This window comes from Clostridium sp. UBA5712, assembly GCF_002419845.1.
Taxonomy (GTDB): domain Bacteria; phylum Bacillota; class Clostridia; order Clostridiales; family Clostridiaceae; genus Clostridium_J; species Clostridium_J sulfidigenes.
Genome location: NZ_DIGW01000007.1, coordinates 13,527 through 71,197 on the forward strand (window position 1 = coordinate 13,527; position 57,671 = coordinate 71,197).

The window sequence follows — 57,671 nt, forward strand, 5'->3', positions numbered from 1 at the left end:
GTTATCTAGGGGCGTAGTAGCCCTTAGTGAAACTTAGTGATACTAGCCATCAGATAAAATTTTATATAACTATGGAGATAGTGGTCTTGTAGGATTCGTGCTAAAGGATACTGAAGAATATTTCTACATTAGGAATGCTCAAAGTGATATTATAGAAATAATAAATTCTATTGGAAAACAAGTTGTTTCTTATATTTATGGCACCTGGGGCCAATTAATATCTGTGGATTAAAAAGGAAACTCCTTTTCATATACATTCAAATGAGTAAGTTCCACTAACCAAATTAAAATTTGGAGTGTCACTTAAAGCCTTAGGAGAAAAGAATCCTTATAGATATAGAGGATATAGATACGATACAGAGACTGGATATTACTACTTGCAATCAAGATATTATAATCCTGAGTGGGGGAGATTCTTGAATGCGGATGGAGTAGTATCTACAGGACAAGGTATGTTATCTCATAATATGTTTGCATATTGTGTTAATAATCCCGTAATTTTTAAAGACCCATTAGGTTTGGCGCATTGTATGTCAAATGAATATGGTGGTGGAGGCGGTTTTGGTGCCGCTGCTATGGTTGGTAGTGGAGCGCTAGCAGACACTGTAAAAGGAGCATGGTATGGCACTGTTGGAACAATAGGAATTGTTTGGGAAATTATAACTTTTTCTAGTAACAACAGTAAAAATGATAATTCTAAGGCTAAAAGAAATACTAATACATCGAATTTAACTAATCAAGGAAAGGTAATTGGAAATATAAAAGGGGCACCGCCTGTAGATGCTGGCAAACAAGGTAAACATGTAATAGGACACCATCAAATAAGCAAAGTCTATCAGAAGGAAGAAATAAATCAACATGGTCTGAAGGAGAAAATGGAGTGGATTTAACACAAGAAGGATGGCTAAAAGGTAGGATTACAAAGAATCCTAATGTAAGGGTATGGGATACAGGAAGGGTAATTGAGTCCAATGGAGAAACGCAAGTTAATGTTAAATATTCACCTACGGGGGGAACTATACATGGAGTTCCATCATTTAAGAAAGGAAAGTGATCAAATGGATATTATAGAAATAGTTAAAAGTCTATATAGGAGCTCAGCTGGATCTTATTTATTGCTTAAATATGTCAATAGAGGGTATTGGATTGATAAGTTGCAGGAATATTTTCCAAATAAATATATTGATAACCTTACGGAGTTTAATTATGATAAGTGCTTTTCTATGTATATTAATTTATCAGATAACAAAGGAAGTATAGGTACTGAAGAATTTGATAATTATATCTTAGAAAATGAAAACTTATATATACTTAGTATAAAAATTTCTGTATTAGCACCGTATTGTATATTTAAATATGTAAGATACTATGTTGATGAAGAAATAAAATGTGAAACTAGTTCTATACCTTATTGTGAAGAGCATATGGAGTTTAATAAAATAATAAATAATTTTATTTCAGATTATCACCTTATTCTTTTGGATGATAATACACTAATGAGAGAAGTTTCGGATATATGTCTTGAACTAAGAGAACCTCCAGTAAGTGTGTATAATTGTCTTTTTCAAGATTGTTATTCATATTATCCTTATTCAATAAACAAAGTAGAGTAAAACTATATATTTAATTTAAGAAAATTAGCTTAATGATTGCCTATAAGATATTCTTTTAGTTAATATTTTATAGGTAATCTTCTATAGAAGCTTGTGTTTATATAACTTAATTTAAAATAAGAGGTGTAAATTGATGGATATGATATTATGGTTAAATGAATGGTATAAAGATAATTGTGATGGTGATTGGGAGCACTACTATGGAGTAGAGATATGTACTCTAGATAACCCGGGATGGAAAGTAGATATAGACTTGGTAGACACTTATTTAGAAGATGTAGAATTTAATAGAGTTCAAATATATATTGATGATTTAAATTGGATCCATTGTAGTGTTGCAGATGGAGTATTTAAAGGAAGAGGTAGTATAGATAAGTTAGAGGAGATATTAAAAATATTTAGAGTATGGGCTACTGAAAATAAAAAATATCATTAATAAAGTAGTGTAAATATATAAGAACAAAAGTGCTAAGAGTAAGTTAGAAAAGTAATATTATAACGTCGGCAGACTAGAATATCTGTTGGCGTTTTTTATCTTTTTAAAACTACTAGTATTTTTAAAGATATTTTGATTATGAATAGAATTATAAAAATAAAATAATTATACAAGATATTGAATGTTAAAAAATTATATAGAAGGAAAAAGAGCATTTCATGAAGAAATAATGGTAGTAGTGAAATAAAGGATACCTATGATGCCTTAAGAAGAATTGAAATTGTAAATAATTGAAGGAAAATAGAATATTATTATAATGAATTAAATCAACTTATAAGAGAAGTAAACCACGTATTAAGAAAGACTATAGTATATACATATAATGAAGAAGGAAATATATTTAAGTGTAATTAGTTTAATAAAAAGGAGTGAAAAAATTTGATTAGCTTAGATATTAAGGTGAAAAATGGATATAGTAATTATCTAAATAAAATCTTAAATGGTGTTAATTTATTTAATTATGTTTGGGAAATAAATGCTGATAATTTTTTATATTTTGACAATGGTGAGTTGAAAGAAGATTTTTTTGGAGCAGATGTTTTAAATGCAGAAGAATTCATTAAGTGTATATCAAGAGACAGTTATTACATGATATTTACTGATATAAAAGTATATTCTCTTGGTAGTGAGCGTATCGAAATAAAAACATTCAAAGACTTTTTAAGAAGCAGTTGCGTAATGATTATTTTATGTACAGATTCATCAGTTATAGAATTTTATTGCAAAGATAGGAATATTCTTGATAAAGTATATAATAATTGTATAAATAATGGTTTTGAAAAAGTAGAATACAAGTCAGCTGCTGATGTTTCAGAAAGAAGTATGATTGCTTGGTAGGTAAAATTTTATAGCATAATAATAATCCTGCAATAAGAGGAGAAATCTTTTCAGTTGTATCAAAAGAAAAATCAAATATATATTATAATCCTGAGTGAGGAAGAGTCTTGAATGCATATGCTATTAGTGGAAGTATAGGTGAATTATTATCACATAATATTTTTGCTTATTGTAATAATAATTCCGTAAATGGTAAAGACCCTAATGGGTTTAGAACTATATATATTCAAGGTGAAGAAACAGTTACTATGAGGGATGATTCGTATAATACTATAAATATATATAGAAAAAGAAAAAACTCTGATACTAGCACTGTAACTAACTCTAAGGAAATAAATTAAAAGATATAATACTTTAATTTGCAGTGGCAGATGCCTTTACAGCCAGTGAAGGATGGGTAGCAATAAGTGTGGATTTAGGTATTGGTGTAATTACTGAAGGGGCAAAATGGCGAGTCACAGAGATGATTGAAAAGTTTTATTGGAACTTTATAAGGAGAGATGAAAGATGAATGGCAATAATAAAGGTACATATGCAGTAGCAGGAATAGCTGTCTTTATTATATCAAAGATTATACTTGGAAGTTTAGGAATAGAGAATGTACCAGTACCCATTATCATAGTCGCACTAGTAGCTTCATATGCTATGTTTTTAATTGGAACACTTAATAAAAAATTAATAGGAGGAGAGAGAACTTGTTATATAGTAAGTGCAATCTCATTGGCAGCTACTATTGTTAGCACTATAATAATAGTTATATTTTTAAGTTATTTTCCACAAAATGTAGAAGAATATAAAGTGTTATTGCTAATATTATTAATAATTAGTATATCATCGCTTCTATGTTTGACTATTGCAGGAATGATAATTAAAAAAAAGTATCAAAACTAGTTATAATATGATAAAAAGTTATATATGATGTATAGGAACAGTGCTATTAAAAATATAGTTACAATTTAAAAATATTTGTATTTAATAAAAAATTAGAAATAAAATTCCGGTATACTTAATATATTGGAATTTTATTTATTTTATATACCATGCAGTTCAATTACTGAGGGGGTTGGTACTAAATATACCAATGAAACGAGAGATGAAATAAAATCAGGATCATTCTGGGTACATCCGTCTATGATTTTGGAATCAATCTTGGTAAAGGAGCTATTCATGTTGTTAAAAATGGAACTAAGGCACATAGCGGAAAAGTAATGAGTTATGGAGCAGGGATTACTGATACTTTTATCGGCAAAAGTAAATATATATTAAGTGAGACAATAGATACATTTAAAGGTTCTATAAAAGGATTTGCTGCAGTTGGACTAGTATCAAGTGATGTAAGTAATTATATAAGAATATGATGGAAATATTAAACACGATGCAATAGGGTAGGCAGTAGATTCTTTAGCAGTGGGAGGAAGTATATTATTAGATAAGACGGTAGAAAAGATAAAATTTTCAATAATATCGGGAAGTTAGAAGGAGGAGAAAATGAAATCATCTAAAATTAAACAAGAAGAAGAGATGGAAATTAAAGATTTGAAAAAATTAAGTATTTTTGTTTCTATAGCATTTATGATAGCAAGTTTAATTTTTAATGGAGCATTGCTAATAGATAAAGAGGTGTATTCTAATATATCGCCAATATTAATAGGATTATCTATAATATTAGGTATAGTAATGTTAATATTAAGTATAAATGAAAAAAGAATATATATGACGTATCATATATTTGGATCAATACATGGAATTGTAGCATTGCTATCTATTTATTTAGTTTGTGTAAATCAGCTAGTGCCTCAAAGTTTAATTACAAAAGTATTGATATTTTTTAATTATTTATTTATAAATTTATGGGTTTTTTATAAAAGAATAATAGTAAAAGATAAAGCTTATATTACTAGTGTAAGTGAAGGCACTCATATAAAATATATTAAAAAAGATTTAGTTTTATCTTTAATTATTTCTGCGATAATAATAACAATTGCTAAGGTGCTAGATTCAAGCCCAATTATAATTGAAAAAGGAGAATTAAAACTGTTTATTGTAAGTATTATAGGGATAGGTGTTACTATATGTTTTAGCATATCATACATTACAGCAATATCTAATTATCTGTATAATATAAAGAATAACAAGTCATTTCAAAAATTGAGCAAATAAAATTTGAATAGTATATTTAGGATGCTTGAAATGTATAATGGAGTTTTTGCAGCAATTTTGGGAGTAATAATATTTTGAATTATTGTAAAGAAAACTAATATGATAAAGAAATAAATAATATATTACAGTTTTATAAGGAGAGGAAAAATGAATAGTAATAATAAAGGTATATATGCAGTAGTAGGAATAGCTATCTTTATTATATCGAAGCTTATACTTGGAAGTTTAGGAATAGAGAATATACCAGTACCAATTATCATAGGTTTATTAGCAGCTTCATACGCTATGTTTTTAATTGGGATACTTAATAAAAAATTAACAGGAGGAGAGAAGGTTTGTTATATAGTATTTTCAATTTTATTCGCAGTTGCGATTGTTAGTACTATAATAGCAATTATATTTTTAAGTTATTTTCCACAAAATGTAGAAGAATATAAAGTATTGTTGTTAATATTATTAATGATTATTATATTATCACTTTTAGGTATAGTTATTGTATCATTGATAATTATAAAAAAATATCGAAATTAGTTATCCTATGATTATAACTTATGTATGCCATATAAAAAGGGTATTATTAAAGATATGGTTATAATCTAGAATTACTTATATTAAATAAAAAATTAGAAAGTAAATTTCGGTATACCTAATATACTAGAAATTTATTTATTTTATATAATGGAATTAATTTATTATCTTAGTTTTATATAAAAAGATTTAAAGATTTAAAAGTATTTCTATGTAAATTTACCTTAAATAGTATAAGTGGGTTTTAATAACTAAATCCCTGAATTTTGATATTAAACTTAGATATACCCTAGAAGGAAATGATGTATTTTATAAAGAATTAACTAATGGAAGTAATGTAGATTAACAGAGTTCTTAGCTTGTGTGAGAAGTATGAAGTAAATTGTAGTTTAATATAAAGTCAAAGGTGGGGGGAATTAAGATATATGAACAGGAAATATTCAGTTATTAGAGAGATAGTTATTTGGATTATAATAGACATTATTGGAACTATAATTCTTGTTAACACAATAAATATTTCCAAGATAGTTGCTATTATTAGTAGTATAACGGCAACAGTACCAATTCTAATTGCACGGTATAATAATTATAAATTAGTAATATCTGATGAAGAAATTGTGCTCTATAAATCATTTATAAAAAAGACACAAATTCCATTAGAAAATATAGTAGAAATAGAAATTGGCAATTCTTTTACGGGGAGCAGGATTCAAGGGTGTGTAAAATACATGTACATAAAAACATCAACAGATAATTATAAGTTTAATATAGTTAATATAGAGAGTAAACAATTCTATAATGATATTAAAAATCTTGCAACTAAGCAAGACATCGAATATTTTAAAAATCAGGAATAAATTATATAATCATTTAATTTATTATAAAAATAGTTTATGAAGAAATATTATGAATATAGTGGTTTTGTAGGGTTGAGACTAAATGACGCTGAGCAATTTAGTCTATTATGCAATAGAGTGGCCAGAAATTGCAATACCATAAAATTGAGAAAGTAGGAAATTTATATGATAAGCAAGAAAAATATTTTAGCCACTATAATAATTGTTATAATAATGGCATTTATTAGGGCTAGGGGCATAGATGATATACCACAGCCAATGCTTTTTGCTATATTACTAGTGATTATTTTATACTTATTTATATTTGTTTTTAAGTATAAAGGTGATAAAAAAGAACGAGTATATTTATTAGTTATGACCATACAAGCTGCAATACTAGTAATTATATTAGTAGTTTCAGTAACAGTACAAAATAAATACCAAGATATTTCTTATAGATACAAGCCCATATTTGTAACTTTAATGGCGATCCTATTTTTAAGTCTCATAGTAACTGTATATAGTTTAGGATTCTATAAATATAAAAACAATAAATTTAGAGATAAGTAATTAAGGTTTGTTAAAAGAGTTAAATGGACTTTATTGTTATGAATTTAATAGGAAATAATAAAATGGGATAGGAAGTGAAAAGATGGAATTATTCGAAGATAAAATAATTGAAGAATATATTATATGGCAAAAGGCTAATCCTAAAAGTTTTTCATGGTGGAATTATGTAAATATGAAGTCAGATATTCAAATTGCACTGGGATTCGCTAAGTTTTTCTACCCCGAAATAATTGAGATAGACAACTGTATCTTTATAAAGGATAACTTTTCAAGCGAAAGGTATGAACAATGGAAAGTTGTGTGTAATGATAAAAAAACTTTAGAGAAGGCTATTAATTCATATGAAATTAAAGAATTTTTTCATATGAATACAGATTTTGAAGATAAAAATATAAATGAACAAATACAAGCACTAGGAAATATATTAAAAAAATTTTGGACTTTAGGTTTTAATGAAAGATTCCCTGATATGAATATAGTTGTAGATATAATTGAAGATGATGAATCATTATATATTACTGTATTTCAAGATAGTTAATTATGTTGAAAATTATTAATAGCCGTGGTTGGTAGGCATAAGTATAAAAATGGCCAATTAAGTATACTATTCTTAAAAACTATGAATGAGACTATTTTACTATATACATATAAAACTATTTAACTATTTGTTGTGTTCATGCGGGTTTAAGAGATTTGCCCATTAGAATAGTATTAAGGTAACAATAAAATAATAATTAAAAACCAAAGGAAATAGAGTATAATTAGTATGGAATTTAATTTTTTTATGTATGGGGGATAATTTAATGGATGCAGTAAATCAAGTTTTAGTTCTATCCATTATGATGGTTATAGGAATATATGCTAGAAAGAAAGGCTTTATAGATGATAGAGTAGAGAAGGGATTAAGTGCAATATTAATCAATATAACTTTACCATTAATGATAATAAATAGTTTTTGCTTAGAATTTGATAAAGCTATTATGGGAAATGCTATAAAGATATTCTTCTATTCCATAGTTATACATTTGGTGTTACTTATTTTATCAAGATATATTTATATTAAGGCTAGTGATAGAAAAAAACCACTGCTTATATTTACAACATCCTTTTCTAACTGTGGATTTATGGGCTATCCAGTATTAAACAGCATTTTTGGAGAAATAGGAGTGTTTTATGCTTCAATTTTTACTATGGTATTCACTGCTTTAGTGTGGACCATAGGGGTATCTTTATTTACAGGGAAAATATCTATGAAGGAAGCTAGTAAAAGCATTTTAAAGAATCCATCCATATGGGCTGTAATTATAGGAATTATAATATTTGTAGGTCAAATTAAACTACCCTTTGCCATTAACTCAACTGTAAAAAGTGTAGGAAATATGACGACTCCAATATCTATGATAATCATTGGATCTATGCTTTGTAGTTCTAACATAAAGGAAATGATAGGAGATTTTAGTTTATACTATTTATCTATAGTTAGACTAATTTTAGTTCCCATAGCAACATATTTTACTATGAATATGTTTAGTATAGATTCAATGTTGGTAGCTATATGCACTTTACTTATGGCTATGCCAGGAGCGGTGGTAGGACCTGTAATTGCATTATCTGCTGGTGGAGATGGTAAGTATGGCTCACAGTGTGTATTTATAACTACACTTTTATCCGTAATAACTATTCCACTATTTATATATTTAGTAAGATAATTAATTAAATAGGTAATAGGTTTTAATGATTTAGCTATTTTAAATAAGTATAGAAGGGAATGTAAATTATATATGTTTGATTTAGATGATTGTATTGCGTTTATAACAAATAAAAGTGCAAAGAAATTAGCTGACGAATTTAATAGAAGATTACAAGAGAATGGTACAACTAGAGTACAATGGATAGCTTTATTTTATATAGGTAAAGCAGGAGAAATTTCTCAAAAAGAACTTTCGGATTATATGGATATTAAAGAGTCTTCAATGGTAAGACTTATAGATAGAATGGAAAAGGAAGAGTTAGTGGAGAGAAGAAAGGGTTCAGAAGATAGAAGAATAACAAAGATAATATTAACTGATAAAGGTAAGTTTTTAAAAGAAGAACTTATGCCTAGAGGACAAGCGTTCCAAGATGATGTATTAAAGGGAATATCGAAAGAAAATTTAGAGATTTTTAAAGAAGTTTTGCAAAGGATGACAGATAATATATGTTAGCTATTGACAATACCACCCCATGGTGGTATTTTTATATCATAAATACTTGTAGTGCTAACTATTGCACTAGCAACTATTAAATGATATGGGGGTATAGATATGAAAAAAGATGTAAGAGAAATGTTAAATGACTTTATGAACGGACTTGGTGAATTAGGCGAAACTAATGGAGAAAATGTTAACGCTTTCATGGGACTATTAGGTAAGACTTATGAAGAGGGTGCATTAGATACTAAAACAAAGGAATTAATTAGCGTTGGAATTGCTGCTTATAACAGATGTGAATATTGTATAGTTTTCCACGTTTACAAAGCTTTAGAAGCAGGAGCAACTAGAGCTGAAATAATGGAAGCTGCTATGGTATCTGTTGCCTTTGGTGGAGGTCCTAGTATGGCATATTCTGTAACTTTATTAAAAGATGCTGTTGATGAATTTGAAAAAGATTTTAACTAAATAAGATTTTAAATTTAAGACCTTGAGTATTATACTCAGGGTCTTAAATCCAGAATCTTAAACTAATATATATTTGGTATTAAAGGAGAGGTTGAAATGGATATTAAGTTGGAAAGTCTATCAGGAAAAAGCAAGTCTGCTAAAGTAGGCAAAATTAATATACAAGTTGGAGAGAATGTTAAGTTAAATGATGTAATGTTCCAGCTAGAAACAAATAAAGGAAATTCACCTGTAAAAGCTAAAGGAAGCTATAAAATTGAAGAAATAAAGGTTACAGAGGGACAAGAGGTAAAGGTTGGAGATACATTACTTATAGTAAGTGGAGAAGCTTTAGCTGAAGAAACTAAAAAAGTTGATTACTTTGGTAGCTTGATAAAGGGTAAAAAAGAAAATTTAAATATAGATCTTTTAGTAATAGGTGCAGGACCAGGAGGATACGTTTCTGCTATATATGGAGCTAAAAAAGGTTTGGAAACTATAATAGTTGAAAAGGATAATTTAGGAGGGACTTGTCTTAATGTAGGATGTATTCCTACAAAATCTCTAGTTAAATCTGCTGAAGCATACAATGAAGCATTAAATGGAGAAGAATTTGGATTTGAAGTAAAAGATATAAAGCTAGACATGAAAAAGGTCATAGCTAGAAAAGATAAAATTAGAAATAATTTAGTTGGTGGCATCGACTATTTATTAAATAAAAATAATATAAGACTTATTAAGGGAGAAGCATCTTTTATAGATAACCATAAAGTATTAGTGAAAAAAGGTAAAGATGAGTATATTATTGAAGCTAAAAATATCATTATTGCTACTGGTTCTAAAATATCAAAAATAAGTATCCCAGGCATAGAGCTACCTTTTGTATTAAATAGTACAGAAGCTCTTAGTAACACAGAATTACCAAAATCAATTACTATAATTGGTGGTGGAGTTATTGGTATGGAATTTGCATTCCTTTATTCAAATTTTGGAGTTAAAGTAAACGTGGTTGAATACGAAAATAGAATCCTTAACATGGTGGATTTAGATGTCTCTGAGGAAATACTTGATATAGCAAAATCAAAGGGCATAGGTATATATACAAGTTCAAAGGTTACTAGAATTGAAAAATCTGAATCAGGTGAAGGTATAGTTATATTTGAAAATGAAGGTAATGAGAAGCTTTTAGTTTCAGAAAAGGTATTAGTAGCAATTGGAAGAGAGCCTAATATGGAAGGGCTAAATCTTGAAAATACTGATATAGAACTAAATGATAGGAATAGAGGTATAAAGGTTGAAGGTAATTTAAAGACAAATGTGGAAGGAATATATGCTATTGGAGATGTTAATAGCGAGATCCAATTAGCCCATGTAGCTTCACATCAAGGAATTGTAGCAGTTGATAATATATTAGGAAAAAATAAAGAAATGAAGTATGAATGTATTCCTAATGTAATATTTACAGCTCCAGAAATTGCTTCAGTTGGTCTTACTGAAAAACAATGTATTGATAAAAATATGAATATAAAAATAAGCAAGTTCCCTTTTGCAGCCAATGGAAAAGCCTTAACTATGGGTCAAGAGTATGGATTTATTAAAATAATAAAAGATTTAGATTCAGGTAAAATGGTTGGAGGTTCAATAATAGGTCCAGATGCTTCATCATTGATAAGTACGCTAACACTTATTATTCAGCAGAATATTTCAGAAGAGAGCATAGCAGAGACTGTATTTGCACATCCAACTACAGGTGAAGGTATACATGAAGCAGTATTAGGATTATCTATAGGAGCAATACATTATAATGAATAAAGTAATTATTTCAAAGGAAGTTAATCCTTATTATAATTTAGCCTTAGAAGAAGAATTGTTAAGAAATATAAAGTCAGAAGAAACCATATTATATCTTTGGCAAAACGAAAATACTGTAGTTATTGGAAGAAATCAAAATCCTTATAAAGAATGCGATTTAGATTATATGAAAGAAAACCATATTATATTAGCTCGAAGAATTTCTGGAGGTGGAGCAGTTTTTCATGATTTAGGAAATTTAAACTTTACTTTTATAACAAAGGAAATTGAGAGTAACTTAGATAAACAACTTAAGGTTATAAAAGGTGCTGTAGAGTCCTATGGTTTTAAGGTTGAGTTTTCAGGAAGAAATGATTTGCTTTTGAATAATAGAAAGTTTTCAGGACATGCATTTTATTGTGAAGATGGTAATTATTTTCATCATGGTACTCTTATGATTGATGTAGATATTACTAAACTTGAAAAGGTTCTTACTCCATCTAAGTTAAAATTAAAATCTAAAGGCATAGAATCAGTAAAAAGTAGGGTTATAAATTTAATAGAGGTTTGCAGTGAATTAAATGTAGACAATTTAATTCAGTCATTGGTAAGTTCCTTTAATAATATTTATGGAGATTTACAAAACTCATATATTTATAATATGAGTAGTTATGTACCTAAATTATATGATAAATACTCTAGTAAGTTGTGGAATTATGGTGAGAGTCCACAATATGATGTAGTTCTCGAAGAAAAAACTGTTATAGGTAATTTAGACATAAATTTATCAGTGGAGTCAGGAAAAATAGTAAAGGCTAAAATATTTTCAGATACTTTAGAGAATATAAATTTAGGAAAAGTTGAAGAACAGCTTATAGGCATTATATTCTCTAGAGATGAAGTTGTAAAATTAATAGGGTACTATGTAAGACAGGTATCAGAAAAATATGCATAAAAATATTTGTATAAACCATAATATTCTTAGGCTAAAATATATTTACCTCATCTAGATAAGTCAAGAAAATTTAACATTTTTAATATGGATTATATTTTAATGATATAATCCGTATTTTTATGTAAAATAACCTTGGTAATTAAAAATAATGTAGGGTATAATATGTATATTGTAAATATAGTAGCTAACAAATAAATTATTGCGAATATATTAACAGTATATTTATTATTGTAAAACTATGGAGGATTATAGAATGAGAACAATTTATAAAAACCCTAAGGAATTAGGTGCTTGTTTAAGAGATATTGTAGATTTATACAGAGATGATTTAATGACCTATGAAAAATTATCAGATAAGGTTATTAAAATTGTAGATTCTAATGTAGAAAGATTCTTTAAAAATGGTGATGTTGAAATAAAGATTGCAAATATTCTAGAGGAAGATAGAATAGCAATTATAAAAGATATATTAGATAAAAATAATTAAAAAATCTTATTATAAATTTATAAAAAAAGATGAGCTTTATTGATTAAAATAATGTAAGCTTATCTTTTTTATTTAGCGTTAAAAAATAAGCATATAAAATATACAAACATTTATATAGAAAGAGTTGTGTATACTAAAGTTAATATATTAAATTTAATTTATATATAGCAATGTTAAATCCGTGTTAAATAATCAGGTTTTGTTACAAAATCTATTTAACAAGGTGTATAAATTATATATGATATATGAAGGAAATCAATTACAAAAAACTAAGTATAAAATTATAAGATATTTATTTCAAGACTTATAGACTGGAGGTTACTTTATGGAAAGTCTTAAAATTTTAAAAAAAACTAAATTTAGTGAAGTACAGGTATTAGCACTTGGGTTTTTTATAGTAATTTTTATTGGAGGTACAATATTAAGTTTACCCATATCATCTGCTAGTGGAGAGGCCACAAATTTCTTGGATTCAATATTTACAGCTACATCTGCCACCTGTGTTACAGGGTTAGTTACAGTAGATACAGGTACTCATTGGAACCTATTAGGACAGACCGTTATTATGATATTAATTGAAATCGGTGGTCTTGGATTTATGTCTTTTGCCACTTTTATATCTGTACTAATAGGAAGAAGAATTACTTTAAAAAGTAGATTATTAATGCAAGAAGCAATGAATACCTTTAATATTCAAGGGTTAGTAAAAATGCTTAAAAAGGTTATGTTATTTACTTTTATAATACAGTTTATAGGAGCATTAATACTATCCACTCAGCTCATACCAGAGTTTGGTGTAGCTAGAGGTATATATATTAGTATATTTAGCTCTATATCTACCTTTTGCAATGCTGGTTTTGATTTATTTGGAAATTTTAATAGTTATACAGCATATTATGATAATTCCATTATACTTTTAACTGTAAGTGCATTAATAGCTATTGGAGGGTTAGGTTTTATTGTATTGTTAGAACTTTATAATTATAAAAGTACAAAAAAGTTATCTTTACACGCTAAGGTAGTGTTATTAATAACTACTATATTAATAGTGGGAGGAACTATAGTAATGTTTATCCTAGAATATAATAATCCTAATACCTTAGGAAATATGAATATTAAGGACAAAATAGTAAACTCTATTGTAGCTTCCATAAGTCCAAGGACAGCAGGAATTAACAGTGTACCAATAGATAAGATGACTACAACATCAAAATTTATAACTGTTATACTTATGTTTATTGGAGGTTCTCCAGGTTCTACAGCAGGAGGATTAAAAACATCCACCTTTGGTATAATTTTATGTACAGCTATTTCTGTAATTAAAGGAAAAGAAAATGCTGACATATTCGGAAGGACCATTCCAAGAGGATTACAATTAAAAGCTGTTACTCTTTTAATAATAGGAATGGGATTAGTAACCACAGTCACTATGGCACTTACTATAGCTGAACCTAATGAAGCCTTTTTAGATGTGTTATACGAAGCTACATCAGCCTTTGGAACAGTAGGATTAACTACAGGTGTAACTCAAAGGCTCAGTGAACCAGGAAAAATTATAATTATTATGTTGATGTATTTAGGAAGAGTTGGTCCACTTACTGTAGTAATGGCTCTAATTAGCAGAAAGAAAGGTACTAATTACAAGTATCCTGAAGGAAAGATATTGATAGGATAAACACATTTGTGAAATATTAAATAAAAAAACTATTATATAGGAGGTTAATATGGTATGGATAATAAATATATGAAAAGAAGTAAGGAAGAGTTGAAAAAAATATTAACCAAGGAGCAATATAACGTAACTCAAGAAAATGGTACCGAGCTACCTTATAAAAATGAATACTTTGACTTTTACGAAGAAGGTATTTATGTAGATATAATAACAGGAGAACCATTATTTATATCTAGTGATAAGTTTAACTCAGGATGTGGATGGCCAGCTTTTTCCAAGCCAATAGATAGAGATTTTATTAAAGAAAATATAGATAAAAGTCATGGAATGGTCAGAACCGAGGTAAGAAGTAAAAGTGGAGATTCCCACTTAGGTCATGTATTCTGTGATGGACCTGAGGAACTAGGTGGATTAAGATATTGTATAAATTCAGCTTCACTTAAATTTATTCAAAAGGATAAGATGAAGGAAGAAGGGTATGAAGAGTACTTAGATTTACTTGATAAATAAATATACAGATGAGAGTATGGCACTAAGATGTGGTTAGATGGATTTATCTATTTAATCACATCTTTTTCTATGTTTAAGAGATTAAATGTGGAAATCTACGGTTGTATTTTAAGGAGAAAAATGTGAAAATAAAGCTATATTACAAAAAGTCTTAATAAGGAGGGATATAGATGTTTTGGTTTTCAGAAGATAGTAAGAAGGTAGATAAAAATCTTTCAAAAGAAGATGAATTACAGCAGCTAGTATGGAATTTTTTTATGAACAAAATTCCTAAACTAGGTTTTGAACAGAGAGAAGGACAAGAAGATATGGCGTTAGATATATGTAACGCTATAGCTGATAGACAACATACTATAGTGGAAGCAGGAGTAGGAATAGGAAAATCTTATGCATATATAGTTCCCTTACTTTATTATAATAAACTTTTTAATAAACCTGTATTAATAGCTACGTCAACTATAGCTCTGCAAGAGCAACTAATTAAGGATGTAAAAAAAATTTGTTCTTATATTAATCATAAACCAGAAATAGTTTTAGCTAAAGGAATGACTCATTTTGCATGTAAAAGTAGAGCCGATAAATATTTTAAAGAGATTAATAGGAAAGAGTTTAATGATAATCTAGAAATACTATGTAATTACATAAATAATGGAGTAGTAGATAGAAAAAATATAAAGTTAGATGTAGATAATAATATATGGGACAATGTGAATGTAAAGGCAACAGATCATAATAGGTGTGAACATTATAATAATTGCAGTTTTATGTCTCTAAGAAGAGATATGTTAAATACTGATGGCATAATTTTATGTAATCAAGACTTATTAACTGTACATTTTCAAAAGTTAAAGAAAGGTCAAAAGGGGCTTTTAAATGAGAAAATAGATTTAATTGTTATAGATGAAGCTCATAATTTGGAGGAAAAAGTTAGAGCATCTTTAATAGAAAGCTATAACAAATATAAAATAAAATCTATTTTAGGAGATGTAATTGAAACCATAAAAATATCAGCTATAAGAAGAGAGAGTTACGAAAATTTTAATAATATAACTCATATTTTGAATGTTATTTTTAATAAACTAAATAATCAAGTAAAAAAACAAATTAACTCATCACCTAAGGGTGAAGAAATGGAAAAGTATTTTATTAATATAGATGAAATACGAGAAGAGCTTTTACTTTTAAATAGTAAAATTGATTTAATAAATTATAAAGTACAATTTTATAGTGATGATAATTTATGTGAAGAAGTATTCGAAGAGCTAGAGAATCTTCAAGACTTTATAAAAAGTTTGATATCTATAAAGAGTAGGGATTTATTTTGGTTAGAAAATTTTAATGATATTCATATATTTGCATGTCCTAAAAATATAAGTAAGGAGATAAATTCTTTATACTTTGATAAGTTAAAAACTACTATATTAACTTCAGCAACTATTGCAGATAAGAGTCAAGGTAGTGAAGAAGAGAGATATGAGTATTTTATTAAAAGTACAGGCTTTCCAACTAGTACAGGATTTTTATCAACACCAAAACCATCACCTTTTCCGTACAATTACAATGCCATGATATATTATACAGAAAATATGCCTCATCCAGTAGAGGCGAGAGAAAGGTTTATAAAATTGGGGGCAGAAAAAATAGTAAAGCTTCTGAATATTACAAAGGGAAAAGCATTAATTTTATTTACATCTAAAAGTGATCTAAAGGAAGTTTATGAGATATTAAAACATAAAAATTTAGAATATAGGATTTTAAAACAGCAACATATGTCCTCTCAGGATGATATACTTGAAGAATTTAAAAAGGATAAGAATTCCGTATTATTAGCTACAGGAACATTTTGGGAAGGAATAGATGTGCCTGGAAAATCATTATCGAATTTAATTATATTTAAGCTACCATTTCCGGTACCAGATCCAATTATAGAATATAAAAGGACTTTATCAGAAGATTTTTTAATGGAGGTAAGTGTACCATTAATGATAGTAAAACTTAGGCAAGGAGTAGGAAGGTTAATAAGAAAGCATGATGATAAGGGGATAGTGGCAATCTTAGATTCTAGAATTGGTGAATTGTCTAATAGCCCGTATAAAAATATAGTGTTTGATTCCCTCCCTATTAAAAATAGAACTAATGATATAAGAGAAATAGAAAGTTTTTGGATGAAAATGGATGAATAGAGCTTAAGCAAGATATAGAAAGGAAGTTATTCTATATCTTGCTTTTTATTATAAATATCATGAAATAACGACTTAAAGCACATTAACAGTAACTTGAAAATAATTTATATAAGTAATATAAATTAAAGTATATGGTTATATATTTATAAATATTTAATAATAAAGTAATATTTATAAAATTGAAAAACTATAATTTCTAAAGATAGAGAAATAGTTATTTACAGTATGTTAAATAATAGTTAAATATATGTTATTTAGTAAATAATATGGTATAATATGGTGTTTAGATAATATGTAGAAGATTTATAAAACTAAATCTTTAATTGTTATTTTTAAGAGGGTAAAAGCTATATAGTATGGCATTTATTTAGGAGGATTTACTATGAAAATAGGAATTGATGTGGGCTCAACCACAATTAAATCTGTTGTTTTAAATAACTTTGGAAAAGTTATTTATCAATCATATGAACGTCATTATTGTAAAATAAAAGAAAAGACTTCAGAACTGCTAAAGAAAATTAGAGACAAGTATCCAAGAGAGAAGTCTATGGAACTAAGCATTTCTGGATCTGCTGCTATGGGCATGGCCGAAAAATGGAAGGTACCCTTTGTTCAAGAGGTTTATGCAACAAGGATTGCTGCAACTACTTTAGAAGATGATGTGGATGTTATCATTGAATTAGGGGGAGAAGATGCTAAAATACTATTTTTAAAGGATGGTATGGAAGTAAGGATGAATGGCTCATGTGCAGGTGGAACAGGAGCATTTATTGACCAAATGGCTACTTTGTTAAATATGTCATTAGACGAAATGAATGAGACTGCTAAGGATTATAAAAAGATTTATACTATTGCTTCTAGATGTGGAGTTTTTGCTAAGTCAGATATTCAACCTCTTTTAAATCAAGGAGTTGTTAAAAGTGATTTATCAGCAAGTATTTTCTTTGCTGTTGTAAATCAAACTATTGCAGGATTAGCTCAAGGTAGAGTTATAAAAGGTAACGTATTATATCTAGGAGGACCACTAAGCTTTAACTCAGAATTGAGAAAAGCCTTCGACAAAACTTTAAATTTAACAGGAAAGTGTCCAGATAACTCACTATATTATGTAGCTTTGGGGGCAGCCTATTATGCTAGTGAAAAGATAGATATAGATAACTTGATTATTACTTTAAATAATTATCGTGATGATGAAACTTATTCTATGGCACCACCACTATTTAAAACAAAAGAAGAGTATGATGAATTTAAGCTTAGACATGAAAAAAGCAAGGTGCTTGTCAAGGAGGAAATTGATGTTGAATCACCAATAACTATAGGAATAGATTCTGGTTCTACAACTATAAAAATTGTTGCTATTAATGAAAATAAAGAAATTGTATCTTCAATTTATAGACCTAATAGTGGAAATGCTGTAGAGGTAGTTAAGGAATACTTAGAAAATATATATAACACATATCCCGAAGTTAAAATTTCAGCAGTTGCAGCAACAGGATATGGTGAACAATTAATAAAAAATGCCTTTAAGGTAGATTATGGTATGGTAGAAACGGTAGCTCATTTTACAGCAGCCAAACATTTTATGAATAATGTTGATTTTATTATTGATATAGGAGGACAAGATATAAAATGTTTTAAAATACATAATGGAGCTATAGATAATATATTTTTAAATGAAGCTTGTTCATCAGGTTGTGGCTCTTTCTTGCAGACCTTTGCTAATGCATTAGGATATTCAGTTGAAGAATTTGCTAACTTAGGATTATTCTCTAAAAATCCAGTAGATTTAGGTTCTAGATGCACTGTATTTATGAATTCTTCTGTAAAGCAGGTGCAGAAGGATGGAGCTACCATAGAAGATATATCAGCAGGATTATCTGTTAGTGTAGTTAAAAATGCACTATATAAAGTAATTCGTGCCAGTAATGCAGAGTCTCTAGGAAAAAATATTGTAGTTCAAGGAGGAACTTTCCTAAATGATGCTGTACTTCGTGCCTTTGAACAAGAATTAAATGTACAAGTCCTTAGGCCTACAATTTCTGGGCTTATGGGTGCTTATGGGGCAGCTTTGTATGCTCATGGAAAAAATAATGATAAAAGTACTATTCTTAATAAGAGTGAATTAGAGAATTTTAATCATGAAGTAAAAATGACTAACTGTGGGCTTTGCAATAATCATTGTAGATTAACTATAAATACCTTTGGAGAAAGTAGAAAGTATATTGGTGGAAATCGATGTGATAGACCTATAAGTAATAAAAATCATGGAGAAGTGTCCAACATATATGAGTATAAGAGAAGCTTACTAGATAGTTATCCTAAAATTTCAGGTAAAAGAGGAAAAATTGGGATTCCTATGGGATTAAACATGTATGAATTATACCCATTTTGGTATAAATTTTTTACAACCTTACAGTTTGAAGTAGAAAAATCTGAACCATCTTCAAGAGAAATTTATCTGAAGGGGCAAACAACTATACCATCAGATACAGTATGCTTTCCAGCAAAACTAATTCACGGACATATACAGTCACTAATAGATGGTGGAGTAGATACAATTTTTTATCCATGCATGACCTATAATATACAAGATAGTTCAGCTGATAACTGTTATAACTGCCCAGTAGTTGCATATTACTCTGAAGTAATTCAAGGAAATATGCCAGATGTTTCAAAGGTAACCTATATTTATGATTATATAGGAATTCATAGACCTAAGGATTTTTCAAAGAAGATGCATAGCATATTGTTAAAATATTTTAAGGACATATCTTTAAAAGAAGTTAAGGAAGCAACTACTCTTGCTTACAAAGAATATGATAGATATTTAAAAAAAGTAAGGACAAAGGGTGAAGAAATTATTGAGAAAGCAGAAAAGGAGGGTAAAGATATAATTGTCCTTGCTGGTAGACCTTATCATATAGATAGTGAGATAAATCATGGAATTGATAAGTATATTAATAGCTATGGAGCTGCAGTTATATCTGAAGATGTGATTTCTCATAAGGTAGATAAGGTGAGCCTTCAGGTGTTAAATCAATGGACATATCACGCTAGATTGTATAAGGCAGCTAAGTATATAACAGACAAGCCTAACATGAATTTAGTTCAGTTGGTTTCTTTTGGTTGTGGTGTGGATGCAATAACTACCGATGAGGTAAGAGAAATTTTAGAAGAGTCAAATAAGATATACACCCAAATTAAGATAGATGAAATTACTAATTTAGGAGCGATACAAATAAGACTTCGTAGTTTATTTGCAGCAATCCATCAAGGGGAGGGTGAATAAGTAATGGATAATGAAAATAAAGTAACCTTTACTAAAGAAATGAGTAAAGATTATACTATATTAATGCCTATGATGGCACCCATACATTTTGAAATTTTAAAAAATGTATTCCTAAATAGTAAATATCACATAGAACTATTAACTAATAAAGGTGAATCAGTAGTACAAACAGGACTAAAATATGTTCATAACGATACTTGCTATCCGGCTTTACTGGTTATAGGTCAAATGATAGATGCTTTAAATAGTGGAAAGTATGATATTAATAAAACAGCTTTAATTATCACTCAAACTGGAGGAGGATGCAGAGCATCAAACTATATATACTTACTTAGAAAGGCATTAAAAAAGGCTGGATATGGACAGGTTCCTGTTATTTCTTTTAATTTAGCCGGAATGGAAAAAGATAGTGGCTTTAAAATAACATTGCCTATGGTTCATAAAATGTTATCAGGAGTCATTTATGGAGATCTTTTGATGCATTTGAGCAATCAAGTGAGACCCTATGAAATAAGTAAAGGTGAAAGTGATAAAGTAATAAAAAAATGGATTGAAGAGTTAACTTTGCAATTTAAAAATAATAAGGCTTATTCTCTAAAAAAAATTAAGACCAATATGGATAACATAACAAAAGACTTTGCAAATATAAAAATTGAAAAAACTCCTAAAGTAAAAGTGGGTATAGTGGGAGAGATATATATTAAATATGCAAGCTTAGGGAATAATGATTTAGAAGCATTTTTAGCTACACAGAATTGTGAAGTAATGATACCAGGAATTCTTGGATTTGTATTTTATTGTACAGATGAAAGAATAGACAATATAAATCTTTATGGTGGAAGTAAGGTAGTTAAGTTTATTGTTCAAAAATTTATGAATTACCTATTGAAAATTGAGAGTTTACTTATATCTTCAGTAAAGGAAAATTCAGATTTTATACCACCATCATCCTTTAAAGAAACTAAAAAGTTAGCAAAGGGTGTAGTTGGATATGGTAATAATATGGGAGAGGGATGGCTTCTTACAGCAGAAATGTTAGAGTTGAATAATTTAGGATATAAAAATATTATATGCACTCAACCCTTTGGATGTTTGCCAAATCATATAGTAGGTAAGGGAATGGTACGAAAAATAAAAAACATTCATCATGATGTTAATATAGTACCTATAGATTATGACCCTGGTGCTACTAGAGTAAATCAGGAAAATAGAATTAAACTTATGCTTGCCATTGCAAAGGAACAACTAGATCATAAGGAACTTAATATCAATCCGAAAGATATTAATAGTGATATAGATAAGGAAATTGCATTAGTGTAAAACCACAATTTTTAAAAAGTTATTCAATTATAAATTTGAATAGATGTTAAGAAATCTATTGTATAATAAAATAATTCATAATATGGAATTAAATTAAATTGTATGATATTATTAACAGGTAGAGAAAATAAGTAATCAAACTGTTAATAAGGCTTGTTGGTCAAGTGGTCAAGACGCCACCCTCTCACGGTGGAAACAGGGGTTCGATCCCCCTACAGGCTACCATATATTTGTAATAATTACATTGGTACAGGTTTAAAGCCATGTTCAAAGCTCTTAAAGAGGATAATGAGATAGTTAAAATTATGGGTTATCGTGCTATGGATATTAATAAAATAAAAGATAAGGAACAAAAGGCACACTATACAAAGATATAAAACTTATATAAGATACCTATTAACAATGATGAAGAAGAAAAGCTTGATGAAATTAATCAAATTCTACTTAATGGTGGAGATGGTAGTAAAGTATTGTAATTTATTCCTTGTATAATGTATAATTAATTTATATTTACATAGGGGAAGGGGTTACATATTATGAAATGTCCTAAATGTGGAAGTCAGAATGTTACAGTTCAAGCAGTTACAACAACGAAAACAAAACATAGAGGTTGTTTAGGGTGGTTGATATGGATTATGTTAGCTATTTGTACTTTGGGTTTAATAATAATTATACCTTTAATAACTAATAGTAAAACTAAATCTAAAACACATAGTGAAGCAGTTTGTCAGAATTGTGGCAAAAGGTGGAAAGCATAAAATAAATTTAAGCACTTACTTTAAAATGTACCCTATATAATAGACACTTTAAAAAAAGTCTATTATATAGGGTATTTTTATGTATAATACAATTAATATATAGCTTTAGGAGTGATAATATGAGCAACAAATACCTGGTAAGGTGTTGTTAACAGATATAACTTATTTATTTTATAAGAATGGTCAAAAGGTTTATTTGTCAACTATTTTAGATGCTTCTACCAATGAAGCTTTAGCATATAACATTTCTAAAAGTTTAAAAATTGATATTGTTACAGAAACAATTGATAATTTGGTGAAATCGAACAAGCATTTACTCCGTAAAGATGTATTTATTCACTCTGATCAAGGTGCTCATTATACTAGTCCAATATTCCAATCAAAATTAAAGCAAAAACAATATAGGACAATCAATGTCTAGACGTGGAAATTGTTGGGACAACGCTCCGCAGGAGTCATTTTTCGGTCATTTAAAAGATGAAACAAATCTAAAGCATTGTGAAACCTTTGAAGATGTTTTATGTGAGATTGAGGATTACATGGAGTATCATAATAAGTATAGAGGTCAATGGAACTTAAAAAAGGTGACTCCTGTTCAATACAGAAATCATCTTTTATCTTAGAGTCTTTTTAAAAATGTACTTGACTTAGGGTACACTTTATTATAGCTAAGTCCTTTAATTTTTTATATTGAAAATAATTTATGAAGAATAGATAATAATTAAGTTTTTCTATTATATAAATAAGTATATGAATCTTACTTAATGAAGATAATAATATAAATTACATTTTAGGAGGTAAGATTATGAATTTAAAAAGTGAACATCATTCTTTATTAAATAATAATCCAGGAACTATAGAAAGAGATCTTGGAAGGGAAGTAAGAAATAAGGTTAGTGATAATGAATTAAAGAGTGAAGCTAATACAAAGAGGAACAAGGAGTCTATAGAAAATTCCATAGAAAAGGGAGAAGGATATCTTTATAACACATTAGAGGATTAATATATTGAAATTATTATATCTAGAGGAAAGCAAATTTACTTTATAAATAAGTAGATTTGCTTTATTTGTTTTAACATTTATAACCGTATAAAATAATTAATTTTATATTCAAGTTATTAACCTCTTATTGCTATAATTATAGCGAAAGGAGGGGCGATATGGGAAAAATTGATGAAATGGATAAAAGGGTTTGTGAAATGAGACAAAATTTACAAAAGTTAATTAGTGAAAAAACTAATTTACTAGATCCAGAAGTAATCATCGCAAGCCAAAAACTCGATGTGGTTTTAAATGAGTATCATGCAATACTGAGAAAAATCCTCGAGTAAAACAAAAGTTGGAGAGATCTAAAGTCTCTCCTCCAAGGAGATAAAATAAATAAAAGTATCTATAAAATCTAAAATATAGATTTTAATGCATATAAGTAGTAGAATGGTAATATGTTGAAAATATAAGCTAAGTAAAATATATATATTTTATTTAGCTTTCAAATTGGATTAGGGGGACATAATGTGAGTGGTAATCAAAGAAAAAGTAAAGTGAAAAGTGGAGGAAAGATTTTAATTCCCATAATAATTATGCTTTTTGTAATTTATGAAGCTAGGAGTATATTTAAGGAGATAGATATAAATAAGGTTCTAGATATATTAAGAAATATACCTAATACATATCTTGTAATATTCTTAATATCTGCAATTATATCTATATCGTTTTTATGCTTTTATGATGTAGTACTAGCTGATCATTATAGATACAATATAAATAAGTTTAAGGTATTTGTAGTTGCATGGATTGCTCATAGCTTTAATGACATAATAGGGTTTGGAGGGCTTACAGGAGCTACACTTAGAACTGTTTTATTTAAAGATGAAAATATTGATACTAAGGACATGATAAATTTTAATATGATACTAATACCTACAACTATAGTGGGCTTATCAGTTATGTGCTATTTAGGTGTATTAGACGTATTTAAAATATATCCATTATTACATAACCAAAAGTGGCTTTGGATAGTAATATTAATATTTTGTGCTTTTCTACCTATATATTATTTTTTAGATAGGTTCACTTGGTTAAGCAATAAACTTGAAAAATTTAATTTATACTTTGAAGGAAGTATAAATTTAAAGGTCAGATTAACCCTTCTATCTACCTGTGAGTGGATAGTGAGAAGTATGATGTTTTTTACCATAGCTAAATATTTTAAAGGTGATGCAAGCTTTGTATCGGTTACAGGAGTAAATATATTAGCATGTATTGCTGCACTTATAAGCTTTATACCAGGAGGTGTAGGGTCCTTTGATTTAGTAGCGATACTAGGACTAAAGACTCTGGGGTTTTCTCCTAACTCAGCTTTATCTATAACGCTTTTATTTAGACTATATTACTTTATAATACCTTGGATTATTGGAGTAATTCTATGGGTAGGAAGAGTAGTATTAAGGTCAAATAAATTAGGTAATCATATACGAGAATAAAATAAGTTAATACAATAAAAGAAGAGGATGAATAATGAAAGATATATTAAAATTACTACAAAACAATTTCCTTTTTAAAGGAATTGATTCTGAGAATCTAAAAAAAATTTATGAGGAAACAAAATATCATATTAATAAATATGATAAAGGGGAAATTATTGCCCATGAAGAAGAAGAATGCAGTACTATAGGACTTATATTAGAAGGAACCATTGAACTTCAAAGGATATATCCAAGTGGTAAATATATAGTTTTAAATAAACTTACCCTTGGTGATGTATTTGGAGAAGCCATAATATTTTCAAAGCAAGAGAATTATCCAGCAACAGTTATTGCACTAAATCAATGCAGTATATTATACCTTGATAAGGTAGATATGTTAGAACTATTTTCAAGAGAAAAAAGAATTCTTGAGAATTTTTTAGAACTTCTTAGTAATAAAGTGCTAATGCTAAATTCTAAAATTAAAAATATATCTTTTAAGAATATAAGGCATAGAGTTATAAATTACATATTAGAAGCTATGAAACTACAGAAGAATAGTACAATTAAATTAAAAGAAAGTAAAGAAAGTATTGCTGCAGCTTTAGGAATACCAAGACCATCATTGTCAAGGGAGCTAATAAATCTTAGGGATATGGGATATATAGATTTTGATAGAAGCAATATAAAAATATTAGATATAGAAGCTTTAGAAGAAGAAATGTTTAATTAAACATTATATAAAAGATAAGTATTAATAAATATGGAATACAAACAATGTAAATAAAAACATTTAAAAAAATATATTATCACAGGAGTTCGTAACATAGGTTACGGACTCCTGCATTTATTTTATGTACAATAAGACCATAGTTCAAATGAATTCAATTATTAAATCAACAAAGTAAAAAATATTATTAAGAAATAAAGGGGAGTTAAATATGGAGAATAAGATGTTTTGTTTTCAATGTCAAGAAGCAGCTGGTTGCAGCGGATGTACTGTAAGAGGAGTTTGTGGTAAGACTCCTGATCTTGCAAAACTTCAAGACTTATTAATATACAGTTCAAGAGGATTATCAGAAGTAGCTACAAGAGCTAGGGAAGAAGGAGTAACTGTTTCTAATATAATAAATAGAGCTGTGACTATGAATCTTTTCACTACAATTACAAATGCAAATTTTGATGACGCGGTATTCTATAAAATGGTTAAAGAAACTTTAAATCTTAAGGAAGAATTACTTTCAAAATTAAGCAATAAAGAAGATTTAAGTGACGCTGCATTATGGACAGCTAAAACAGAAGCTGAAATGGATAGTAAAGCTGGTTTAGTAGGAGTACTGTCTACTGATAATGAAGATATTAGAAGTTTAAGAGAAATGATAACTTATGGATTGAAAGGATTAGCTGCATATGTTAAACATGCTAATGCATTAGGATATGATGATGAAGCCATATGTGCATTTATGCAAAAAGCTTTAGCTGCAACAGCAGATAATAAGATAACAATAGATGAATATATAGCATTAACATTAGAAACTGGTAAAGTTGGAGTAGACGGTATGGCATTACTTGATAAAGCTAATACTGAAAGCTATGGACATCCAGAAATTACAAAAGTAAATATTGGAGTAAGTAATAAGCCTGGAATTCTTGTGTCTGGACACGACTTAAAAGACTTAGAGCAATTATTAATTCAAACAGAGGGTACAGGAGTAGATGTATACACTCACTCAGAGATGTTACCAGCTCACTACTATCCAGCATTTAAAAAGTACTCACACTTCATAGGAAACTATGGAAATGCATGGTGGAAGCAAACAGAAGAATTTGAGAGCTTTAATGGACCAATTCTTATGACTACAAACTGTATAGTACCACCTAAAGATAGCTACAAAGCAAGAGTGTTTACTACAGGTGCTGCAGGATATACAGGATGTACACATATTGCAGCTGATGAAAAAGGAAATAAAGATTTTTCAGCATTGATAGAATTAGCTAAAACTTGTGAAGCTCCAATAGAAATTGAACATGGTGAAATCATTGGAGGCTTTGCACACAATCAAGTATTAGCCTTGGCTGATAAAATTGTAGAAGCAGTAAAAACTGGAGCTATAAAGAAATTCTTTGTGATGGCAGGTTGTGATGGTAGACAAAATAAAAGAGAATACTACACTGACTTTGCAAAGGCATTACCACAAGATACGGTAATCTTAACTGCAGGATGTGCGAAATATAAATATAACAAGTTAGACTTAGGTGATATTGGAGGAATTCCAAGAGTACTTGATGCAGGTCAATGTAATGATTCATACTCACTAGCATTAATTGCTTTAAAATTAAAAGAAGTATTTGAGTTAGAAGATATAAATGAATTACCAATAGCATTTAACATTGCATGGTATGAGCAAAAGGCTGTAATAGTTTTATTATCTCTACTACACTTAGGAGTAAAAAACATTCACTTAGGACCAACGCTTCCAGCATTCCTATCTCCAAATGTAGCTAATGTTTTAGTTGAAAACTTTGGAATAGGTGGAATAACTAACGTAGAAGATGATATGAAAATGTTCATGGAAATGTAATTGAAAAAATAAATATATAATTAAGCCCAATATGTAACTATTAAAAGAGGTTCACTAAAATTAATATTCTAGTGGACCTCTTAATTTAGTATATATTTCTTTTACTTAAGACGAGATTCAATCCAAGCTAAGGCACCTGGATGCATAGAACCATCATTATCCAAAGTAACTTGAGAAATGAAAAATATTTCATTATCTTCTTTTACTTCATCTAAAGCTAGCTTTATATCCTTAGAATTCATTTCAGTATGTAAAAGAAATGTGGTTGGCATAATGTTTGCCCAAGACCCTAAAGATTTAATTTTTCTAGGCAGATTACTATGGTGGTGATGATGGTCGTGGTTGCAATTCTCATCATGCTGGTGATCATGATCACATTCATGATTATGAGTTTCAGCTATATAATAAGTTATTTGATATACAGACATTTTATTACCTCCTCTAGGTAAGTTTATGGTTATTTAACATGTATTATACATAAAATGAAAGTGATTTGCAATTAATAATTCATTAAAATGATTATCAGTAAGAAATATAAAATATAAATTTTGTAGACCTAAGAAATAAAATAATTTATTATAATGTTTACAACTTAAGTAATGTATGCTATATTATTGGTAAATGATTACAAAGAAAAGGAGCGGTATGAAATGAAAAAATTATTTATAGTTTTAAAGAAATTTAATAAAATCCATACTGCTTATAATAATAGGGTTATTTAAGGCTTTATTTATGTAATTTATAATATTTTATTTAAGTAATTATAATACCTTGAGCAGAGAAATGGATAATTTTCTATGCCAAGGTATTTTTTTATTAAATAATTCAAGGTTATGGAGGCGTGTAAGATGAGAATTAAGAGTGGAATTTTTAGTGTTAGATTAAGAGGCTAAAAGGTGGATTTATGAGTTGCATTAAATGTGGCTATCTAAACATATGATTTAGATAGTAGAATTTACTCCGTATATATCATGGAGATTTCTTTAAAGAAGTAAACTTTAAAGTTAAAATTCTATAATCATGAATCCGTACTATAGTAGCTTAAATAGTATGATTAAAGGAGATTATGGAAATGGAAAGAAAAGGAATAGTAGTAGGAATAAATATAAATAATGAAAATGGATTTGAAGAATCTATGGTTGAACTTAAGAATTTATGTATGGCCTGTGATATTGAAGCTATAGGAGAGCTTGTACAAAATTCAAAACAAATCAATAAGGCACATTATATTGGAAGTGGAAAGCTAGATGAATTAAAATCATTAGTAAATAGTGAAGAAGTAGACATAGTAATTTTTAATAATGAGCTATCGTCATCACAATTAAGAAATATAGAAAAGGCTATTGAATGTGAAGTTATTGATAGAACTGCACTAATACTAAGTATATTTGCTGAAAGAGCAAAAACTAGAGAAGCAAAACTTCAGGTAGAGGTAGCAAGACTTCAGTATTTATTACCAAGACTAATTGGGGCTAATGAAAATTTAGGTCGTCAAAGTGGAGGTGTAGGAACAAAAAACAAAGGTGCTGGAGAGAAAAAGTTAGAGCTTGATCGCAGAAAGATTGAGGCCAAAATAGCTGCCTTAAACAAGGAACTTGAAGAGTTAAAACATCAAAGAGAAACACAGCGTAACTTAAGAAGAAAGTCTAGTGTGCCCCAAATAGCCTTAGTTGGATATACTAATGCAGGGAAATCATCAATTATGAATAGTATGATAGATACATTTAAAGATAGTGAAGAAAAAAAGGTTTTTGAAAAAGATATGCTGTTTGCAACCTTAGAAACGTCTATAAGAAGCATAAAGTTAGATGATAATAAAAAATTTTTATTGTCAGATACAGTAGGGTTTGTAAGTAACTTACCACACAATTTAATAAAGGCTTTCAGATCTACCCTAGAGGAAGTTTGTGAAGCTGACTTATTACTCCATGTTGTAGATATTTCTAATCCAGATTATAAACATCATCTTAAAGTAACAAATGAAACATTAAAAGAGATAGGAGCAGAATCAGTTCCTATGATTTATGTTTATAATAAGATTGACTTAGTAGATTATTATTTAACTGAAAAAAATGGAGTTTATATATCAGCAAAGAAAAATTTAGGTATAGATAAACTTGTAGAAACTATATCTAATAAGGTATTTAATAATTATATAAATTGTAATATGTTTATACCTTATGATAAAGGAAATTTGTTATCTTATTTAAATGATAATGCAAGAGTTATAGATAGAAAATATAGAAATGATGGTACTGAGTTATCTATTGAGTGTTCCAATATAGATTATGAAAAATATAGGGAATATGTAATAGGCTAAATTAAAAATAATTAAAAAATATTAAAAAGTATTGACAGAAGTTCAATATGCATATAATATTAATAGCATATAAATTCAAGAAATTCTATGAAGAGAAAAAGTAAGTAGTATTTTTGTTCCAAAGAGAGTTGGCATTTTGCTGAAAGCCAATGTTCAATATACAACTGAAAATCATCTCTGAGAAGCAACGCCGAAATATTTTAGTAGGTTTTGCCGGAGTCTTTCACCGTTAAAAGAAAAGCGTATTGTTAGATACGTATCTAAGTGTTGTAATTGAATCTATTAATGTATTGTTTTTAGATTTGTTTACAGAATTAGGGTGGTAACGCGGTTTAACCCGTCCCTTGTTTTTCAAGGGACGGGTTTTTTATTTTACATTAGAATTAAAAATGTAAGAAAGCAAAGACATAGAAAATCTTTTGGATGTATATCAGTGCTAAAAGAAGGGAAGCAAGGCGCTAATAAACTGAAAAGGGGGAATATTATGGATATACAAGGTGATATTATTAGCTAGTAGAAAATTCACAGCATAAACGAGGGGGAATAAAAATGAATAACTTATCAAAAAAAGATTTAGTATTAATAAGCTTAATGCTTTTCTCATTATTCTTTGGAGCCGGAAATTTAATATTTCCACCATTTCTAGGACAATTAGCAGGGGGAGCAACTTGGATTTCTATGGCAGGATTTTTTATAACGGCAGTAGGATTTCCTGTTTTAGGAGTAGTTGCAGTGGCTAAATCAGGGGGACTACATAATTTGGCTAAAAGAGTTAATCCGTTATTTGCAGGGGTATTTACAGTACTTATATATTTATCTATTGGACCTTGTTTAGGTATTCCAAGAGCTGGAAGTTTACCTTTTGAAATGGCTGTAGCACCATATTTGCCAGAAAGCATATCAAAAATCTGGGCACTTTTTATATTTACTTTAATATTCTTTTCAGTAGCTTATTGGCTTTCATTAACCCCTGCTAAATTAGTGGATCGTATGGGTAAGTTTTTGACACCAATCCTATTAGTACTAATTTCACTAATTTTTATAGCATCAATTTTCAGACCATTAGGTAGTTATGGGGTAGCCACAGAAGAGTATGTAAATTCACCTTTTGTTAAAGGCTTTTTAGATGGATACTTAACTATGGATACCATAGCCGCTTTAAATTTTGGAATAGTTATAGCTTTAGCTATAAAATCTAAAGGAATTAAGGATGAAAAAGCAATTATCTCTACATCTGTAAAGGCTGGTGTAGGCGCAGGCGGATTATTAATAGTAGTTTATTCTATACTGGCACATCTAGGAGCAACTAGTGGAGGAAGATTTGGAACTACTGAAAATGGAGCACAAACTTTAACAAATATCATGACTTATATATTTGGAAAACCAGGTGCTGTACTGTTAGCAGTGATATTTACATTAGCTTGTCTTACAACCTGTGTTGGACTTATAACTTCCTGTAGTCAATACTTTTCCGCATTAAATAGTAAATTATCATATAAAAATTGGGTTAGAATATTATCACTTTCCAGTATGATTCTTGCCAATATGGGATTAACAAAAATTCTTGCTATATCAGTACCAGTATTAAATGCAATTTATCCAATAGCAATAATGCTTATAGTCCTTGCAATGCTAGATAAGTTTTTTAATGGAAGTACAGTGGTATATGGATTAACAATATTGTTTACGGGAATTATAAGTGTAGCTGATGCATTAGGGCAAGTTGGAATACAATGGAACTTTATTGTGAATTTATTTATCAAGTTACCGCTCTATTCTAAAGGATTAGGATGGGTGGTGCCAGCGCTAATTGGTATAATACTTGGAACTGTATACAAGTTAGTTGAAGAAAAAATAAGCTATAGTAAAGTAAGTGAATTATAAAAATACTCTATAACTATAATTTCCAACATAATCTAGAAGAAAGACATGGGATAAGTATATTAAAATTATAAGGGGAATAATTTTAATAAAACTGTTGACATTCACGTTACGTAAAGCTGTATATTGAATATTAGGAGGAGTGAGAATATGGAATATACAGTGCAAAATTTAGGTAAGTTAGCAGGGATAAGTACAAGAACCCTTAGATACTATGATGAAATAGGAATTCTTAAGCCGGCAAGAATTAATTCATCAGGATATAGAATTTATGGGCAAGCAGAACTTGATAGACTGCAACAAATACTGTTTTATAGAGAATTAGGGGTTAGTTTAATAGATATAAAAAATATAATAAATGAACCTTCCTTTGATGGGATTAATGCACTTATAGAACATCGCCTTAAACTCCTTGAAAAAAGAAAACAAATAGATTTGTTAATAGCTAATGTTGAAAAGACCATAGCTAACAAAAAAGGAGGAATTAAGATGAGTAATAAAGAAAAGTTTGAAGGGTTCAAACAAAAACTAATAGATAAAAATGAGAAGAAATACGGTAAAGAAATAAGAGGAAAATATGGTGATGAGGAAGTAAATAAATCTAATGCAAAAGTAAAAGATATGTCAGAAAAAGAATATGAGGAAGTAACAAACCTGGCAGAAGAAATTATGAATACTTTATCAGCAGCTTTTAAAACAGGTAATCCAGCTGGAGAACTAGCTCAGAAAACAGCAGAATTACATCGCAAATGGATAGAATATTACTGGAGCAGTTACAGTAAAGAAGCCCATGCAGGACTTGCCCAAATGTATGTGGATGATAAAAGATTTACAGCATATTATGATGCTAAACAACCAGGAATGGCAGCTTTTTTAAGGGATGCTATATTCATATATACAGGAACTGATAAATATTAATATAAACATTAAAATTTAAGGATATGAAAGGGTGTCTCCAAAGTATAAGTTTACTAAAATAAACTTAAGGTAAGGCTTTGGAGACACCCTTATTTATCAATTAAATGAGTTATAAAAACTTCCCTTTTTACAAAGTAGAGAATCTATATCTGCAAAAGGAATTTTGAAGGTAACAAAACCAGCAGCATAAGGTGCAATCTCATAAGGTGCAAAAAATATATATAGATTATCTTCATCTACATAAAAATTCTGGTTACTAGTAATACCTTTAAAGCCATCTTCATATACATAAGAATATTGAGGGTCAGTTTCTATCATATTTTCTATGATTTTATTTATTTCATCTATCCAACGAGTAGTACAATCAAATAAATCTGATAAGGAATAAAACTCTCCAGTTTTTAAGTTAATATTTGGTGTGCTTCTAGCTGTCATTCCATGAGCAGCGCCAAAAGGATAATAATAGGTATTTATTTCTGGAATATATAAGTCTTTTTTAAAGAATAAAGTTTCAAAATTTCCATAGAGATTATAATCTAAAACTTCATTACGATCAACTATCTTAAGAGCACACAATTCCCTTAATTTTGAATTGATGTTTTCAATTACTGTAGATGGAGTAGACTGATTAATTTGAGGATAATATACTAAATAATCTACATTAGGCTTATATTTTAGTTTTAGTATAGTATATTCATCATTTAATTTAATTCGATTATTGGGTTTATAGATTATATCACCCTTCGTATTCAGGTAATAAGGAATATAGTCTATATCGGCATAAACAATGTCACATTGAAGCTCTAAGGTGCCAGTTCCTTTAACTACAGGTAAGTTTCTAACAATTCTACCACTAAGGTCTATAAAGAAACTATTTTCAAGATTATAAGCAGAGGCTAATCCATTTTTAAATTTTTGAATATCTAAAAATTTAAAATCTGTAAGGGTATTGCCCTTGTTGTCTCCTAACGCGTAGATACTATTAAAAGAAGTATTAACATTATTACCACGATAAATGCCTAGGGCAAATCTATTATCTCCAACATATCTTATGTCGTCATAAATGAAAGGATATAGAATATGATCAGATAAAGTTACAACTCCATAATTACCTTTATAATTAGGTGCGGTGCTTACTACCATGTATCCATCATTTACAGGAGAAGCAGATGTAAATTTAGGCTTTATAAGAACACGACCATATATGTCTACATAACCAATAAGCCCTCCTAGACTTTCGGAAAAAGTAAATACACCTTCATTATAATTACCTACAAATTTATAAGGAAAGGTTGTAATAATAGTTCCACTTTTATCAATTACTTGATAGGTACCATCACGAGATTTAACTAGTGCATAGTTATTTTTAAAGTCACTACCTTCCAAATAATTTGGTGGTAGTACTTCATTACCATCCATATCTATATAACCATATAGTTGGTCATCTGAAGAAGTTTTAATACTAACAAGGGCTAGAGAATCACTATAGCTAGAGATAAAGGTATATGGATTTTTAGTAATTATTTTTCCACCTTCATCTATAACACCCATAATGTCTCCTTGTACATATACAGCTCTAGATTCAACAAAGGGTTCTATAGAATTATATATAGGTGGAATTACATATTCCCCATTAATGTTAATAACCCCACAATTATTATATTTGCAAACTATAGCTAATCTATTTTCATTGAAGCTTGATGCTGTAGAAAAGCTAGGTGATATAATAAAATTTCCTTTAGAATTAATATATCCATATAGGCTTCCTTTTTGTGTATTTGTTAGAGCTGGATATAAATCTACGCAAGATTCTTTGAAATCACTCATAAATACTCTCCTATTCATTACTTAATATTAGTGTATTTAGGTTTATTTAATATGTTTCAATGAATTTATAAAGTTTAACATTATTAAGAATTAATTATTACATATAGGTATATCATAATAAAGGTTACTAAAAGGTGACCAATTGAAAGGTTAAGTGTATATTGATATATTTAGTGTAAATAAATTTGAAAGGAGTAAGATATGGAATATATTTTATTATTTTTAGAAGGAATTATAACCTTCATATCTCCATGTATTTTACCAATGTTGCCTATATATATTTCTTACTTTGCGGGAGATAATAATTTAGAAGATGGAAAGAAAAATAATACTTTAATAAATGCTTTAGGATTTGTAATTGGTTTTACAATAATATTTACACTGTTAGGAACCTTAGCAGGGACTTTTGGAAGCTTTATTAGAAATTACTATACACTACTTAATATAATAGGTGGAACAATAATAGTTATATTTGGTCTAAACTACATGGGTTTACTTAGAATTTCATTTTTAGAGAGAAGTTTTAAGATGGATATGAAGATTAAGTCTCTAAAATTTATTTCTTCAATCTTATTTGGAGTAGTTTTTGCCATCGGATGGACGCCATGTGTAGGTACATTTTTAGGATCAGCCCTGATGATTGCTGCTAATAGTCAGAAAGTTTTAAAGGGCACTTTAATGCTATTTATTTATAGTATAGGATTAGGAATCCCTTTTATTATATCTGCTATTTTGATAGGGAAGCTAAAGGAAACCTTAGATTTTATAAAAAGAAATTATAAAATAATTAATAGGATTTCTGGACTAATTCTTGTAGTTATTGGAATTGCAATGATGACAGGATATTTAAATAAAATACTTTCAATTTTAAGTTTTTAGGAGGCAGTTATGAAAAATAAGAATATAATTATATGGATTATAGGTTTCATTATATTTTTTATATTAGTTTATCTAGGATATAATGAACTATCATCTCGATATAATGAAAATGAGAAAAATAACAATAAAGGAATAAGTGATAGTCTTATCACTGGTGAGGAAGGTAAGACAGAGGATACAAAGGCCAAAGCTGTAGATTTTACAGTATATGATGAAGATGGAAAGGAAGTTAAACTATCAGATTACAAGGGCACACCAGTGGTACTAAACTATTGGGCTAGTTGGTGTGGACCTTGCCAGAGTGAAATGCCGCTATTCAAAGAAGCAAATAATAAATATGGAGACAATGTTAAAATATTAATGATAAATATGACAGATGGGCAAAGAGAAACTGCAGAAAGTGCTAAAAAGTTCATGGTAGATAATGAATATGATATGCTCACTTTATATGATAAGGATTTAGATTTTGCTAATAAATACAATGTTGCAAGTATACCAAGAACTGTTTTTATCGATAAGGAAGGATTCGTTACTATGGAAAGAATTGGTATAGTCAATGAAGAATTTTTAGAGGCTATGATAGAGAGGATTAAGAAATAGATAAAACTATTAATAATTAGTGAAAAAAGTGTATTAAGAGTAGCTAAAGAAAAATGATACAGGTATAATATAGACTTAGTAGCGTATACTTATTTAATTATATAAAAGTTTTTAGAGGTATATACTAAAGGAGAGAAGTTATGTTTGTAGCAAATAATGAAGAATATCACTGCCCAGTAGAAGCTTTAGCAAATATTTTAGGCAAGAAGTGGGTAGCTAATATAATTTGGTCACTAAGTAAGGATAGTAAAAGATTTGGAGAATTAAATCGTCGAATGAAGGGCTGTAGCAAGAAAATGCTATCTCAGCAGCTAGAAATTCTTATAAATAGCGAGATCATAGATAATGAAAAAGAGATAAATAACAATCAAGTAGAGTCAGTTTATTATCTTACACCTAAGGGGAAATCCTTACTCCCAACTATTGAGCAAATGGTTTTATGGGGTGAAAAAAATTTGCCTTGCAAGTAAGATTATAATATAAATGAGGGAAATCAAAATTAATAAACAGAGTTCTTTGCTTCAGAGGGAGTATTAACTCCCAATGAAGCTTAGAAATCGTTATCCAGGGACGTAACTTCTCTTTACTCCCACTTTGAAGAAGATGGGAGTATTAGAGCTGGTAGTCATCGGACAAAATAAAAAGGATATCTTAAAGCTATTAAAGTTAATAAGCTAAGATATCCTTTTATATTAAGCTTACAATTAAATTCAGGTTTTAAAGTATTAATAAAATAAGTTATAATGATTATTAGTAATGATAATTTAAGCTATTTAAATATGAATCTATTTTAAAATATACCTATTTAAATAGGTAACTATATAAATATATAACTATTTAAATAGTTGTTCTGTTCATGCGGGTTTCAGGGGTTTGTCATTTAAGTAGAGCATTAAAAACATGCTAAAATATGAAGATTTAATAGCTATATTGTTAGTTCTTTTTATTAGTATGATAAGTTAAAAAGCAAACACATAAGAGGATTAAAAAGGAGCTTAAGATGGAAAACTACATAACTAAAGATAATGAATTTTATAATGATGTGGAGAATGCAGATAATTTAAGTAAGTATAAATTAGACATAGATGAAGCAATCAAAGCTATAATTTCTAAGGAAGATAGATTAGTTTTTGCCAGTGTAGTAAAGGTAGCTGATATTACTAATATTACTGTTTTTAAGTATCCTGAATTAAGAGGATATATTTTAGAAAAAATAAAGTTTGAAAAGGAAATTCAAGCTATAGATAAAAAAATAGATAGAGCCATAGCTAGATTAAATAAAGGAAATAGAAGAATTACTTTTATTTCATTAATGAATAGTTGTAAATTTAACTCTGATCATATATATAACAATCCATACATAAAGGAGAAAATTAGAGCAGCTGTTATTGAAAACACTAGAGGCTTATGTAAAAAGAAGTAGATATTTTACAAAAAAATATGTATTAGGGTATAATAGTGATTAAGGAAAATTTTATCATTAAATAGTAATATGGAGGTGCAATATGGTAACAATGGAAAAGATAAAGACAAGAGAAGAAGTCGAAGAAAAATATAAATGGAAAGTAGATAAAATGTACGCCACTGATGAAAAGTGGGAAGAAGATTTTAAAAAATTAAAGGAAAAATCTCCAAGTCTTTTAGAATTTAAGGGACACCTTAGTATAGGAGCTAAACTATTAGATTACTTACATCAATATGAAGAGATGGCAAGTTTATATGAGGATTTAGTAGTATATGCTCACTTAAGAAGTGATGAAAATAAATCTAATTCTAAATATCAAGTTATGATGGATAAAATATCTACTTTTGGAGCTGAATTTAGTGGATTAATTTCATTTTTCCTTCCAGAACTGTTAACTATGGAAGTGGAAGATATTAAGAAGCTTATAGAAAATACTTCTGGATTAAAACATTATGAAAGATATATTACAAATATATTTGAAGGTAAACCTCATATTTTAAGTGAAGCAGAAGAGAATATATTAGCAAATGTTAGTGATTGTCTAAGTGCGCCAAGTAATATATTCACTATGCTTACTAATGCTGATATAACTTTTCCAAAAATAAAGGATGAAGAGGGTAACGAAGTAGAGCTTACAGCTTCAAATTATTCAGTATTTATCACAAGTAAAGACAGAAAAGTCAGAAAAGAAGCCTTTGAGGTGCTATTTAAAACTTATAAGAATTATGAAAATACCGTGTCAACTTCGTATACTGCTTCTGTTAAGAACTTTATTTTTGAAAGTAAAATTAGAAAATATAACTCTTGTCTTGAAGCATCTTTAAAACCTAATAAAATTCCTGTGGAAGTATATAAAAATGTAGTAAACACAGTGAATAAAAGAATAGATTCTCTTCACAGATATGTAGAGTTAAAAAAGAAATTACTTAACTTAGATGAAATTCATATGTATGATTTATATGTGCCAATTATTGATGCACCAAAGTTTAATATAGCTTTTGAAGAAGGAGTAGCTCTTTGTGAAAAAGCTCTAGATCCAATGGGGAAAGAGTACATTGATATCTTTAGTAAAGGTGTTAAAGAAGGTTGGATTGATGTTTATGAGAACAAGGGAAAAAGAGGAGGAGCTTACTCTAGTGGTAGCTATACCTCTATGCCATATATCTTATTAAACTATAAAAATCAAGTGAATGATGTATCTACTTTAATTCATGAAATGGGGCATAGCATACACTCCTATTATTCAAGAAATAATCAACCATATACCTATGCTGATTATGAATTATTCTGTGCTGAAGTTGCATCTACTACTAATGAGTGTTTATTGATAGACTATTTAATAAAAAATGAAAAAGATAAAGCTAAAAGACTATATTTAATAAATCAACAACTTGAAGGAATTAGAACTACTGTATTCAGACAGACCATGTTTGCAGAGTTTGAAATGATTGTCCATGAAAAAATGGAGCAGGGGGAAGCTTTATCTAGTGATGATTTATGCAAGATTTATCATGACTTAAATGTTAACTACTTTGGAGATACTATGGTAGTGGATAGTGAAATTGACATTGAATGGGCAAGGATTCCTCATTTTTATAGAGATTTCTATGTATATCAATATGTAACAGGTTTTGCAGCAGCTAACTCTTTCTATGAAAAAATTCTTAATGAAGGGGAAGAGGCAGTTGAAAAATATAAAGGCTTCTTAAAAGCTGGATGTAGTGACTATCCAATTGAAATACTAAAAAAAGCTGGGGTAGATATGACTACACCAAAGCCTTTAGAAGATACTATTAATAGATTTGATGAACTTTTGGCTATGCTTGAAAAAGAATTATAAGAAAAATTATACCTGGAATATTGGAAAGTGAATTTAAATATATTAAGATTTTTTAGGTTATAATAGTAAATAAAGATGATTTTAAAGTAATTATGTACTTTGAAATCATCTTTATTTTTTATTGCAATATAAAAATTGCTATTATGTGTTTAGAAAATTATCAACTATATTAAAGTTCACTAATGCATTTTTTCATATTAAATGATAAGTGATTATAATATATGCTGTTTACTAATATTCTTTGATTATTTATGAAATTTTTTTCTTTACTGCAGTCTTTTCTAAAGATAATAACAAGCTATTCATTAGATAGATATATAATTTATGGATATATATGAAAAAACTATTGACTCTATACTAAGGATAGACTTTATTATGTATAAGGTAGTATAAAAAACAAAGGAGAATAAAGTATGGAAAAAGAGAATAGATTGAAAGAGTTTTTTAAATATGCAGTGCCTTCTGCCCTTGCCATGTTCATATCATCTTTATATACAGTAGTAGATGGAATATTTGTTGGTCAAGGTGTTGGTGATTTAGCATTGGCATCAGTAAATATTGTACTTCCCTTTACAGTTATGTTATTTGGACTTGCTTCAATGTTTGCCATAGGTGGAGGAACTTTAGTGTCTAAAAACATAGGTGCAAAGAATATAGATAGAGCAGTAATTATTTTTAGACAAGTATTTAAGTTTCTTTTAATAGCTAGCGGTATTATAAGTATTACCTGTATTATATTCACAGAACAAATAGTAACTATTTTAGGAGCAACAACTAGTTTGAAAGGATTAGCAGTGGAATATTTAAGATTTTATGCAATCTTTTGTATCCCTAACTTGATAGGAATAGTACTAAGTAGTTTTGTAAGAAATGATGGAAGGCCAAAGCTTTCCATGATATCAACAATTGCAGGAGCAGTAACTAATATTATCTTAGATTATATATTTATATTTAAATTTGGATTAGGTATAAAGGGAGCTGCAATAGCTACAGGTCTTGGTCAAATTATTACAGTATCTGTGTTATTGCCGCATTTTATTATGAAGAAAGGTTATTTAACCTTTGGTAATGTAAAAATAAATAAAAGAGATTTAAAAGAATTTTGTTTAATAGGATTTCCGTCTTTTTTTGCTCAAGGAAGTTATTCAATAATGGTATTAATACATAATATTGTTTTAGTTATGTTTCTTGGAGAAAAAGGAATTTCAGCCTATAGTATAATTAACTATATAACAACAAATATATATATGGTTCTTTATGGCTTGACTTTAGGAGTACAACCTCTAATAAGCTATAATTTTGGTAAAAAAGATGGAGAACAAATGCTAGGATTTTTCAAGATAACATGTATATCTTCAACAATAATTAGTGGTTTCTCTGTTATAATATGTTTTATATTTGGTCCAGCACTTATAGGTATATTTACAGCAGATCCTGTAATTGCAAATCTTGCATATATAGCACTTAGAATAGCAAGTGTAAGTTATTTTGCCGTTGGAATAAATTTAAATACATTAGTTTATTTCCAAGCCTTAGAGATGCCAAAATACTCAAATTTAAGTTGTCTTTTAAGGTCTGTTATATACTTGCCAATTTCACTAATGATACTTTATAAAGTCTTTGGAGCCAATGGAATTTGGGCAGGTACAATATTATCGGAAAGCCTTACATTTATAACTATAAGTATAGTGGCTAATATAAGAGTATCTACTAAAGAAGTATTAAGTGCATAGAATTTAGAATAGTAGAGGGCTGTCCAAAATTTAAGGATTTTTGGACAGCCTATTTTTGAAATTTAGGATATAATAATAATGGGGTGAGAGTATATGGATACAAGATTTTCAATTGGTGAAGTATCTAAATTACATAATATTTCTATACAAACATTGAGGCATTATGACAAAATTGGATTGTTAAAGCCTGCCTATGTAAATGAAAAGAGTAAGTATAGATACTACTCAGTAAAACACTTTATAATTTTAGATTTGATAAAACAATGTAAAGCTATGGGGTTATCCTTAGATGAAATAAAAATACTAGTGAATAATTACACTTCCATTAACTCCATTTTAGATATAATAACAAAGCAAAAAGAAATAGTAGAAGAAAAGATAAAAGAGTTAGATAGCATAAAAAATAATATATGTTTCTTAGAGGATAGAATTCAAACAGTATTAAAAGAGGGAATAAATGAGCCTTTTATAAAATATTGTACTGAAAGAAAATTTATAAAATATAGTAATACCCATAGATATACAGAAGAATTTGAAATAAATCTATCTAAAGCCTTAGGATATATAGAAAAAAAATATGGAAGCACTAATAAAGAGTTAGTTTTTCCAACATCCTATGAAGATTTTAAAAGTAAAGAAATGTTAAAATACAATAATTTAATGATAAGTATAAATGAAAACATGTATATAGATGAAAAGAAAGTAATTACACTAAAATCAGGAAATTATATTACAATAAACTTTGATGACGATTATAAAGATACAAGCAAATATTACAGAAAGCTAGTTGAGTATATTGAAAAAAATAATATAATAGTTAATGGGGATTTTTATGAGATATATATAATGACAAGATGCGGGATAGACAAAGAAGAAAAAGCTTTAGGACAAATTCAAATTTTAATAGATGAGAATAAGTAATTTTAAATGACAATATAGGGGAGATAGCATGAAGAACATTTATTTAATTAGACATTGTAAGGCATATGGACAGCCAGCTGAGGCAGAGTTAACAGAGGTTGGTATAGATCAAGCGCTAGAATTAAAGGACTATTTACTAAAGTATAGTATTAATTATATTGTATCTAGTCCCTATGTAAGGGCTATAAAGACAATAACACCTTTTGCAAAGCATTTAGGGTTAGAAGTAAATATTGATGAAAGAGTAAGAGAAAAGTTATTGATACCTTATGTGGTAGATGATTACACACCTTATTTATTAGCAGCCTATAAAGATATGGATATAACCTTTCATGGAGGCGAATCTTCAAATGAAGCTACTAAAAGGGCCATTGAAGCTTTAACTGATATTTTAAAGCTAGAAGAGGAAAATGTAGCAATAGTCACCCATGGAGAGTTATTTTCTTTAATAATGAGGTACTTTGATAAGATTTCAGGTTTTGATTTTTGGAAGAACTTAAGTAATCCAGATGTATATTTATTGAGATTTGAAACTAATGATATAAAAAGTATAGTAGATATTAAGAGAGTATGGAAGGTTTAGAATAAGATAAAAATTTTCTTTGAAGAAACATAATAGATTTTGTTAAAATAAACCCAATTAGATATAATCATAGATGAGGTGGTTAACTTATGAAAGAAAAGATTTTTATTATTGAAGATGAAGAAAAGATTAGAAGAGAACTAGGTACTTTTTTAAATAGATATGGATATGACATTATAACCTCTGATAATTTTGAGAACATAGTAGAGGAGGCTTTAGAGGCAGAACCTAATTTAATATTATTAGATATTAATTTACCATATTATGATGGATACTATATCTGTAGAGAAATAAGAAAAACCTCTAGTGTGCCTATTATTGTTGTAACTAGTAGAGATAGTGATATGGACGAATTAATGAGTATGAATCTAGGGGCTGATGATTTTATTACTAAACCATATAACACTGAAATATTATTAGCTAGGATTGCATCAATTATTAGAAGAACTTATAGAAGTAATGATATGGAGATTTTTGCTTGTAGAGAACTTAAATATAATCTTTCTACCAGTGAAATAGAATTTGATGATAAAAAACAAGAATTAACTAAAAATGAAAGTAAAATTCTATATACATTAATTAAAAGCAAAGAAAAAATAGTATCTAGAGATGAACTTATGAAATGTCTATGGCAATCTGATGAGTTTGTAGATGATAATACCTTAACTGTAAACATAAATAGGCTAAGAAAAAAACTAGATGAAATAGGAGCTGTTGACTATTTACAAACTAAAAGAGGTCAGGGGTATATTTTAGGTTAAAACATTAAAGTAAATTAAACCTAAAGGAAGGAAATTTTAATGAGTTTTAGAGAGTATATAAAAGAAAAAATTGTTTTTTTGATTATAAATTCAATAATTTTTCTATTTACAGGAATATTGTTAAAAGCATTAAAGGTGGATATCTATGCCATTTTTTTTGTGGAGGTTCTAAATTTTATAGGCTCATCACTGTTTTATATATTTGATTATTTTACAAAAAGAAAATTTTATAATAACCTTTTACATGGATTAAATAATCTAGATAAGAAATATCTTATTTCTGAAGTTATAGAGGAGCCTAACTTCTTAGAGGGAAGAATTTTATACGAAGTAATTCAAGAGACAGATAAGGCTATGAATGATGAAATATCTACTTTAACCATTAAAAATAGTGAATATAAAGATTATATAGAGTTGTGGGTTCATGAAATTAAAACACCTATTGCATCTAGTAGATTAACCATAGAAAATAACCCATCTCCCATTACAAAGAGTATAGAGGAAGATTTAGATAAGGTAGAAAATTATATAGAGCAAGCTCTTTTTTATACTAGAAGTAATAATATAGAGAAGGATTATATGATTAGAGAGATAAGTCTTAAAAACTGTATTAATGCAACAATAAAAAGGAATGCTAGAGTTCTTATTGAAAATGGAATTAAAATTGAAATTGATAATGTAGATAAAATCGTTTATGCGGATAGTAAATGGGTAGAATTTATATTAAATCAGATTATATCAAATTCTATTAAATATATGAAATTCCCTAAGAGTGTTAGAAAAAACTCATTAGGTGAAGAGCATAAAAAACAAGACACTATTAAAATATATTGCATAGAAAAGGAAGAGGACATTATTCTAAACATAGAAGATAATGGTATAGGTATTGGCGAAAGCTCTATTGGTAAAGTATTTGAAAAAGGGTACACCGGAGAAAATGGAAGAATCTTTGGAAAATCCACAGGAATAGGCTTATACCTTTGTAAAAATCTCTGCGAAAAATTAGGGCTTGGTATAAAGATAAGGTCTAAAGCTTATAAAGGTACTACAGTATCTATCTTGTTTCCTATAAATAAAATGTTCATATTAAAAGATTAACCTAACAAAACGTAAGATTTCTGTTTATATCCTTGCAAGGCTTTGAAAATACTATATTTAAGACAATTCGGCAAAAAATTCGTCAAAAATAAATTTTAAAAAATTTCTGCTATCTTCTCATTTCCTATTTTTCTCATATCGTCATTTACATGACTATACGTCCTTATTACCTCTTGCACATTATCACCAATATATTCAGCAACAGTTTTAAAATCAAAACCATTTTGGATTAATAATGTAGTGTAAGTATGCCTTAATTCATGTATATATACATTAAAAGATTTTTTTAATGCATAGTGTAAATTTATTCTGCAAGTAGTCGCATTCATTTCTTAATTGAGGGTAGTCTAATAAATCCAACTATAGAATTAGAGTACTCTACAAGTCTTGCAAGTGCATTGTCTACCATGAAAGAAGTTACAGAGAGCAATACTACTGCCTTAAATATTCAACAAGGTGAGATAATAGCCTTAATAAGTAACACTACAATATTCAAATGCAACAGACCAGGCAATAGCTGAGATAATAGCTGATAGGCTTAACTGTCCAACAATAAACTGTTTAAGACCATATGCACATTATGGACAATATAAAACAGTTATTGCAGTAGGAGAGGCTAAGAATAAGAGTGGTTATACAAATGTACTTATCCAGGGGAAGAATAGACAGGAAACATTAGATAAGGGTATAGCTTATTGTAAGAAGTTAGGTAGATAATATTAAAGGCTAGTAGGGAATGAACTGGCTCCTACATTTTTTATTGATCAAGAATGCAGCACAATTAATATCAATGGAATAAGATATATTAGAAACTACTATATCTTATAAATTAAATAAAAATAGCATATGGTTCTCCTAAATAAGAATAATTATGACTATGTATTTAAATTAGGAACAAAATAACAGCATTATTCATAACTTAGTTATATAATCTCCTTGAAAGCAGCCTGAAATAAAATTGTTAAGGTTGTCATTAGTATATTATCAAAAGATAAAAAACAGTAATTTATAGAGGGAAATTACTGCTTTTATTTATGTCACTAAATATTTATGATTAATATAAATTAACAGTATTGAATTTTAAAAGTTAGTGTAGGATTATAATATACAAGGGAACAACTATTAATTAAGGGTGTTAGGAATTCCAACAACTATTAATTTATATTCTAAGTTAGTATTAGCAAATGTAAATATGAGTATTCAAAAACTGTTAAATTTAATATAGGAAACATTTTAGGGAGTTTAATAATATGTAGTATAGAACTTCCTCTTAATTAGAGGATTAATAATACAATTAGATACAATATAGAAAAAGAGCTACGGTATATTTATATATACTGTAGCTCTCTTTCTACTGAATAGGATATAAGTAGAGGTTGAATTAAAGAAAATACAGACTGTTAACTTTTATTATATACATTAAATGTAATAATATCAACAATTAGTTATATAAAAATAAGTATAAAAAAATAGGAGCAATAAGGTTTCTCTTAATGCCCCTATTTTTTTACTTATATCAGAATATGGTTTAGGATAGATGTATCTAAATTATAAACAAAATTATAATATTTAAACATATTCATTACTATTTTTTCAAAGTATAAATTTAACTATTAAAAGGTAGAAAGAAATGCAATATTACTTTCTACCTTATTTTTCTTTTGTATAAACACATGTAAGAGTGAACTCAAATAAATTATAGACACTTTATATTGATTATATACATTAAATGTAAAAATAATAATAATGAAATTCTTTTCTTGATTTTTAGAATCATTACTCAATTTCCTTAAGTTTATCTTCCTTTCAAAATGTGTAGAAGTTCTTCTTTGCGTGAATCTACTAACCTCAATAACGACTCTGTTACTAATCTAGATGTATTTGGTCGCGTAGTGACAGTTACGTTTAATTTTCTTTTTTTCTTCATTATAAATCACCTCAAATTAATTATTGTCAAGTAAAGAAGAGTTTATAACAAATCTATATATTTTATAGAATTTGTTTTAAAATAAAAAAGAGTAGGATATAACTGAATATATCTACTCTTTTTTATATGACGTCAAAAATTCGTCAAAAATAATTTTTAATTTTATTATAATATTTGAGTTTTCATTTTTATAAAAAGCTTAATTTCCCTTGAATTATCTAATATTATTAAAAATATTAAGCTTAGTTACAAAAACGTAAGATTTCTGTTAGGTTTTTCTATGGATGGATATTTTCTATACATGTAATATATAGGTATAGAGAACAGGAGGAAAGCAAATGAATAAAGAAGTATTAAAAGTAAGTAATATAGAAAAGTACTATGGAAGTAATGGTAATATAACTCAGGCCATAAATAATATTAGTTTCTCTGTGGAAGAAGGAGAATTCATAGGAATAATGGGGGCTTCCGGTAGTGGAAAAACAACTTTGTTAAACTGTATATCCACCATAGATAAGGTAACTAGTGGTCATATTCATATTGAAGGAAAGGATGTAACTTCAATAAATTCTAAGGGATTAGCTAGATTTAGACGAGAAAATTTAGGTTTTATATTTCAAGACTTTAATCTTTTAGATACCTTAACTGCCTATGAAAATATTGCATTAGCACTAACTATTGGAAAGGTAAATCACAAAGAGATTAATAGAAGAGTTGAAGAGGTTGCTAAGAGTTTAAATATAGAGGAAGTCTTAAATAAATATCCCTATGAAATGTCAGGTGGTCAAAAACAAAGAGTAGCATCAGCTAGAGCTATAATTACAAATCCATCTTTAGTTCTTGCAGATGAGCCTACAGGTGCTTTAGATTCAAAATCAGCAAAGATGTTACTAGAAAGCTTGGAGGAGCTTAATACTAATTTAGGAGCTACTATTATGATGGTAACTCATGACGCCTTTACAGCTAGCTATGCTAGTAGAATTCTGTTTATAAAGGATGGTAAAATATTTAATGAGTTAATTAGAGGAAAGGATTCAAGGAAGGAATTCTTTAATAAGATAATTGAAGTGGTAACTCTACTTGGAGGTGACCAAAGAGATGTATTTTAAATTAGCTGCTAGGAATTTAAAAAGAAGTTTTAAGGATTATACCATATATTTCTTAACTCTAGTATTTGGAGTATGTATTTTTTACACCTTTAACTCCATTGAAGCTCAAAGTATTTTAATGGAAGTTAGTGAAATGCATAAAAATATGTTCCACCTAATAAGTGAAATTATGGGAGTAGCATCAATATTTATTTCCTTTATATTAGGATTTCTGATAGTCTATGCCAATAATTACTTAATTAAAAGAAGAAAAAAGGAATTTGGAGTTTATATGACCTTAGGTATGGAAAACTCTAGATTATCCTCCTTATTATTTATAGAGACTATGATGATAGGAGTAATTTCTTTAGCATTAGGTCTTATATTAGGAATATTTTTATCACAAGGACTATCTGTAGTTACAGCAAAACTTTTTAAAGTGGATTTAACAGGGTTTAGATTTATATTTTCTATGGATGCCTTTATAAAAACTATTCTTTGCTTCGGCGTTATATACCTTATAATTCTTATTTTTAACTCAATTATTGTAAGAAAAGTAAAACTAATAAATCTATTAACTTCTGCTAAGTTTAATGAAAAGATGAAAATAAAAAACATATGGACCTCTGTAGTTGTATTTATAATTAGTGTAATAACTATAGGAAGTGGATATTACATAGTGCTTAAAAATGGAATATCTAGTTTTGATAGAAATATATTAATAGCCATTGCACTTGGAGCTGTAGGAACATTTCTATTTTTCTTTTCCCTTGCAGGATTCTTACTCAAGGTAGTTCAAAGTAGTAAGAAGTTTTATTTAAGAAATTTAAATATGTTTGTGTTAAGACAAATAAATAGTAAAATTAACACTACCTTTATATCTATGACCTTTATATGTTTGATGCTATTTGTAGCTATATGTACTCTTTCAGGAGGACTTGGAATTAGTACCGCTATGAATACTGAAATTGAGGATTTAACTCAATTCGATATGAGCTTTTGGGACAATGAAGGAGAAGATATAGACACTGTGTTAAAAAAATATAATGTAGATATATCAAAATATGAAAATAACTATGTAAGCTATAAGGAATATGATAGTGGAGTTAGCTATAGAGATTTTTTAAGTGAAAAAGGCTTAGAAGATGGAAATAACTATTATCCTGTATTTAAGAATTTACCAATTAGTGTTATGAAGGTATCGGATTTTAATAAAATAATGAAAATGTTAAATAGAGAAGAAGTAAAACTTAAGGTTGGAGAATATGCGGTCTTTGGTGATATAAGCGATATGATTAAAAATTTACAAGAAACTGTAGATAGTGGAAAAGAAATTACTATAGGTGATAATAAACTAAAACCATATCATGGTAATGTTTTAGAGGCGGTAACTTATTCTTCTATGATGAAGCAAAATATTTGTGTATTTTTAGTAGAGGATTCTATAGTAGAGGGACTAACTCCCACTAGGGGATATTTGAATTTAAACTATAGTGGGGATGGTAGTGAGATAAGAGAAGCTTTAGATGTTAATATTAGAGAATATGGTGGCAATGATGATTTAAATACTAGATATATTACTAAGGAAGAGATTAAGGAGCAGTCTACAGGGCTAGGAGCTTTAGCATCATACCTTGCCATATACATGGGAATCATATTCCTAATTACTTCAGCAGCAGTACTAGCCCTTCAACAGTTATCAGAATCTGCAGATAACACAGAAAGATACAATCTTCTAAGAAAGGTTGGAGTAGATGAATCGATGATAAATCACTCTGTATTAACCCAAGTAGCAATTTACTTTATGATGCCCTTATCCTTAGCTATAGTTCACTCTATAGTAGGATTAAAATTGGCTTCAGATATAGTAGCTATATTTGGAGGTGCAAGCATGGTGGATCATATAATAGTTGCATCGGTGGTATTAGTAATAGTTTATGGTGGATACTTCTTAGCCACCTATTCTGGAAGTAAAAAAATGATTAAAGGAAATTAATAAAAAGTTTAAATTTTATAATATATTAGTATAGTAAACTACTTCAAATTAAATGGAATTTGAGGTAGTTTCTTTTTAATGTATAGATATATATAATAGAATATGTTACCATATAAGCTATAAAATTCAATTATATGTAATAGAAAATCTTTTTTAAAAGAAATAATTTGAGGAGCTTGTTGAGTAGAAAGAACAGGGAATATTATCTTTATTCTATTAAGGAGGGGAAAAATATGAATGAGTCATATTGGAATGGAAGGTTGGATTTTTTAAAAGCTATACGTACTGGATGGTGTAATAATGATTATATAGAATTCCTTGTAGAGAAGGTTTGGAAAATTAGTAAACCTGTAAATATAATTGATTTTGGTTGTGGCTTTGGATATGTTGGATTACTATTATTGCCCATATTACCTAAAGGAAGTACATATACAGGTATTGATATTAGTGATACTCTCTTAGATGATGCAAAAGACATTTTTGCAAATTCAGGCTATATAACAAAATTTATAAAGGCAGACTTGAATGAGTATATACCAACTGAAGATTATGATATAGCTATATCGCAAGCGGTATTAAGACATATTCCAAATACAAAGAATATTCTTGATAAAATGATACAATCAGTTGTAAGTGGTGGTTTAGTTGTTTGTATGGAAGCAGACCTAGAAATAGAAAAGACAGGTCAATATTTTAGTGGATTAGATTACACTGAACTTGGAATTATACATTTACATCGAAAAATGTATAAGAAGGAATTAGAAAATGGAGGTAGAGATTATAGAGTTGGTGTTAAAATTCCTGAAATTATGCAAGAGTTAGGATTACATAATGTTGATGTGCGAATGAATGATAGGGTTAAATATATTAATCCCCATGGTAATAAAGAAGAACATGCTAAACAATTTGATGCAATTACTGCTGCTTGGAATTGGAATAAACAGCTATCAGAGAATGAGAAGGTAGGCTATATAAACGCTCTTATAGATAGAGGTTTAAGTGAGCAGGAAGCTAAAATATTCGTAGATGGTGAGTCAAAAATAAGTGAATATGTTATGAGTAATAAAGATAGTGCATATATTATTCAAATGCCATGTACCCTTATATCTTATGGTACAAAAAAATAAAATAAATTCTCTAAAAATCTAAAGTAGCTAGGGTTGTATTCATACAAGTCTAGCTATTTTTACATTGAGAAATTAAAGAATTTTAGCTACAAATACTATTATATAAGAGGCTGGAATAAGAAGTGGAAGAGCAGCGAAGGTTCCAATAGTTTTACTTCCTATCATGGCAATAACACAGCTACGAAAATCTTCTTCAGGACAATTACCATCTATTACATCATCGGTCATAATGGATAGTTGTGGATCTATAAAAATAGACATTAGGATTGTAGCAAATCCATTTATTACTGAGGATAGGGTTATACAAGTTGCCCTTAAATCAGGAACTATGGTACCGGCATAAATTGGTGCTAAGGCTCCTACAGTTAATATTGCAACTGCAATTATATTATAAATTATTATTTTTAAAGGTAACTTTTTAAAATTAATTTTAGTTACACTTTCTTTCACTGGAATTGAAATACAGTCCCTCATATAATGGACACCTGCCTTTGAAAAACTGTGCATAATTAGTTTGGGTATAGATTTATCAATAGAAAATCGGATAACACCTTTATAAAATAATCTTTGAAAAGTAGGAATTAAAAATGCGCCTACTAGGGTAGCTATACCAGAAACTATTATAATTAACTTAAAAAGGTTTAACACATCACTTTCACCTGTACTATTCTCAACAAACTTTGTTAGTAAAGGAGCTTGAAAAGTTAAGGCTGTTCTTGATACTAAAGATAATATATTAAATACAGCAAAGGTTATTGCTATTTTACCTGTTCTAACACCTACAAGTCTTACAGAGTAAGCTAATGTTCCTATTATGGCAATTATAAAATTCAAAACTAAAACAATTATAATTTGAGTACTCAAAGTTATTCCTCCGTTCCATTTTCAAATATATCTATATTTTTACAACAATTAGAAATGTATTAATAGTATATAACATATTCATAAATAAAACTAGGTTATTCAATTATTATAAGAAGCACTAAGGAGAGGAAAATTCATATAAATATTTTCTAATATAACTTCACATATTATTGACAAGCTCCAAGATGGTGCTATACTAAATGTATATACAGATGTATAGTTACGTGACGGAGGTGTGTAAAATTTGGGTTTAAAAGAAGACATATTAAAGTTAAAAAAAGAGAAGAATGCTTTAGTTTTAGCTCATCTTTATGAAAAAGCAGAAATACAGGAAGTTGCAGACATAGTAGGAGACTCATATTTTTTAAGCAAGAAAGCTATGGAAAGTTCTAAAGATATAATAGTATTTTGTGGAGTAAAATTTATGGCTGAGAGTGCAAAAATATTATCACCTAATAAAAGAATATTAATTCCAGTAAATGATACTACATGTCCAATGGCAGATATGGCTACAGTAGATAAATTAAAAGCTATGAAATTAAGAAATCCTAAAGCAAAGGTAGTAACATATATAAATTCAAATGGAGATATTAAAGCATTATCTGACGTTTGTGTTACATCATCCTCTGCTAAGGCAATTTTAAATAACATAGAGGAAGAAGAAATAATATTCCTTCCAGATAGAAATCTAGGTAGTTATTTGCAAGAAAATATACAGAACAAGAAGTTTATACTTTATGATGGGTTTTGTCCAGTTCATGAGAGAGTTGAAGAGGAAGAGGTTTTAACTTTAAAGAATAGATATCCAAATTTTAAGGTGCTAGTTCATCCAGAGTGCTCTAAAAAAGTAAGAGATTTGGGAGATTTTATAGGAAGTACTTCTGAACTTATAGATTATAGTGTTCAAGATGGAACTAATGGATTTATAGTAGTAACAGAGGAAGGCGTTCTTTATCAGATGAAAGAAAAAAGTCCCAATAAAACCTTTATCCCTATTGACAACGGAATGATTTGTCCCAATATGAAAAAAATATCAATGAAAGATTTATATAATTGCTTAATTAATGAGGAGTTTGAAGTGCATATTGAAGAGGAGCTAAGATTGAAAGCTCATAAATCTTTAGAAAATATGCATCTTCTATCTAATAAGTAAAATGAATAAAAAATATGATGTATTAATTATAGGGACAGGTATTGCAGGACTTTACACTGCTTGTAATTTGAAGGATAATCTTAGAGTTTTAATAATAACTAAAAATAAGCTAAGAGATTGCAACAGTTATTTAGCTCAAGGTGGCATTTCAACCCTAAGGGATATTGGAGACAAGGAAGCTTTTATAGAGGATACTTTAAAAGCTGGCAATTATAAAAATAAATTGGAGGCTGTTACCCAGATAGTTGAAAATTCTACTGATAATATTAATAGATTATTGAGGTTAGGAGTAGATTTTGATAAGGATATTGATGAATTAAACTATACTAGAGAAGGTGGTCATAGTAAGTTTAGAATAGTGCATTCTAAAGATGAAACAGGTAAGGAAGTAATTGAAAAACTAATAAATTATGTTTCTAGTAAAGAAAATATAACTATATTGGAAGACACTACATTACTAGATATAATTCAATATAAAAATAGATGTATAGGCGGAATTATAGAACACTCAAATGAGATTATAAATATAAATGCTAAGGCAACAGTATTAGCTACTGGTGGCATTGGGGGGATTTTTAATTCTACAACAAATATCGAAACTATCACAGGTGATGGACTTAGCATTGCATTAAAGCATAATATTCTTATGAAGGATATATCCTATCTTCAACTTCATCCCACTGCATTATATGAAGAAGAAGTAAGGGGACGAAAGTTATTACTATCAGAATCTCTTAGAGGAGAAGGGGGAGTAATAAGAAATGCATTGGGAGAGAAATTTGTAAACCCTTTACTACCTAGAGATATAGTTTCAAGAGAGATTTTAAAGGAAATATGTAAGACTCCACAAACACCCTATGTTTTTTTAGATATGACTAATAAATCTAAGGAGTTTTTAATAAATAGATTCCCATATATTTATGAGCAATGTTTAAAACGTGGTTATAGGATGGAGAAGGATTTATTACCAATTGCTCCAGCTCATCATTATTGTATGGGAGGAATTCAGGTTGATTTGAATTCAAAAACATCTATGAAAGATTTATATGCTATAGGAGAAGTTAGTTGTACCGGGGTACATGGTAGCAATAGACTAGCTAGCAATTCTTTATTAGAGGGCTTAGTTTTCAGTAGAAAGGCAGCACAGCATATTAATTTACTTGTAGATGAATGTGATGATAAACTAAGTGGAGAATTAGTTGAAAGAATTAATCTTAAGGCTATAAGTGATGTTAAAAATGCAAATGAAGAATATAAGTATAAGTTTATTAGTTATTTGAAGGGAAAGGTAAATGGTGAATATGTTAAACTTTTTAATTGTTGATGATATTATTAAGAGGGCTTTAAAAGAAGATAGTCCCTATGGGGATGTAACTGTATCAGCTATAGTTTCACCTCTAGAAAGAGCTGAGGTTGATTTAATAACTAAAGAGGATGGGATAATTTGTGGATTGGATATTTTTAAAAGGGTATTTGAAATCTTAGGAGAAGTTGAAGTCGATGTGTTTGTTAAAGATGGAGACTTAGTTAAGAATACTATGGTTATCGGTAAAGTAACAGGAAACGCCGGCAATATATTAGTAGGAGAAAGAATAGCCCTCAATTTACTTCAAAGAATGAGTGGTATTGCTACTTTAACTAACAAATATGTAAAGAAGCTAGAGAGACTTAATACAAAAATACTAGATACTAGAAAAACTACACCTAATTTAAGAGCTCTTGAAAAATATGCAGTTAAAATTGGTGGAGGAGTAAATCATAGATTTTCCTTATCTGATGGAATACTAATTAAAGATAATCATATTGGATATGCAGGTGGTATAAAAGAAGCCATTGAGCTTGCTAAAAAGAATTCTTCTTTTGTAAGAAAAATAGAAGTTGAAACTGAAACTAAAGAGCAGGTTTTAGAGGCTCTAGAAGCAGGAGCGGATATAATTATGCTTGATAATATGAGTCCAGACTTAGCAAGGGATATGGTTAAATTAATTAATGGAAGAGCATTAACAGAGTGCTCAGGAAATATCACCTTAGATACTGTTACAGACTACGGCAAAACAGGAGTAGATTATATTTCCTCTGGAGAATTAACCCATTCTGTAAAAGCCTTTGATATTTCATTAAAAAACTTTAGAAAAATATAAATATAAAATGATATAATTGTTTAAATATGATTGCTATACTAAATATATAGTAATCATATTTTTTTATTTGGTTTATTTAATAAATATTAGTATGACAAAGGAAAGGACAACATATGAGGATTAATAAATTATTTAGTAATCTTGGAATTTGCTCAAGAAAAGATACTAATAGGCTTATAGAAGAAGGAAGAGTAAAAGTAAATGGAGAACTGTCTATTCCTGGGCAGTGGGTAGAACTAGAGGATGAAATTTTAATTGATGATAAGCCTATCATAGCTAAAAAGAAAATTTACATAGCTTTTAATAAGCCCATGGGAGTTACATGCACTGCAGCTAGTGATGTGGAAAATAACATCATTGATTTTATAAACTATGAAGAATATATATTTCCAGTAGGAAGATTAGATAAAGAATCTCATGGATTAATTCTCATGACTAATGATGGTGAACTAGCAAACAAAATATTAAATTCAGATAATTACCACGAAAAGGAATATGAAGTAAAAGCAGATAAACCTATAGATGATAATTTTCTTATGAATATGTCTGCAGGAGTATATATACTAGGAGAAAAAACTAGACCTTGTAGCATCATAAAAGTAGATGAATGTACATTTAAAATTATATTAACTCAAGGACTAAATAGACAAATTAGGAGAATGAGTAAGGCATTAGGATATAATGTGGTAGATTTAAAAAGAATAAGAATTTGTTCTATAAATATAGAAGGAATAGAAGAAGGTATGTGGAGGTATCTTACTGAGGAAGAGGTTATAGACTTAATGAAATAGAGCATGATATATAACAAGTAGATAAATACTAGAATATTATATAGAATACCTAAATTAAATTAGCTAATAATAAGTAAATAAATATCTATAATAAGGATGTTAGTGTCATGTACAATAAACTAGTAAAGAAATTCAATATAAATACATATTCTATGATAAAGCATGGATCTGTAGCTGTAATAACTCTATTTGGAGTAGGTATATTATTTGGAATAAAGAATATAATGATTGCTTTTCCAATAGCCCTTACTTCAACAGTTATGGGAAGGCAAAATTTTCAGGTTAAGACCTATAACAAAGCAATTAAAATAATCCTTATTGATTTAGTTATTGTTTTAACAGCATATTTTTCATCTATGAATATATTTTGGGGGATACCTATAAACTTTTTTGCTATTTTTCTTATAATGTATACTATCGTATCGCCCTATGATTTAACTTTTTACAAACCCTTTATAATGCTATATGTATTTACTCAATATGCACAGATATCATTAGGAGAACTTCCTTTTAGGATTTTATCTGTAATATTTGGAGTTTTAATAGTAGTAGGGGCAAGTTATATAAATAGAGTAAATGAAAGATCCATTTTAGGAAAAAGTATGGAAGAGGCTTTTATTTTAATATATAATCAATTTAAAAATATCTTAAAGGAAGAGTATGATCATACCATAGAAGATAAATGTTCTAAAATGATGAGAGATATTGCTTATAAAGTATATGTAACAAGGCATAGAAGATATTTGACAACTAATTTAGGAAAGGTTCAATTTCAAATATTTATCAATGTAGAATACTTTAATTTATATATAATTCAACTGTATGGAGGTATTAAAAATTTAAGTATTTCCAAGGAATATGTAGAAAAATTAAAAGAAATAGTAGAAGCTATAATAGAGTTATGCAAAGATAATATAGAGTTTCAAACTATAAAAGAATCTACTGATAACTTTATAAAAGAGTGGAGTAAAGGTGAAGAATATCATTTAGAGATATCCCTAATACTAGAAAATCTTCTTGGTAGTATTAAGGAATTGAACTCCATGGAAAAAAGAGGTTCTAATAAGGTATATAAAGAGTGGGCTAGAGCTGACATAGATAAAACTAGAGTAACCTTTAAAGAATATTTCAGACCCAACACTATAAGGTTTAAATTTGCTATTAGAATGGCAATAACTCTTACTATAGCATTACTAATAGGAGGGGTTTTAGGATTTTATAAAATAATATGGGCAGCAATAACAATAATGTCTATTATGCAACCTTATTATGAAGATACCATTAAAAAGGCTAAAGACAGAGTTATAGGGAATATATTAGGAATTCTATTTACAGGTATACTTATTAATGTGGCAGGTTCTCAAATAATTACCTTGGGAATTTTAATTATATCTCTTTATCTTATCTACGCCTTTAAGGAATACTATAAAATATCACTATTTGCAGCTATGGCATCTATATGTATAGCCTCTTTAACAGAAAATATAAATGTATTGATTTTATATAGAATAGTATACGTGATTATAGGGGTAGTTGTAGTGGTTATAGTGAATAGAGTTGTTTTCCAATATAGACTAAAGGATGGAGTAGAACAACTTATAGATAAAATTGCTAGGTTGAATAAAAAGCTTATAGAAGATAGTATGGAATTTTTACAAAGTAATAAGCAGATTCATGAAATAAGGGATTTGATTATCCATTCTACGCTTTTATGTCAAAAACTATATATGAGAAATCTTCAATACAATGATGATGAGATTAATAAATTTATAGCTATTAATAATAAATATGTGATACAGGTAGGATATAAGGTGTTAATATTATATGGGAAAAATGAAAATGTTAAGAAGGAAAATATAGAATCAATATTGAATCTATATGAAGACTTTAATAATAATATACGGCATATGTAATGGTAATGTAAAATATAGATTAAAGAAAAATATAAAGGAGTTAACAAGATGAAAAGAATTGTATTAGCAGGAGGATGTTTTTGGGGTGTAGAAGAATTTTTTTCTAGAATTCACGGTGTAACAAATACAGAAGTAGGATATGCCAATGGTAGAACA

Annotated in this window: 57 protein-coding genes, 1 tRNA gene, 2 pseudogenes and 1 other annotated feature (1 of these 61 only partly in view); of the genes and pseudogenes, 56 read left to right on the plus strand and 4 right to left on the minus strand. The window is 28.4% G+C overall.

The window, feature by feature from the left end; translation table 11 throughout:
- Nucleotides 1-296 precede the first annotated feature (296 nt).
- From B3B03_RS02445 to hcp, 34 genes and pseudogenes are all read left to right on the plus strand, one after another.
- Entirely contained in the window at nt 297-890 is a 594-nt protein-coding gene (locus B3B03_RS02445; RefSeq protein ID WP_346876399.1) for an RHS repeat-associated core domain-containing protein, read from the plus strand.
- Entirely contained in the window at nt 881-1,054 is a 174-nt protein-coding gene (locus B3B03_RS02450) for a hypothetical protein (protein ID WP_346876400.1), read from the plus strand. The genes B3B03_RS02445 and B3B03_RS02450 overlap by 10 nt, the downstream gene beginning before the upstream one ends.
- Nucleotides 1,023-1,613: a hypothetical protein gene (locus B3B03_RS02455; RefSeq protein ID WP_346876401.1), complete on the plus strand. Its 591-nt coding sequence runs from the start codon at nt 1,023-1,025 to the stop codon at nt 1,611-1,613. The genes B3B03_RS02450 and B3B03_RS02455 overlap by 32 nt, the downstream gene beginning before the upstream one ends.
- Nucleotides 1,614-1,746: 133 nt before the next feature.
- Entirely contained in the window at nt 1,747-2,049 is a 303-nt protein-coding gene (locus B3B03_RS02460; RefSeq protein ID WP_346876402.1) for an immunity 53 family protein, read from the plus strand.
- A 438-nt stretch (nt 2,050-2,487) separates the two neighbouring features.
- Nucleotides 2,488-2,946, plus strand: a complete 459-nt coding sequence (locus tag B3B03_RS02465; protein ID WP_346876403.1) for a DUF2691 family protein — start codon at nt 2,488-2,490, stop codon at nt 2,944-2,946.
- A 107-nt stretch (nt 2,947-3,053) separates the two neighbouring features.
- Entirely contained in the window at nt 3,054-3,287 is a 234-nt protein-coding gene (locus tag B3B03_RS02470; RefSeq protein ID WP_346876404.1) for a hypothetical protein, read from the plus strand.
- A gap of 23 nt (nt 3,288-3,310) precedes the next feature.
- A complete protein-coding gene (locus tag B3B03_RS02475) occupies nt 3,311-3,457 on the plus strand; it encodes a hypothetical protein (RefSeq protein WP_346876405.1) in 147 nt (48 codons plus the stop codon).
- Nucleotides 3,454-3,837 (plus strand): hypothetical protein, encoded by a 384-nt coding sequence (locus B3B03_RS02480; RefSeq protein WP_346876406.1) that lies wholly within the window; start codon nt 3,454-3,456, stop codon nt 3,835-3,837. Before B3B03_RS02475 ends, B3B03_RS02480 begins: the two co-directional genes overlap by 4 nt.
- Nucleotides 3,838-4,154: 317 nt before the next feature.
- Nucleotides 4,155-4,304 (plus strand): hypothetical protein, encoded by a 150-nt coding sequence (locus B3B03_RS02485; protein WP_346876407.1) that lies wholly within the window; start codon nt 4,155-4,157, stop codon nt 4,302-4,304.
- A 130-nt stretch (nt 4,305-4,434) separates the two neighbouring features.
- Entirely contained in the window at nt 4,435-5,106 is a 672-nt protein-coding gene (locus tag B3B03_RS02490; RefSeq protein WP_346876408.1) for a hypothetical protein, read from the plus strand.
- A 147-nt stretch (nt 5,107-5,253) separates the two neighbouring features.
- The gene (locus B3B03_RS02495; protein WP_346876409.1) at nt 5,254-5,637 is read left to right on the plus strand and encodes a hypothetical protein; all 384 of its coding nucleotides are present in this window, start codon (nt 5,254-5,256) and stop codon (nt 5,635-5,637) included.
- Nucleotides 5,638-6,059: 422 nt separating this feature from the next.
- Nucleotides 6,060-6,491 carry a hypothetical protein gene (locus B3B03_RS02500; protein WP_346876410.1) on the plus strand — a complete coding sequence of 144 codons (432 nt, stop codon included), beginning with the start codon at nt 6,060-6,062 and terminating at the stop codon, nt 6,489-6,491.
- Between the two features lie 165 nt (nt 6,492-6,656).
- Nucleotides 6,657-7,040, plus strand: coding sequence for a hypothetical protein (locus B3B03_RS02505; RefSeq protein ID WP_346876411.1), 384 nt, complete (start codon nt 6,657-6,659; stop codon nt 7,038-7,040).
- An 82-nt stretch (nt 7,041-7,122) separates the two neighbouring features.
- Nucleotides 7,123-7,578, plus strand: a complete 456-nt coding sequence (locus B3B03_RS02510) for a hypothetical protein (protein WP_346876412.1) — start codon at nt 7,123-7,125, stop codon at nt 7,576-7,578.
- Between the two features lie 265 nt (nt 7,579-7,843).
- A complete protein-coding gene (locus tag B3B03_RS02515; protein ID WP_346876413.1) occupies nt 7,844-8,749 on the plus strand; it encodes an AEC family transporter in 906 nt (301 codons plus the stop codon).
- A 72-nt stretch (nt 8,750-8,821) separates the two neighbouring features.
- Nucleotides 8,822-9,244 (plus strand): MarR family transcriptional regulator, encoded by a 423-nt coding sequence (locus B3B03_RS02520; RefSeq protein ID WP_346876414.1) that lies wholly within the window; start codon nt 8,822-8,824, stop codon nt 9,242-9,244.
- Nucleotides 9,245-9,343: 99 nt separating this feature from the next.
- The gene (locus B3B03_RS02525; protein WP_035134524.1) at nt 9,344-9,697 is read left to right on the plus strand and encodes a carboxymuconolactone decarboxylase family protein; all 354 of its coding nucleotides are present in this window, start codon (nt 9,344-9,346) and stop codon (nt 9,695-9,697) included.
- A gap of 96 nt (nt 9,698-9,793) precedes the next feature.
- Entirely contained in the window at nt 9,794-11,488 is a 1,695-nt protein-coding gene (lpdA, locus tag B3B03_RS02530) for a dihydrolipoyl dehydrogenase (protein ID WP_346876415.1), read from the plus strand.
- On the plus strand, nt 11,481-12,422 hold the full coding sequence (locus tag B3B03_RS02535; RefSeq protein ID WP_346876416.1) for a lipoate--protein ligase: 942 nt from the start codon (nt 11,481-11,483) through the stop codon (nt 12,420-12,422). Before lpdA ends, B3B03_RS02535 begins: the two co-directional genes overlap by 8 nt.
- Before the next feature lie 253 nt (nt 12,423-12,675).
- On the plus strand, nt 12,676-12,909 hold the full coding sequence (locus B3B03_RS02540) for a TIGR04540 family protein (protein ID WP_035134530.1): 234 nt from the start codon (nt 12,676-12,678) through the stop codon (nt 12,907-12,909).
- A 325-nt stretch (nt 12,910-13,234) separates the two neighbouring features.
- Nucleotides 13,235-14,584, plus strand: a complete 1,350-nt coding sequence (locus B3B03_RS02545) for a TrkH family potassium uptake protein (protein WP_346848265.1) — start codon at nt 13,235-13,237, stop codon at nt 14,582-14,584.
- A 54-nt stretch (nt 14,585-14,638) separates the two neighbouring features.
- Nucleotides 14,639-15,091: a peptide-methionine (R)-S-oxide reductase MsrB gene (gene msrB, locus B3B03_RS02550; protein WP_346848266.1), complete on the plus strand. Its 453-nt coding sequence runs from the start codon at nt 14,639-14,641 to the stop codon at nt 15,089-15,091.
- A 170-nt stretch (nt 15,092-15,261) separates the two neighbouring features.
- Nucleotides 15,262-17,274 (plus strand): ATP-dependent DNA helicase, encoded by a 2,013-nt coding sequence (locus B3B03_RS02555; protein WP_346876417.1) that lies wholly within the window; start codon nt 15,262-15,264, stop codon nt 17,272-17,274.
- Between the two features lie 382 nt (nt 17,275-17,656).
- Nucleotides 17,657-20,563: an acyl-CoA dehydratase activase gene (locus B3B03_RS02560; RefSeq protein ID WP_346876418.1), complete on the plus strand. Its 2,907-nt coding sequence runs from the start codon at nt 17,657-17,659 to the stop codon at nt 20,561-20,563.
- A 3-nt stretch (nt 20,564-20,566) separates the two neighbouring features.
- Nucleotides 20,567-21,883, plus strand: a complete 1,317-nt coding sequence (locus B3B03_RS02565) for a 2-hydroxyglutaryl-CoA dehydratase (protein WP_346876419.1) — start codon at nt 20,567-20,569, stop codon at nt 21,881-21,883.
- A gap of 150 nt (nt 21,884-22,033) precedes the next feature.
- Nucleotides 22,034-22,108: transfer RNA gene (locus tag B3B03_RS02570), tRNA-Glu, on the plus strand.
- Nucleotides 22,109-22,134: 26 nt separating this feature from the next.
- Nucleotides 22,135-22,260 (plus strand): annotated as a pseudogene (locus B3B03_RS02575) (Gp15 family bacteriophage protein); the annotation flags it as partial.
- A gap of 159 nt (nt 22,261-22,419) precedes the next feature.
- A complete protein-coding gene (locus tag B3B03_RS02580) occupies nt 22,420-22,641 on the plus strand; it encodes a hypothetical protein (protein WP_346848270.1) in 222 nt (73 codons plus the stop codon).
- A 118-nt stretch (nt 22,642-22,759) separates the two neighbouring features.
- Nucleotides 22,760-23,264, plus strand: a pseudogene (locus tag B3B03_RS02585) (IS3 family transposase); the annotation flags it as partial.
- 182 nt (nt 23,265-23,446) lie between these two features.
- The gene (locus B3B03_RS02590; RefSeq protein WP_035133185.1) at nt 23,447-23,644 is read left to right on the plus strand and encodes a hypothetical protein; all 198 of its coding nucleotides are present in this window, start codon (nt 23,447-23,449) and stop codon (nt 23,642-23,644) included.
- A gap of 158 nt (nt 23,645-23,802) precedes the next feature.
- A complete protein-coding gene (locus tag B3B03_RS02595) occupies nt 23,803-23,973 on the plus strand; it encodes an aspartyl-phosphate phosphatase Spo0E family protein (protein ID WP_346848271.1) in 171 nt (56 codons plus the stop codon).
- Nucleotides 23,974-24,156: 183 nt separating this feature from the next.
- The gene (locus B3B03_RS02600) at nt 24,157-25,125 is read left to right on the plus strand and encodes a lysylphosphatidylglycerol synthase domain-containing protein (protein ID WP_346876420.1); all 969 of its coding nucleotides are present in this window, start codon (nt 24,157-24,159) and stop codon (nt 25,123-25,125) included.
- A gap of 34 nt (nt 25,126-25,159) precedes the next feature.
- Nucleotides 25,160-25,840, plus strand: coding sequence for a Crp/Fnr family transcriptional regulator (locus tag B3B03_RS02605; protein ID WP_346876421.1), 681 nt, complete (start codon nt 25,160-25,162; stop codon nt 25,838-25,840).
- A gap of 208 nt (nt 25,841-26,048) precedes the next feature.
- Complete coding sequence (gene hcp / locus B3B03_RS02610; RefSeq protein WP_346876422.1) at nt 26,049-27,689, plus strand: hydroxylamine reductase; 1,641 nt, start codon at nt 26,049-26,051, stop codon at nt 27,687-27,689.
- Nucleotides 27,690-27,790: 101 nt separating this feature from the next.
- Here the strand turns inward: hcp and B3B03_RS02615 are convergent, their stop codons facing one another.
- Nucleotides 27,791-28,117: a hypothetical protein gene (locus B3B03_RS02615; RefSeq protein WP_346876423.1), complete on the minus strand. Its 327-nt coding sequence runs from the start codon at nt 28,115-28,117 to the stop codon at nt 27,791-27,793.
- A gap of 638 nt (nt 28,118-28,755) precedes the next feature.
- Here B3B03_RS02615 and hflX point away from each other — a divergent pair.
- The 3 genes from hflX to B3B03_RS02630 all read left to right on the plus strand — a co-directional run bounded on the left by hflX (nt 28,756) and on the right by B3B03_RS02630 (nt 32,808).
- Nucleotides 28,756-30,009: a GTPase HflX gene (gene hflX, locus B3B03_RS02620; protein WP_414632297.1), complete on the plus strand. Its 1,254-nt coding sequence runs from the start codon at nt 28,756-28,758 to the stop codon at nt 30,007-30,009.
- 78 nt (nt 30,010-30,087) lie between these two features.
- Nucleotides 30,088-30,357, plus strand: a binding site (T-box leader).
- Nucleotides 30,358-30,558: 201 nt separating this feature from the next.
- Nucleotides 30,559-31,893 carry a branched-chain amino acid transport system II carrier protein gene (brnQ, locus tag B3B03_RS02625; protein WP_346876425.1) on the plus strand — a complete coding sequence of 445 codons (1,335 nt, stop codon included), beginning with the start codon at nt 30,559-30,561 and terminating at the stop codon, nt 31,891-31,893.
- Nucleotides 31,894-32,040: 147 nt separating this feature from the next.
- A complete protein-coding gene (locus B3B03_RS02630) occupies nt 32,041-32,808 on the plus strand; it encodes a MerR family transcriptional regulator (RefSeq protein WP_346876426.1) in 768 nt (255 codons plus the stop codon).
- 96 nt (nt 32,809-32,904) lie between these two features.
- On the opposite strand, the gene B3B03_RS02635 is transcribed toward B3B03_RS02630, so the two are convergent.
- The gene (locus B3B03_RS02635) at nt 32,905-34,635 is read right to left on the minus strand and encodes a WG repeat-containing protein (protein ID WP_346876427.1); all 1,731 of its coding nucleotides are present in this window, start codon (nt 34,633-34,635) and stop codon (nt 32,905-32,907) included.
- A 201-nt stretch (nt 34,636-34,836) separates the two neighbouring features.
- On the opposite strand from B3B03_RS02635, the gene B3B03_RS02640 reads away from it, so the two are divergent.
- The 10 genes from B3B03_RS02640 to B3B03_RS02685 all read left to right on the plus strand — a co-directional run bounded on the left by B3B03_RS02640 (nt 34,837) and on the right by B3B03_RS02685 (nt 44,515).
- A complete protein-coding gene (locus B3B03_RS02640; protein ID WP_346876428.1) occupies nt 34,837-35,514 on the plus strand; it encodes a cytochrome c biogenesis CcdA family protein in 678 nt (225 codons plus the stop codon).
- 9 nt (nt 35,515-35,523) lie between these two features.
- Complete coding sequence (locus B3B03_RS02645) at nt 35,524-36,114, plus strand: TlpA disulfide reductase family protein (protein WP_346876429.1); 591 nt, start codon at nt 35,524-35,526, stop codon at nt 36,112-36,114.
- Nucleotides 36,115-36,254: 140 nt separating this feature from the next.
- Nucleotides 36,255-36,584, plus strand: a complete 330-nt coding sequence (locus B3B03_RS02650) for a winged helix-turn-helix transcriptional regulator (RefSeq protein WP_035133205.1) — start codon at nt 36,255-36,257, stop codon at nt 36,582-36,584.
- A gap of 530 nt (nt 36,585-37,114) precedes the next feature.
- Entirely contained in the window at nt 37,115-37,537 is a 423-nt protein-coding gene (locus B3B03_RS02655) for a hypothetical protein (RefSeq protein WP_346848281.1), read from the plus strand.
- A gap of 82 nt (nt 37,538-37,619) precedes the next feature.
- Nucleotides 37,620-39,419, plus strand: coding sequence for an oligoendopeptidase F (gene pepF / locus B3B03_RS02660; RefSeq protein ID WP_346848282.1), 1,800 nt, complete (start codon nt 37,620-37,622; stop codon nt 39,417-39,419).
- 413 nt (nt 39,420-39,832) lie between these two features.
- Nucleotides 39,833-41,152, plus strand: a complete 1,320-nt coding sequence (locus tag B3B03_RS02665) for an MATE family efflux transporter (RefSeq protein ID WP_346848283.1) — start codon at nt 39,833-39,835, stop codon at nt 41,150-41,152.
- 93 nt (nt 41,153-41,245) lie between these two features.
- Nucleotides 41,246-42,073, plus strand: a complete 828-nt coding sequence (locus tag B3B03_RS02670) for a MerR family transcriptional regulator (RefSeq protein ID WP_346876430.1) — start codon at nt 41,246-41,248, stop codon at nt 42,071-42,073.
- A gap of 28 nt (nt 42,074-42,101) precedes the next feature.
- Nucleotides 42,102-42,656: a histidine phosphatase family protein gene (locus B3B03_RS02675; protein ID WP_346876431.1), complete on the plus strand. Its 555-nt coding sequence runs from the start codon at nt 42,102-42,104 to the stop codon at nt 42,654-42,656.
- 89 nt (nt 42,657-42,745) lie between these two features.
- Nucleotides 42,746-43,417: a response regulator transcription factor gene (locus B3B03_RS02680; RefSeq protein ID WP_346848286.1), complete on the plus strand. Its 672-nt coding sequence runs from the start codon at nt 42,746-42,748 to the stop codon at nt 43,415-43,417.
- A gap of 39 nt (nt 43,418-43,456) precedes the next feature.
- Nucleotides 43,457-44,515 (plus strand): sensor histidine kinase, encoded by a 1,059-nt coding sequence (locus B3B03_RS02685; protein ID WP_346876432.1) that lies wholly within the window; start codon nt 43,457-43,459, stop codon nt 44,513-44,515.
- A gap of 95 nt (nt 44,516-44,610) precedes the next feature.
- Here B3B03_RS02685 and B3B03_RS02690 read toward each other — a convergent pair whose 3' ends face one another.
- On the minus strand, nt 44,611-44,844 hold the full coding sequence (locus tag B3B03_RS02690; protein ID WP_346848288.1) for a tyrosine-type recombinase/integrase: 234 nt from the start codon (nt 44,842-44,844) through the stop codon (nt 44,611-44,613).
- 1,936 nt (nt 44,845-46,780) lie between these two features.
- Between B3B03_RS02690 and B3B03_RS02695 the strand changes: the two genes are divergently transcribed.
- The 3 genes from B3B03_RS02695 (at nt 46,781) to B3B03_RS02705 (ending at nt 50,653) form a co-directional block, all read left to right on the plus strand.
- Entirely contained in the window at nt 46,781-47,551 is a 771-nt protein-coding gene (locus B3B03_RS02695) for an ABC transporter ATP-binding protein (protein ID WP_346848289.1), read from the plus strand.
- Nucleotides 47,541-49,526, plus strand: coding sequence for an ABC transporter permease (locus tag B3B03_RS02700; RefSeq protein WP_346848290.1), 1,986 nt, complete (start codon nt 47,541-47,543; stop codon nt 49,524-49,526). Before B3B03_RS02695 ends, B3B03_RS02700 begins: the two co-directional genes overlap by 11 nt.
- 233 nt (nt 49,527-49,759) lie before the next feature.
- Nucleotides 49,760-50,653, plus strand: coding sequence for a class I SAM-dependent methyltransferase (locus B3B03_RS02705; RefSeq protein WP_346876433.1), 894 nt, complete (start codon nt 49,760-49,762; stop codon nt 50,651-50,653).
- A 72-nt stretch (nt 50,654-50,725) separates the two neighbouring features.
- Here the strand turns inward: B3B03_RS02705 and B3B03_RS02710 are convergent, their stop codons facing one another.
- Nucleotides 50,726-51,517 (minus strand): lipid II flippase Amj family protein, encoded by a 792-nt coding sequence (locus tag B3B03_RS02710; protein WP_346876434.1) that lies wholly within the window; start codon nt 51,515-51,517, stop codon nt 50,726-50,728.
- A 244-nt stretch (nt 51,518-51,761) separates the two neighbouring features.
- Here B3B03_RS02710 and nadA point away from each other — a divergent pair, with 244 nt between their 5' ends.
- From nadA to msrA, 6 genes are all read left to right on the plus strand, one after another.
- Nucleotides 51,762-52,670, plus strand: a complete 909-nt coding sequence (gene nadA, locus B3B03_RS02715) for a quinolinate synthase NadA (RefSeq protein WP_346876435.1) — start codon at nt 51,762-51,764, stop codon at nt 52,668-52,670.
- Between the two features lies 1 nt (nt 52,671).
- Nucleotides 52,672-53,994: an L-aspartate oxidase gene (locus B3B03_RS02720; RefSeq protein WP_346848294.1), complete on the plus strand. Its 1,323-nt coding sequence runs from the start codon at nt 52,672-52,674 to the stop codon at nt 53,992-53,994.
- Nucleotides 53,972-54,811: a carboxylating nicotinate-nucleotide diphosphorylase gene (gene nadC / locus B3B03_RS02725; RefSeq protein WP_346876436.1), complete on the plus strand. Its 840-nt coding sequence runs from the start codon at nt 53,972-53,974 to the stop codon at nt 54,809-54,811. The genes B3B03_RS02720 and nadC overlap by 23 nt, the downstream gene beginning before the upstream one ends.
- Before the next feature lie 113 nt (nt 54,812-54,924).
- Entirely contained in the window at nt 54,925-55,602 is a 678-nt protein-coding gene (locus B3B03_RS02730; RefSeq protein WP_346848295.1) for a pseudouridine synthase, read from the plus strand.
- 107 nt (nt 55,603-55,709) lie between these two features.
- Nucleotides 55,710-57,515 (plus strand): FUSC family protein, encoded by a 1,806-nt coding sequence (locus tag B3B03_RS02735; protein WP_346876437.1) that lies wholly within the window; start codon nt 55,710-55,712, stop codon nt 57,513-57,515.
- Between the two features lie 48 nt (nt 57,516-57,563).
- A protein-coding gene (gene msrA, locus B3B03_RS02740; RefSeq protein ID WP_346848297.1) for a peptide-methionine (S)-S-oxide reductase MsrA crosses the window boundary here: on the plus strand, nt 57,564-57,671 show its start. 366 nt of this gene lie beyond the right edge of the window; 108 of the gene's 474 nt are visible here — the first part of the coding sequence; it begins with the start codon at nt 57,564-57,566; the stop codon falls past the right edge of the window.

Coding starts and splice junctions, on each gene's coding strand:
- B3B03_RS02455 (WP_346876401.1), top strand. CDS start 1,023: ATGGAGTTCCATCATTTAAGAAAGGAAAGTGATCAAATGGATATTATA.
- B3B03_RS02460 (WP_346876402.1), top strand. CDS start 1,747: ATGGATATGATATTATGGTTAAATGAATGGTATAAAGATAATTGTGAT.
- B3B03_RS02480 (WP_346876406.1), top strand. CDS start 3,454: ATGAATGGCAATAATAAAGGTACATATGCAGTAGCAGGAATAGCTGTC.
- B3B03_RS02485 (WP_346876407.1), top strand. CDS start 4,155: ATGAGTTATGGAGCAGGGATTACTGATACTTTTATCGGCAAAAGTAAA.
- B3B03_RS02490 (WP_346876408.1), top strand. CDS start 4,435: ATGAAATCATCTAAAATTAAACAAGAAGAAGAGATGGAAATTAAAGAT.
- B3B03_RS02495 (WP_346876409.1), top strand. CDS start 5,254: ATGAATAGTAATAATAAAGGTATATATGCAGTAGTAGGAATAGCTATC.
- B3B03_RS02500 (WP_346876410.1), top strand. CDS start 6,060: ATGAACAGGAAATATTCAGTTATTAGAGAGATAGTTATTTGGATTATA.
- B3B03_RS02505 (WP_346876411.1), top strand. CDS start 6,657: ATGATAAGCAAGAAAAATATTTTAGCCACTATAATAATTGTTATAATA.
- B3B03_RS02510 (WP_346876412.1), top strand. CDS start 7,123: ATGGAATTATTCGAAGATAAAATAATTGAAGAATATATTATATGGCAA.
- B3B03_RS02515 (WP_346876413.1), top strand. CDS start 7,844: ATGGATGCAGTAAATCAAGTTTTAGTTCTATCCATTATGATGGTTATA.
- B3B03_RS02520 (WP_346876414.1), top strand. CDS start 8,822: ATGTTTGATTTAGATGATTGTATTGCGTTTATAACAAATAAAAGTGCA.
- B3B03_RS02525 (WP_035134524.1), top strand. CDS start 9,344: ATGAAAAAAGATGTAAGAGAAATGTTAAATGACTTTATGAACGGACTT.
- lpdA (WP_346876415.1), top strand. CDS start 9,794: ATGGATATTAAGTTGGAAAGTCTATCAGGAAAAAGCAAGTCTGCTAAA.
- B3B03_RS02535 (WP_346876416.1), top strand. CDS start 11,481: ATGAATAAAGTAATTATTTCAAAGGAAGTTAATCCTTATTATAATTTA.
- B3B03_RS02540 (WP_035134530.1), top strand. CDS start 12,676: ATGAGAACAATTTATAAAAACCCTAAGGAATTAGGTGCTTGTTTAAGA.
- B3B03_RS02545 (WP_346848265.1), top strand. CDS start 13,235: ATGGAAAGTCTTAAAATTTTAAAAAAAACTAAATTTAGTGAAGTACAG.
- msrB (WP_346848266.1), top strand. CDS start 14,639: ATGGATAATAAATATATGAAAAGAAGTAAGGAAGAGTTGAAAAAAATA.
- B3B03_RS02555 (WP_346876417.1), top strand. CDS start 15,262: ATGTTTTGGTTTTCAGAAGATAGTAAGAAGGTAGATAAAAATCTTTCA.
- B3B03_RS02560 (WP_346876418.1), top strand. CDS start 17,657: ATGAAAATAGGAATTGATGTGGGCTCAACCACAATTAAATCTGTTGTT.
- B3B03_RS02565 (WP_346876419.1), top strand. CDS start 20,567: ATGGATAATGAAAATAAAGTAACCTTTACTAAAGAAATGAGTAAAGAT.
- B3B03_RS02580 (WP_346848270.1), top strand. CDS start 22,420: ATGAAATGTCCTAAATGTGGAAGTCAGAATGTTACAGTTCAAGCAGTT.
- B3B03_RS02590 (WP_035133185.1), top strand. CDS start 23,447: ATGAATTTAAAAAGTGAACATCATTCTTTATTAAATAATAATCCAGGA.
- B3B03_RS02595 (WP_346848271.1), top strand. CDS start 23,803: ATGGGAAAAATTGATGAAATGGATAAAAGGGTTTGTGAAATGAGACAA.
- B3B03_RS02605 (WP_346876421.1), top strand. CDS start 25,160: ATGAAAGATATATTAAAATTACTACAAAACAATTTCCTTTTTAAAGGA.
- hcp (WP_346876422.1), top strand. CDS start 26,049: ATGGAGAATAAGATGTTTTGTTTTCAATGTCAAGAAGCAGCTGGTTGC.
- B3B03_RS02615 (WP_346876423.1), bottom strand. CDS start 28,117: ATGTCTGTATATCAAATAACTTATTATATAGCTGAAACTCATAATCAT.
- hflX (WP_414632297.1), top strand. CDS start 28,756: ATGGAAATGGAAAGAAAAGGAATAGTAGTAGGAATAAATATAAATAAT.
- brnQ (WP_346876425.1), top strand. CDS start 30,559: ATGAATAACTTATCAAAAAAAGATTTAGTATTAATAAGCTTAATGCTT.
- B3B03_RS02630 (WP_346876426.1), top strand. CDS start 32,041: ATGGAATATACAGTGCAAAATTTAGGTAAGTTAGCAGGGATAAGTACA.
- B3B03_RS02635 (WP_346876427.1), bottom strand. CDS start 34,635: ATGAGTGATTTCAAAGAATCTTGCGTAGATTTATATCCAGCTCTAACA.
- B3B03_RS02640 (WP_346876428.1), top strand. CDS start 34,837: ATGGAATATATTTTATTATTTTTAGAAGGAATTATAACCTTCATATCT.
- B3B03_RS02645 (WP_346876429.1), top strand. CDS start 35,524: ATGAAAAATAAGAATATAATTATATGGATTATAGGTTTCATTATATTT.
- B3B03_RS02650 (WP_035133205.1), top strand. CDS start 36,255: ATGTTTGTAGCAAATAATGAAGAATATCACTGCCCAGTAGAAGCTTTA.
- B3B03_RS02655 (WP_346848281.1), top strand. CDS start 37,115: ATGGAAAACTACATAACTAAAGATAATGAATTTTATAATGATGTGGAG.
- pepF (WP_346848282.1), top strand. CDS start 37,620: ATGGTAACAATGGAAAAGATAAAGACAAGAGAAGAAGTCGAAGAAAAA.
- B3B03_RS02665 (WP_346848283.1), top strand. CDS start 39,833: ATGGAAAAAGAGAATAGATTGAAAGAGTTTTTTAAATATGCAGTGCCT.
- B3B03_RS02670 (WP_346876430.1), top strand. CDS start 41,246: ATGGATACAAGATTTTCAATTGGTGAAGTATCTAAATTACATAATATT.
- B3B03_RS02675 (WP_346876431.1), top strand. CDS start 42,102: ATGAAGAACATTTATTTAATTAGACATTGTAAGGCATATGGACAGCCA.
- B3B03_RS02680 (WP_346848286.1), top strand. CDS start 42,746: ATGAAAGAAAAGATTTTTATTATTGAAGATGAAGAAAAGATTAGAAGA.
- B3B03_RS02685 (WP_346876432.1), top strand. CDS start 43,457: ATGAGTTTTAGAGAGTATATAAAAGAAAAAATTGTTTTTTTGATTATA.
- B3B03_RS02690 (WP_346848288.1), bottom strand. CDS start 44,844: ATGAATGCGACTACTTGCAGAATAAATTTACACTATGCATTAAAAAAA.
- B3B03_RS02695 (WP_346848289.1), top strand. CDS start 46,781: ATGAATAAAGAAGTATTAAAAGTAAGTAATATAGAAAAGTACTATGGA.
- B3B03_RS02700 (WP_346848290.1), top strand. CDS start 47,541: ATGTATTTTAAATTAGCTGCTAGGAATTTAAAAAGAAGTTTTAAGGAT.
- B3B03_RS02705 (WP_346876433.1), top strand. CDS start 49,760: ATGAATGAGTCATATTGGAATGGAAGGTTGGATTTTTTAAAAGCTATA.
- B3B03_RS02720 (WP_346848294.1), top strand. CDS start 52,672: ATGAATAAAAAATATGATGTATTAATTATAGGGACAGGTATTGCAGGA.
- nadC (WP_346876436.1), top strand. CDS start 53,972: ATGTTAAACTTTTTAATTGTTGATGATATTATTAAGAGGGCTTTAAAA.
- B3B03_RS02730 (WP_346848295.1), top strand. CDS start 54,925: ATGAGGATTAATAAATTATTTAGTAATCTTGGAATTTGCTCAAGAAAA.
- B3B03_RS02735 (WP_346876437.1), top strand. CDS start 55,710: ATGTACAATAAACTAGTAAAGAAATTCAATATAAATACATATTCTATG.